51 protein-coding genes (2 of these 51 cut by a window edge) are annotated in these 56,825 nt (G+C 70.9%); 20 read left to right on the plus strand and 31 right to left on the minus strand.

Annotated elements, in window-relative coordinates; all coding sequences use genetic code 11:
• The 7 genes from ACFW9O_RS04120 to ACFW9O_RS04150 form a co-directional block, all read left to right on the plus strand.
• Positions 1-490: the 3' portion of a GntR family transcriptional regulator gene (locus ACFW9O_RS04120; RefSeq protein ID WP_384604727.1), read on the plus strand. 281 nt of this gene lie to the left of the window's left edge; only the last 490 of its 771 coding nucleotides appear in the window; its start codon lies beyond the left edge, outside the window; it ends in the stop codon at positions 488-490.
• Between the two features lie 33 nt (positions 491-523).
• Positions 524-751, plus strand: coding sequence for a ferredoxin family protein (locus ACFW9O_RS04125; RefSeq protein ID WP_266533934.1), 228 nt, complete (start codon positions 524-526; stop codon positions 749-751).
• A gap of 15 nt (positions 752-766) precedes the next feature.
• Positions 767-2,137, plus strand: a complete 1,371-nt coding sequence (locus ACFW9O_RS04130) for an ABC transporter substrate-binding protein (RefSeq protein ID WP_384604731.1) — start codon at positions 767-769, stop codon at positions 2,135-2,137.
• Positions 2,134-2,997: an ABC transporter permease gene (locus ACFW9O_RS04135; RefSeq protein ID WP_384604734.1), complete on the plus strand. Its 864-nt coding sequence runs from the start codon at positions 2,134-2,136 to the stop codon at positions 2,995-2,997. Before ACFW9O_RS04130 ends, ACFW9O_RS04135 begins: the two co-directional genes overlap by 4 nt.
• Positions 2,994-3,740: an ABC transporter ATP-binding protein gene (locus ACFW9O_RS04140; RefSeq protein ID WP_384604738.1), complete on the plus strand. Its 747-nt coding sequence runs from the start codon at positions 2,994-2,996 to the stop codon at positions 3,738-3,740. Before ACFW9O_RS04135 ends, ACFW9O_RS04140 begins: the two co-directional genes overlap by 4 nt.
• A gap of 5 nt (positions 3,741-3,745) precedes the next feature.
• Positions 3,746-6,481, plus strand: a complete 2,736-nt coding sequence (locus ACFW9O_RS04145) for a fumarate reductase/succinate dehydrogenase flavoprotein subunit (RefSeq protein WP_384604741.1) — start codon at positions 3,746-3,748, stop codon at positions 6,479-6,481.
• Positions 6,482-6,565: 84 nt separating this feature from the next.
• Positions 6,566-7,171 (plus strand): Uma2 family endonuclease, encoded by a 606-nt coding sequence (locus tag ACFW9O_RS04150; RefSeq protein ID WP_384604744.1) that lies wholly within the window; start codon positions 6,566-6,568, stop codon positions 7,169-7,171.
• A gap of 23 nt (positions 7,172-7,194) precedes the next feature.
• On the opposite strand, the gene recQ is transcribed toward ACFW9O_RS04150, so the two are convergent.
• The 15 genes from recQ to ACFW9O_RS04225 all read right to left on the minus strand — a co-directional run bounded on the left by recQ (position 7,195) and on the right by ACFW9O_RS04225 (position 25,314).
• A complete protein-coding gene (recQ, locus tag ACFW9O_RS04155; protein WP_351165216.1) occupies positions 7,195-9,231 on the minus strand; it encodes a DNA helicase RecQ in 2,037 nt (678 codons plus the stop codon).
• Between the two features lie 136 nt (positions 9,232-9,367).
• Positions 9,368-11,035, minus strand: a complete 1,668-nt coding sequence (nuoN, locus tag ACFW9O_RS04160; protein WP_384604748.1) for an NADH-quinone oxidoreductase subunit NuoN — start codon at positions 11,033-11,035, stop codon at positions 9,368-9,370.
• Positions 11,032-12,603, minus strand: a complete 1,572-nt coding sequence (locus tag ACFW9O_RS04165) for an NADH-quinone oxidoreductase subunit M (RefSeq protein ID WP_384604751.1) — start codon at positions 12,601-12,603, stop codon at positions 11,032-11,034. The genes nuoN and ACFW9O_RS04165 overlap by 4 nt, the downstream gene beginning before the upstream one ends.
• 4 nt (positions 12,604-12,607) lie before the next feature.
• Positions 12,608-14,503, minus strand: a complete 1,896-nt coding sequence (gene nuoL, locus ACFW9O_RS04170) for an NADH-quinone oxidoreductase subunit L (protein WP_384604754.1) — start codon at positions 14,501-14,503, stop codon at positions 12,608-12,610.
• A gap of 12 nt (positions 14,504-14,515) precedes the next feature.
• On the minus strand, positions 14,516-14,815 hold the full coding sequence (nuoK, locus tag ACFW9O_RS04175) for an NADH-quinone oxidoreductase subunit NuoK (RefSeq protein ID WP_307539564.1): 300 nt from the start codon (positions 14,813-14,815) through the stop codon (positions 14,516-14,518).
• A complete protein-coding gene (locus ACFW9O_RS04180; RefSeq protein ID WP_384604757.1) occupies positions 14,812-15,648 on the minus strand; it encodes an NADH-quinone oxidoreductase subunit J in 837 nt (278 codons plus the stop codon). The genes nuoK and ACFW9O_RS04180 overlap by 4 nt, the downstream gene beginning before the upstream one ends.
• Entirely contained in the window at positions 15,645-16,241 is a 597-nt protein-coding gene (gene nuoI, locus ACFW9O_RS04185; protein ID WP_384604760.1) for an NADH-quinone oxidoreductase subunit NuoI, read from the minus strand. The genes ACFW9O_RS04180 and nuoI overlap by 4 nt, the downstream gene beginning before the upstream one ends.
• A complete protein-coding gene (nuoH, locus tag ACFW9O_RS04190) occupies positions 16,234-17,637 on the minus strand; it encodes an NADH-quinone oxidoreductase subunit NuoH (RefSeq protein ID WP_351165229.1) in 1,404 nt (467 codons plus the stop codon). The genes nuoI and nuoH overlap by 8 nt, the downstream gene beginning before the upstream one ends.
• Positions 17,634-20,138, minus strand: a complete 2,505-nt coding sequence (locus ACFW9O_RS04195; RefSeq protein WP_384604764.1) for an NADH-quinone oxidoreductase subunit G — start codon at positions 20,136-20,138, stop codon at positions 17,634-17,636. Before ACFW9O_RS04195 ends, nuoH begins: the two co-directional genes overlap by 4 nt.
• On the minus strand, positions 20,135-21,508 hold the full coding sequence (nuoF, locus tag ACFW9O_RS04200) for an NADH-quinone oxidoreductase subunit NuoF (protein WP_351165233.1): 1,374 nt from the start codon (positions 21,506-21,508) through the stop codon (positions 20,135-20,137). The genes ACFW9O_RS04195 and nuoF overlap by 4 nt, the downstream gene beginning before the upstream one ends.
• Complete coding sequence (gene nuoE, locus ACFW9O_RS04205) at positions 21,508-22,323, minus strand: NADH-quinone oxidoreductase subunit NuoE (protein ID WP_351165565.1); 816 nt, start codon at positions 22,321-22,323, stop codon at positions 21,508-21,510. The genes nuoF and nuoE overlap by 1 nt, the downstream gene beginning before the upstream one ends.
• 29 nt (positions 22,324-22,352) lie before the next feature.
• Complete coding sequence (locus tag ACFW9O_RS04210; RefSeq protein WP_351165235.1) at positions 22,353-23,675, minus strand: NADH-quinone oxidoreductase subunit D; 1,323 nt, start codon at positions 23,673-23,675, stop codon at positions 22,353-22,355.
• On the minus strand, positions 23,675-24,385 hold the full coding sequence (locus tag ACFW9O_RS04215; protein ID WP_384604767.1) for an NADH-quinone oxidoreductase subunit C: 711 nt from the start codon (positions 24,383-24,385) through the stop codon (positions 23,675-23,677). The genes ACFW9O_RS04210 and ACFW9O_RS04215 overlap by 1 nt, the downstream gene beginning before the upstream one ends.
• Entirely contained in the window at positions 24,382-24,936 is a 555-nt protein-coding gene (locus tag ACFW9O_RS04220) for an NADH-quinone oxidoreductase subunit B family protein (RefSeq protein ID WP_014154689.1), read from the minus strand. The genes ACFW9O_RS04215 and ACFW9O_RS04220 overlap by 4 nt, the downstream gene beginning before the upstream one ends.
• Positions 24,937-24,954: 18 nt before the next feature.
• Positions 24,955-25,314 (minus strand): NADH-quinone oxidoreductase subunit A, encoded by a 360-nt coding sequence (locus tag ACFW9O_RS04225; protein WP_003992243.1) that lies wholly within the window; start codon positions 25,312-25,314, stop codon positions 24,955-24,957.
• Positions 25,315-26,290: 976 nt separating this feature from the next.
• Between ACFW9O_RS04225 and ACFW9O_RS04230 the strand changes: the two genes are divergently transcribed.
• Positions 26,291-27,103, plus strand: coding sequence for a C40 family peptidase (locus ACFW9O_RS04230; protein WP_351165240.1), 813 nt, complete (start codon positions 26,291-26,293; stop codon positions 27,101-27,103).
• A 108-nt stretch (positions 27,104-27,211) separates the two neighbouring features.
• Here the strand turns inward: ACFW9O_RS04230 and mptB are convergent, their stop codons facing one another.
• The 3 genes from mptB to ACFW9O_RS04245 form a co-directional block, all read right to left on the minus strand.
• Positions 27,212-28,693: a polyprenol phosphomannose-dependent alpha 1,6 mannosyltransferase MptB gene (mptB, locus tag ACFW9O_RS04235; protein ID WP_384604772.1), complete on the minus strand. Its 1,482-nt coding sequence runs from the start codon at positions 28,691-28,693 to the stop codon at positions 27,212-27,214.
• A gap of 78 nt (positions 28,694-28,771) precedes the next feature.
• On the minus strand, positions 28,772-30,058 hold the full coding sequence (locus tag ACFW9O_RS04240) for a geranylgeranyl reductase family protein (RefSeq protein ID WP_384604775.1): 1,287 nt from the start codon (positions 30,056-30,058) through the stop codon (positions 28,772-28,774).
• Between the two features lie 131 nt (positions 30,059-30,189).
• Positions 30,190-30,882 carry a demethylmenaquinone methyltransferase gene (locus ACFW9O_RS04245; protein ID WP_351165246.1) on the minus strand — a complete coding sequence of 231 codons (693 nt, stop codon included), beginning with the start codon at positions 30,880-30,882 and terminating at the stop codon, positions 30,190-30,192.
• Between the two features lie 120 nt (positions 30,883-31,002).
• Between ACFW9O_RS04245 and ACFW9O_RS04250 the strand changes: the two genes are divergently transcribed.
• The 3 genes from ACFW9O_RS04250 (at position 31,003) to ACFW9O_RS04260 (ending at position 33,353) form a co-directional block, all read left to right on the plus strand.
• Complete coding sequence (locus ACFW9O_RS04250; protein WP_384604779.1) at positions 31,003-31,521, plus strand: SigE family RNA polymerase sigma factor; 519 nt, start codon at positions 31,003-31,005, stop codon at positions 31,519-31,521.
• Between the two features lie 9 nt (positions 31,522-31,530).
• Positions 31,531-32,337, plus strand: coding sequence for a hypothetical protein (locus ACFW9O_RS04255; protein WP_384604781.1), 807 nt, complete (start codon positions 31,531-31,533; stop codon positions 32,335-32,337).
• Between the two features lie 257 nt (positions 32,338-32,594).
• Entirely contained in the window at positions 32,595-33,353 is a 759-nt protein-coding gene (locus ACFW9O_RS04260) for a DUF3152 domain-containing protein (protein ID WP_384604784.1), read from the plus strand.
• Between the two features lie 38 nt (positions 33,354-33,391).
• On the opposite strand, the gene ACFW9O_RS04265 is transcribed toward ACFW9O_RS04260, so the two are convergent.
• The 4 genes from ACFW9O_RS04265 to ACFW9O_RS04280 all read right to left on the minus strand — a co-directional run bounded on the left by ACFW9O_RS04265 (position 33,392) and on the right by ACFW9O_RS04280 (position 38,277).
• A complete protein-coding gene (locus ACFW9O_RS04265; RefSeq protein WP_384604786.1) occupies positions 33,392-34,024 on the minus strand; it encodes a hypothetical protein in 633 nt (210 codons plus the stop codon).
• Positions 34,025-34,031: 7 nt separating this feature from the next.
• On the minus strand, positions 34,032-35,231 hold the full coding sequence (mqnC, locus tag ACFW9O_RS04270; RefSeq protein ID WP_384604789.1) for a cyclic dehypoxanthinyl futalosine synthase: 1,200 nt from the start codon (positions 35,229-35,231) through the stop codon (positions 34,032-34,034).
• Between the two features lie 72 nt (positions 35,232-35,303).
• On the minus strand, positions 35,304-37,040 hold the full coding sequence (locus ACFW9O_RS04275) for a serine/threonine-protein kinase (RefSeq protein WP_384604792.1): 1,737 nt from the start codon (positions 37,038-37,040) through the stop codon (positions 35,304-35,306).
• A 358-nt stretch (positions 37,041-37,398) separates the two neighbouring features.
• A complete protein-coding gene (locus tag ACFW9O_RS04280) occupies positions 37,399-38,277 on the minus strand; it encodes a menaquinone biosynthesis protein (RefSeq protein ID WP_351165258.1) in 879 nt (292 codons plus the stop codon).
• Between the two features lie 308 nt (positions 38,278-38,585).
• On the opposite strand from ACFW9O_RS04280, the gene ACFW9O_RS04285 reads away from it, so the two are divergent.
• The 3 genes from ACFW9O_RS04285 to ACFW9O_RS04295 all read left to right on the plus strand — a co-directional run bounded on the left by ACFW9O_RS04285 (position 38,586) and on the right by ACFW9O_RS04295 (position 42,514).
• A complete protein-coding gene (locus tag ACFW9O_RS04285) occupies positions 38,586-38,789 on the plus strand; it encodes a cold-shock protein (RefSeq protein WP_003967102.1) in 204 nt (67 codons plus the stop codon).
• 348 nt (positions 38,790-39,137) lie between these two features.
• Positions 39,138-42,110, plus strand: a complete 2,973-nt coding sequence (locus ACFW9O_RS04290; RefSeq protein ID WP_384604795.1) for a BTAD domain-containing putative transcriptional regulator — start codon at positions 39,138-39,140, stop codon at positions 42,108-42,110.
• Between the two features lie 194 nt (positions 42,111-42,304).
• Positions 42,305-42,514: a hypothetical protein gene (locus tag ACFW9O_RS04295; RefSeq protein ID WP_384604798.1), complete on the plus strand. Its 210-nt coding sequence runs from the start codon at positions 42,305-42,307 to the stop codon at positions 42,512-42,514.
• Between the two features lie 79 nt (positions 42,515-42,593).
• Here the strand turns inward: ACFW9O_RS04295 and ACFW9O_RS04300 are convergent, their stop codons facing one another.
• Complete coding sequence (locus tag ACFW9O_RS04300; RefSeq protein WP_384604801.1) at positions 42,594-43,133, minus strand: hypothetical protein; 540 nt, start codon at positions 43,131-43,133, stop codon at positions 42,594-42,596.
• Between the two features lie 209 nt (positions 43,134-43,342).
• On the opposite strand from ACFW9O_RS04300, the gene ACFW9O_RS04305 reads away from it, so the two are divergent.
• Entirely contained in the window at positions 43,343-43,999 is a 657-nt protein-coding gene (locus ACFW9O_RS04305) for a hypothetical protein (protein WP_384604804.1), read from the plus strand.
• Positions 44,000-44,012: 13 nt separating this feature from the next.
• Here the strand turns inward: ACFW9O_RS04305 and ACFW9O_RS04310 are convergent, their stop codons facing one another.
• Both ACFW9O_RS04310 and ACFW9O_RS04315 read right to left on the minus strand, forming a co-directional pair.
• Positions 44,013-46,394, minus strand: coding sequence for a PQQ-binding-like beta-propeller repeat protein (locus ACFW9O_RS04310; protein ID WP_384604806.1), 2,382 nt, complete (start codon positions 46,392-46,394; stop codon positions 44,013-44,015).
• A gap of 194 nt (positions 46,395-46,588) precedes the next feature.
• Complete coding sequence (locus tag ACFW9O_RS04315; RefSeq protein ID WP_384604809.1) at positions 46,589-47,398, minus strand: VOC family protein; 810 nt, start codon at positions 47,396-47,398, stop codon at positions 46,589-46,591.
• A gap of 379 nt (positions 47,399-47,777) precedes the next feature.
• Between ACFW9O_RS04315 and ACFW9O_RS04320 the strand changes: the two genes are divergently transcribed.
• From ACFW9O_RS04320 to ACFW9O_RS04330, 3 genes are all read left to right on the plus strand, one after another.
• A complete protein-coding gene (locus tag ACFW9O_RS04320) occupies positions 47,778-48,425 on the plus strand; it encodes a TetR family transcriptional regulator (protein WP_329208466.1) in 648 nt (215 codons plus the stop codon).
• A 158-nt stretch (positions 48,426-48,583) separates the two neighbouring features.
• Complete coding sequence (locus ACFW9O_RS04325) at positions 48,584-49,252, plus strand: pyridoxal 5'-phosphate synthase (protein WP_384604813.1); 669 nt, start codon at positions 48,584-48,586, stop codon at positions 49,250-49,252.
• Positions 49,253-49,401: 149 nt separating this feature from the next.
• A complete protein-coding gene (locus tag ACFW9O_RS04330; protein ID WP_384604816.1) occupies positions 49,402-50,592 on the plus strand; it encodes a flavin-containing monooxygenase in 1,191 nt (396 codons plus the stop codon).
• Between the two features lie 72 nt (positions 50,593-50,664).
• Here ACFW9O_RS04330 and ACFW9O_RS04335 read toward each other — a convergent pair whose 3' ends face one another.
• The 3 genes from ACFW9O_RS04335 to ACFW9O_RS04345 form a co-directional block, all read right to left on the minus strand.
• Positions 50,665-51,537, minus strand: coding sequence for a hypothetical protein (locus ACFW9O_RS04335; RefSeq protein ID WP_384604819.1), 873 nt, complete (start codon positions 51,535-51,537; stop codon positions 50,665-50,667).
• 85 nt (positions 51,538-51,622) lie between these two features.
• Entirely contained in the window at positions 51,623-52,960 is a 1,338-nt protein-coding gene (locus ACFW9O_RS04340; protein ID WP_384604822.1) for an MFS transporter, read from the minus strand.
• 82 nt (positions 52,961-53,042) lie between these two features.
• Positions 53,043-53,459 (minus strand): DUF2809 domain-containing protein, encoded by a 417-nt coding sequence (locus ACFW9O_RS04345; RefSeq protein ID WP_384604824.1) that lies wholly within the window; start codon positions 53,457-53,459, stop codon positions 53,043-53,045.
• Positions 53,460-53,518: 59 nt separating this feature from the next.
• On the opposite strand from ACFW9O_RS04345, the gene ACFW9O_RS04350 reads away from it, so the two are divergent.
• Entirely contained in the window at positions 53,519-54,514 is a 996-nt protein-coding gene (locus ACFW9O_RS04350; protein ID WP_384604827.1) for a GlxA family transcriptional regulator, read from the plus strand.
• A gap of 15 nt (positions 54,515-54,529) precedes the next feature.
• On the opposite strand, the gene ACFW9O_RS04355 is transcribed toward ACFW9O_RS04350, so the two are convergent.
• From ACFW9O_RS04355 to ACFW9O_RS04365, 3 genes are all read right to left on the minus strand, one after another.
• Positions 54,530-54,991, minus strand: coding sequence for an ATP-binding protein (locus ACFW9O_RS04355; protein ID WP_384604830.1), 462 nt, complete (start codon positions 54,989-54,991; stop codon positions 54,530-54,532).
• A gap of 539 nt (positions 54,992-55,530) precedes the next feature.
• Positions 55,531-56,061: an EF-hand domain-containing protein gene (locus ACFW9O_RS04360; protein WP_351165283.1), complete on the minus strand. Its 531-nt coding sequence runs from the start codon at positions 56,059-56,061 to the stop codon at positions 55,531-55,533.
• A gap of 82 nt (positions 56,062-56,143) precedes the next feature.
• Positions 56,144-56,518: an STAS domain-containing protein gene (locus ACFW9O_RS04365; protein ID WP_329208474.1), complete on the minus strand. Its 375-nt coding sequence runs from the start codon at positions 56,516-56,518 to the stop codon at positions 56,144-56,146.
• A 297-nt stretch (positions 56,519-56,815) separates the two neighbouring features.
• On the opposite strand from ACFW9O_RS04365, the gene ACFW9O_RS04370 reads away from it, so the two are divergent.
• Positions 56,816-56,825 carry the beginning of a sigma-70 family RNA polymerase sigma factor gene (locus tag ACFW9O_RS04370; protein WP_351165285.1) on the plus strand. 578 nt of this gene lie beyond the right edge of the window, so 10 of the gene's 588 nt are visible here — the first part of the coding sequence; its start codon is at positions 56,816-56,818; its stop codon lies off the right edge, out of view.

Genomic DNA, 56,825 nt, shown 5'->3' on the forward strand with positions numbered 1-56,825 from the left:
CGGCCTGGACCGGCTCCAGGGTCTGGCCGAGACCCTGCACGAGCACGGCCGGGTCACCAACGAGGTCCGTACCGTCGGACCCGTGGCCGCCCCCGGACCCGTCGCGCGGCGGCTCGGGATCGCCGAGCACACCGACGTCCTCTACATCGAGCGGCGCCGGCTGCTGAACGGGCTGCCGCTGTCCCTCGACCTCACGTACATCCCCATGGACATCGGCGCCGGGCTGCTCGGCTGCGACCTGGAGAACACCGATGTCTTCCGGCTCCTGGAATCCCTGACAGGCCGCGCTCTCGGGACCGCCGAGATCACTCTGGAGGCCGTCAACGCCGACGCGCACTCCGCCGCCGTCCTGGAGACCCCGCACGGCGCCGCCGTCCTGATGCTGGAACGCCTCACCCATCTCCGTGACGGGCGGCCCGTGGACCTGGAGTTCATCCGGTTCCGCGGTGACCGCATCAGCATGAGCGGCCTGTTGCACAGGTCGGACTGAGACCCCTCCCTCCCCTCTTTCCTGGAGACCGCCATGCCTCTGGCGCCCCAGCGGGCCGACGTGCCCGTGACCATCGACGAGTCGAAGTGCATCGACGGCTGCACCCTCTGCGTCGACATGTGTCCTCTCGACTCCCTGGCCATCAACCCGGACAGCGGCAAGGCATTCATGCACGTCGACGAGTGCTGGTACTGCGGCCCGTGCGCGGCCCGGTGTCCCACCGACGCGGTCACGGTCAACATGCCCTACCTCCTCCGGTGAAAGGCCCTTCCTCCCATGCGACGCACGGCAATCCGCGCCGGCGCCCTGCTCACCGCCGCGACTCTCGTCCCGCTCACCGCGGGCTGCGGCGGCGAAGCGAGCGCGGGTGACAGCGACACGGTCACGGTGACCGTCGGCTATCAGTCCAGGACCATCAACACCGTCACCGCGGGCACCCTCCTGCGCTCGCTCGGCTACTTCGAGGAGGAGCTGCGGGCCCGCGGCGAACGGGACGGCGTCACGTACAAGGTGAAGTGGCAGGACTACGCGACCGGCGCGCCGATCACCGCGCAGATGACCGCCGGAAAGATCGACATCGGTTCGATGGGCGACTTCCCGCTGCTGATCAACGCCGCCCGCGGCAAGCAGCTCAACCGCCCGACCAAACTCGTCTCGGTCACCGGGTACAACCTTCGTGGTGGCCTCAACACCGTGGTGACCGGGCCCGGTTCGGACCTCGACTCGCTCGATGACCTGCGCGGCAAGAAGGTCTCCACGAGTGTCGGGTCGGCCGCCGACGGAACGCTCGTCCGCGCCCTCCAACAGGCAGGACTCGATCCCGAGAAGGACATCCGCAAGCTCAACCAGCAGCCTGCCGTGGGCGCTTCGGCGCTCCAGGCCGGCAGCGCGGAGGCCCTCTCGCAGTTCGTCGCCTGGCCCGGGCTGCTGGCCTTCCAGGGCCGGGCGAAGGCCCTCTACGACGGGGCGGAACTGAATCTTCCGACCTTCCACGGGGTCACCGTCCGTGAGGAGTTCGCGAAGAAGCGGCCCGCCGTGCTGGAGGACTTCCTGCGGGCGCAGGGCCGGGCCACCGACTACCTGCACGAGCACCCGGTCGCGTCGTCCGAGTCGGTCGCGAAGGCCACCGGCCTGCCGGCCGAGGTCGTGCACCTCTACAACGGCTCCCAGGGCATCGCGACGTTCGACACCACCGTGAAACCCGCCCTGGTCGCGGCGCTCAAGAAGGACGTCCCCGTGCTGCGCTCGGCGAAGCTGGTCGGCGACGTGGACGTGGACGCCTTCGTCGACGAGCAGTACGTGAAGCGGGTGTACGGCTCCGCCTACGCGAAGGCGCGGGCGGCCGGTCCGCCCGCCGCGCGCGGTGGCGAGGTCTGGCTGAAGGGCAAGGACGCCACGTCGGCGTTCGCCACCCCCGTCGAGGTCCTGCGGTACGCCGCCGCGCACCCGGGGCAGGTCCGCGCCGCGTACGTGCCCGACGCGAGGACCGGCACGCTGTGGTTCGCCGACCGGGCGGTCTGGGTGTCGGACGGCGCCGGACTGCGGCCGTACGTCACCGGATCCGCGGCCCGCGCCGATGTCGCCGCGCACCCCGGCGCCCGGATCGTTCCGTACGCCACCGCGCTCGACTGGGCCCGCGTCTCATGAGCGGCCGGTGGTCGATCGTGCTGCGGGCCCTGTCGCTGGTGGCCGCCCTGGGCATCTGGCAGCTGCTGACCGCCTTCGACATCAATCTGTGGCTGCGCTTCGAGCAGTTCCCGACGGTGACCGACGTGGCGCGCGCCTTCGGCGACCGGCTCGGCAACGACGCGTACTGGCAGGACCTCACCGACAGCCTGACCCGGATCGTCACCGGCTTCGCCCTGGCCGCCGTCCTGGGCATCACGGTCGGCACGGCCGTCGCCCGCTCCCGGCTGGCCTCCGACCTGCTGGGCCCGGTCCTCGAAGTGATCCGTCCGGTCCCGGCCATCGCGCTGGTGCCGGTGGCGATCCTGCTCTTCCCCAGCAACGAGCAGGGGATCGTCTTCATCACGTGCACCGCGGCGTTCTTCCCGGTCATGGTCTCCACCCGGCACGCGGTGCGCGCGCTCACCCCGGTGTGGGAGGAGGCCGTCCTGACGATGGGCGGCGGCCGGTGGCGGATCCTCGGCTCCGTCGTCCTGCCCGGCGCGCTCCCCGGCATCCTGGGCGGGCTCTCCGTCGGCATCGGGGTGTCGTGGATCTGCGTGATCTCCGCCGAGATGATCTCCGGCGAGTACGGGGTGGGGTACCGCACCTGGCAGGACTACACGGTCGTCGACTACCCGGGCGTCTTCGTCGGCATGGCCACGATCGGCCTGCTCGGCTGGATCACCTCGACGGCCGTGGAACTGCTCGGCCGCCGGCTCACACGGTGGCTGCCGCGTACGGAGAACCACCGGCCGCCGTCCCCCGTACGGCACCGGCCCCGTCCCGTGTCCCCGGCGGCCGCGCCCGCCCCCCTCGCGAAGGAGCGGGTGCACCCATGACCACCACCACGTCCCCGGGCGTCCGGCTCACCCTGCGCGGCGCCGTGCTCGGCCGGGCCGGGGCACCCGTCCTCGACGGCATCGATCTCGATGTCGTACCCGGTGAGATCCTCGCCGTCGTCGGCCCGTCCGGCTGCGGCAAGTCCACGCTCCTGCGCACCCTCGCCGGCCTGCTGCCCGTGCTCGGCGGCGAGGTGACCCAGGACGGCGAGCCGGTCACCGCGCCGCACGCCGAGCGGGCCCTCGTCTTCCAGGACGACGCGCTGCTGCCGTGGCGCACGGTGCGCGCCAATGTCGAACTGCCCCTCGCCATCCGGGGCGTGGCCCGCTCCGAGCGCAGGCACCGGGCCGAGTCCTGGCTGGCCCGGGTCGGCCTGGAGGACCACGGGGCGAAGCTTCCGCACCGCGTCTCGGGCGGCCAGCGCCAGCGTGTGCAGCTGGCCCGCGCGCTGGCGGCCGACCCGCGCGCGGTCCTGATGGACGAGCCCTTCGGCGCGCTGGACGCCCAGACCAGGGCCGGGATGCAGCAGCTGCTCGTCGACGTCCTGCACGGCACGGGCGCCACGGTCGTCTTCGTCACGCACGACGTGGACGAGGCGCTGTTCCTCGGCGACCGGGTGGCGCTGCTGCCCACCGGGCGCGTCCTGGACGTACCGCGTCCGCGTGAACGCGCCGCGCATTCCGACCCGGCGACCGTCGCGCTGCGCCGCGAGGTCCTCGAATCGCTCACTCCCGCTCACTGAAAGGCATGACCGTGCAGATCCCCGCCCTCGCCGACGCCGAGGAACTCTCCTGCGACGTACTGGTCGTCGGGGGCGGCACGGCCGGCACCATGGCGGCCCTCACCGCCGCCGAGCACGGCGCGTCCGTCGTGCTGCTGGAGAAGGCGCACGTGCGGCACTCGGGCGCCCTCGCCATGGGGATGGACGGCGTCAACAACGCCGTGATCCCGGGCCGGGCCGAACCCGACGACTACGTCGCCGAGATCACCCGCGCCAACGACGGCATCGTCGACCAGTCCACCGTCCGCCGGACCGCGGAGCTCGGCTTCCCGATGGTGCAGCGGCTGGAGTCGTACGGGGTGAAGTTCGAGAAGGACGAGCACGGGGAGTACGCCGTCCGCCAGGTGCACCGCTCCGGTGCGTACGTGCTGCCGATGCCCGAGGGCAAGGACGTCAAGAAGGTCCTCTACCGGCAATTGCGGCGCCGCGAGATGCGGGAGCGGATCCGGATCGAGAACCGGGTGATGCCGGTCCGGATCCTCACCGGTGACGACGGCAGGGCGATCGGGGCGGCGGGCTTCAACACCCGTACGGGAGCGTTCGTCACGGTCCGCGCCGGGGCCGTCGTCCTGGCCACCGGGCCGTGCGGACGGCTCGGACTGCCGGCGTCCGGCTACCTCTACGGGACGTACGAGAACCCGACCAACGCCGGCGACGGCTATGCCATGGCGTACCACGCGGGCGCCGAGCTGACCGGCATCGAGTGCTTCCAGATCAACCCGCTGATCAAGGACTACAACGGTCCGGCCTGCGCCTACGTCGCCAATCCGTTCGGCGGCTACCAGGTGAACCGGCACGGCGAACGGTTCGTCGACTCCGACTACTGGTCGGGGCAGATGATGGCCGAGTTCGCGGCGGAGGTCGCCTCCGACCGGGGGCCGGTGTACCTGAAGCTGAGCCACCTCCCCGAGGAGTCCGTCAGCGCGCTGGAGGACATCCTGCACACCACGGAACGGCCCACGCGCGGCACGTTCCACGCGAACCGGGGCCATGACTACCGCACCCACGACATCGAGATGCACATCTCCGAGATCGGTCTGTGCGGCGGCCATTCGGCCTCCGGCGTCCGGGTCGACGACCACGCGCGTACGACGGTGCCGCGCCTCTACGCCGCCGGGGACCTGGCCTGCGTCCCGCACAACTACATGATCGGCGCGTTCGTCTTCGGTGACCTCGCGGGCGCCGACGCCTCGCAGTTCACGGCGTACGAGGGCGAACTGCCCGCCGAGCAGCTGCGCGAGGCCCATGAGCTGATCTACCGGCCGCTGCTCAACCCGGAGGGTCCGCCGCAGCCCCAGGTCGAGTACAAGCTGCGCCGCTTCGTGAACGACTACGTGGCCCCGCCCAAGTCGGGGGCGCGCCTCTCGCTCGCGCTGGAGGCGTTCGAGCGGATGCGGACCGACATCGCGGAGATGGGCGCGACGACCCCGCACGAGCTGATGCGGTGCGCCGAGGTGAGCTTCATCCGGGACTGCGCGGAGATGGCGGCGCGCTCCTCGCTGGCCCGGACGGAGTCCCGCTGGGGCCTGTACCACGAGCGTACGGACCATCCCGAGCGTGACGACGCGGACTGGTTCCACCACCTGGACCTGCGCAAGTCCGCTTCGGGGGCGATGGAGTTCACGGCCAGGCCGGTGGCTCCCTACCTCGTGCCGGTGGAAGGTTTCGCCCCGGTGGGCGGGCCCTCGCGCGAGATCGGCGAGGTGGCGGCGGAGCAGGTCGCCACGGCGGGACGGCGGGACGTGGCCCCGTCGTCCGGCTCCCGGACGGCGGCGGAGCCGTCGCCCGCTGCCGCTGCCCCCGTACCGTCCGGCCCGTCCCCCCGCATCCTGGAACTCCTCGCGCTCGCCGACGACCAGCCGGACCTGCCGGTCCTCGCCCCGTACCTGGCCGACGCGGACCCGGCGGTCCGGCGGGCGGCCGTGGCCGCGCTCACCGAGTCGACGCCGCAGGGCGCGGGTCCCGCGCTGGCCGGGACGCTCGCCGACCCGGCGCCGTCGGTGCGGGCGGCGGCCGCCGCCTCCCTGCGGGAGCTGGTCGAGGTGCTGCCGGCCGAACCGGCCCTGCGCGCACCGCTGGTGACGGCCCTGGGCTCGGACGACCCGGTCGTACGGTCCACCGCGCTCGACACCCTGCGGGCGCTGCGGCTGGGGGACGCGGACCTGTACGCGCGCACGCTCGGCGACCCGGTCATCGACGTGCGGCTGCACACCGTCCGCGCGCTCGTCTCGGTGGACGCGGTCCAGGCCCTGGCGGCAGCCGCGGCCGATCCGTCCCGCGAGGTCCGGGTGGCCGTGGCGAAGGGGCTGGCCGCCACGCACTCCCCCGCCCCGGAGCCGCTCACCCCGCTGCTGGCGGACGGGGACGCGCTGGTCCGCGCCGCCGCCCTGGCCGCGCTCGCGGCGACGGGGTGCCCCGCGCCGTACGCCGCGAGGGCGGTCACGGCCCTGGGGGACCCTGCGTGGCAGGTCCGGGCGGGGGCGGCGACGGCGCTCTCCTCGGCGGCCCCGGATGCCGCGGTCGCCCCGCTGGCCGGGGCCCTGGGCGACCCGAACGCCGACGTGCGGAAGGCGGCGGTGCTGGCGCTGCTCCACCACACGGCCCACGACGCGGCCCGGGAGGCCCTGGCCGGAGTCCTCACCGACCCGGACGCGGACGTGCGCGCGTACGCGGCGAGGGGGGCGGTGGTCAACGACGCGTGAGTCGCTCACATGTTTGGTCGGCCTTGATCGGTTCCCGCCGGATACGCTGGACCGACCGCGAGACTGCTTCGTATAGGAGCACTGATGAGCATCGAACCCGAGGCACCCGAGCCGCGGTGGGCGGTTCCGCCCGTGGGCGGATGGACCGCCGATGACCTGGACACGCTTCCGAATCTGCCTCCGCATACGGAGCTGATCGACGGGAGCCTCGTTTTCGTGGGTCCGCAGACCGTTTTCCATGAGCGTGCGATCGACTACCTGAAGTGGCAGCTGCAGTCGCTCGCACCGCTCGACCTGGAAGTCTTTCGCGAATTCACCATCGACGTCGACTTCCAGAACCGGCCTGAGCCCGATGTTGTCGTCGTGCATGCGGAGGCGGTCGAGAGTCTGCGGCAGACGCGTTTCCCCTCGCACAGTGTGGTGCTGGCCGTCGAGGTCGTGTCCGACGAGTCCGTCACCCGTGACCGGGAGACCAAGCCCGTGAAGTACGCGCGGGCGAAGATTCCGCACTACTGGCGGGTGGAGAACCAGGACGGCCGAGCAGTCGTGTACGTCTTCGAGCTGGAACCCGCCACCGGCGCGTACACCTCCACCGGGATCTTCCACGACAGGATGAAGGTCTCCGCGCCCTTCCCCGTCGATCTCGACCTGACCGCGATCGTCACACGCCGCCGGGCGACGCCGGAGTAGACCCGTCGCCGCCCGTCACCCGCTCACTCGAACTCGGGCGGTTCCTCGTCCCAGCCGAAGTGCGTGTCCGTGTCCTGCTCCGCCCGTGCGGCCCGCACCGGTCGCGTCGGCTCGGCGGTCCGCGCGGCTTCCGGCCGCGGCGCGACCACGGCGGGCCGGCTCGCCGGTTCCGGCGCGGCGGGGGCAGGGTCCGCGTCGGCGGCGGCCGGCCCCGTGTCTCCCAGCCCGGCCAGCACCTCCAGGACGCCCTCGCCGTACGTCGCCAGCTTCTTCTCGCCCAGGCCGCTGATCCCGCCCAGCTCCGCGAGCGAACCGGGACGGAGCGCGGCGATCTCCCGCAGCGTCGCGTCGTGGAAGATCACGTACGCCGGGAGGCCCAGCTCCTTGGCCTGGGCGCCGCGCCAGGCGCGCAGCGCCTCGAAGACCGGGACGGCCTCGGCCGGCAGGTCCACCACGGCGGCGGCCGACTTGCCCTTGCGCTCGCCCCTCGCCGACTTGGCCGTCGGCTTCTTCGGCTCCTTGCGCAGCAGTACCTCACGCTCCCGGCCGAGCACCGAACCGCTCTCCTCGGTCAGCACGAGCGTGCCGTACTCGCCCTCGACGGCGAGCAGGCCCTGGGCCAGCAGCTGGCGCACCACACCACGCCACTCCGCCTCGGCCAGCTCCTCACCGATCCCGAAGACCGAGAGCTGGTCGTGGTCGAACTGGATGATCTTCGCGGTCTTGCGGCCCAGCAGGATGTCGATGATCTGGCCGGCCCCGAACTTCTGCCCGCGCTCCCGCTTCAGCCGGACCACGGTGGACAGCAGCTTCTGCGCGACCACCGTGCCGTCCCAGGTCTCGGGCGGGGTGAGGCAGGTGTCGCAGTTGCCGCAGCTCTCGGAGCCTGGCTCCTGGCCGAAGTACGTCAGGAGCTGGGCGCGGCGGCACTGGACGGTCTCGCACAGCGCCAGCATCGAGTCGAGGTGCGCCGCGGCCCGGCGCCGGAACGCCTCGTCGCCCTCGCCGCCCTGGATCAGCTTGCGCTGCTGGACGACGTCCTGGAGGCCGTACGCCATCCAGGCCGTGGAGGGCGCACCGTCACGGCCCGCGCGTCCTGTCTCCTGGTAGTAGCCCTCGACGGACTTCGGCAGATCGAGGTGGGCGACGAAGCGCACGTCGGGCTTGTCGATGCCCATGCCGAAGGCGATGGTCGCGACGACGACCAGGCCCTCCTCCCGCAGGAAGCGCGACTGGTGCTCGGCGCGCATCGACGCGTCCAGGCCCGCGTGGTACGGCACGGCCTCGATGCCGTTGCGGCAGAGGTACTCGGCGGTCTTCTCCGTCGAATTGCGCGAGAGGCAGTAGACGATGCCCGCGTCCCCGGGGTGCTCCTCCTTGAGGAAGGTGAGCAGCTGCTTCTTCGGGTCGGACTTCCCCACGACGCGGTACTGGATGTTGGGCCGGTCGAAGCTGGCCACGAAGTGCCTGGCCTCGGGCATGCCCAGGCGCTGGGTGATCTCCTGGTGCGTGGCGTCGGTCGCCGTGGCCGTCAGCGCGATGCGCGGGACGTCGGGCCAGCGCTCGCCCAGGACGGACAGGGCCAGGTAGTCCGGGCGGAAGTCGTGGCCCCACTGGGCGACGCAGTGCGCCTCGTCGATCGCGAAGACGGAGATCTCACCGCGGGCGAGCAGCGAGAGGGTGGAGTCCAGGCGCAGCCGCTCCGGGGCCAGGTACAGCAGGTCGAGCTCGCCCGCCAGGAACTGGGCCTCCATCGAACGGCGCTCGTCGAAGTCCTGCGTGGAGTTCATGAAACCGGCGCGGACACCGAGCGCACGCAGGGCGTCCACCTGGTCCTGCATGAGCGCGATCAGCGGAGAGACCACGACGCCGGTACCCGGCCTGACCAGGGCGGGAATCTGGTAGCAGAGGGACTTGCCGCCGCCGGTGGGCATGAGCACGACCGCGTCGCCACCGGCGACCACATGGTCGATCACCGCACCCTGCTCGCCGCGGAACGCCTCGTACCCGAACACCCGGTGCAGCGTCTGCTGCGCGGCGCTCTCGGTCGTCACACTCATCGTTCCCGTCCGCCCGTCCGTGCCGTCCGTATCTCTGTCCAACCGTCCACAGCAACCATAGGCGCCGCATACGACAACGCCGGACGGGCTTGACTTCCAGGGCCCGTCCGGCGTTGTCGCAGCGCTTCCCACGCGGTTACCGCACGAAGACTCCCGCCTGGCTCGCCAGGTCCAGGAAGTACTGCGGGGCCAGGCCGAGCACCAGGGTGACCGCGACGCCGACCGCGATCGTCGTCATCGTCAGCGGCGACGGGACGGCGACCGTGGGGCCGTCGGCCTTCGGCTCGCTGAAGAACATCAGGACGATGACGCGGATGTAGAAGAACGCGGCGATGGCCGACGAGATCACACCGACCACGACCAGGCCGCCCGCGCCGTTGTCCGCCGCCGCCTTGAAGACGGCGAACTTGCCGGAGAAGCCCGACGTGAGCGGGATACCGGCGAAGGACAGCAGGAACACGGCGAAGACCGCCGCGGTCAGCGGCGAGCGCCGGCCGAGTCCGGCCCACTGCGACAGGTGCGTCGCCTCGCCCCCCGCGTCGCGCACCAGGGTGACGACGGCGAAGGCGCCGACGGTCACGAAGGAGTAGACGCCGAGGTAGAAGAGGACCGAGGAGATGCCCTCCGGACTGGCCGCGATGACACCCGCGAGGATGAAGCCCGCGTGCGCGATCGAGGAGTAGGCCAGCAGCCGCTTGATGTCGGTCTGGGTGATCGCGACGATCGCCCCGCCCAGCATCGTGACGATCGCGACGCCCCACATGACGGGGCGCAGGTCCCAGGTGAGACCTGGCAGCACCACGTACAGCAGGCGCAGCAGGGCACCGAAGGCGGCGACCTTCGTCGCGGCGGCCATGAAGCCCGTGACCGGGGTCGGCGCACCCTGGTAGACGTCCGGGGTCCACATGTGGAACGGGACGGCGCCGACCTTGAACAGCAGGCCCATGAGGATCATCGCGCCGCCGATCAGCAGCAGCACGTCGTTGCCCATCGTGTCGGCGAGCGCCGGGTCGATCTCCTGGACGGTGCCGTCCACGACGTTCGCGATACCGGCGTACGAGACGGTTCCCGCGTATCCGTAGAGCAGGGCGATCCCGAAGAGCAGGAACGCCGAGGAGAAGGCCCCGAGCAGGAAGTACTTCACCGCGGCCTCCTGCGACATCAGCCGCTTGCGGCGGGCGACGGCGCACAGGAGGTAGAGCGGGAGGGAGAAGACCTCGAGCGCGATGAAGAGGGTCAGCAGGTCGTTGGCCGCCGGGAAGACCAGCATGCCTGCGACGGAGAACAGGACCAGCGGGAAGACCTCGGTCGTGGTGAACCCGGCCTTGACCGCGGCCTTCTCGCCGTCACTGCCGGGGACCGAACCGGCCTGCGCGGCGAAGGAGTCCACGCGGTTGCCGTGGGAGGCGGGGTCCAGGCGCCGCTCGGCGAAGGTGAAGACGGAGACCATCGAGACGAGCAGGATGGTGCCCTGCAGGAACAGCGCGGGACCGTCGACGGCGACGGCGCCCATCGCGGCGATCTGCGCGTTCTTCCCCGCGTACCCGTCGGCCGCGAGCCCCAGCACCGCGGCGAACGCGGCACCGAGGGCGACGACCGTCAGGAAGACCTGTGTGGTGTAACGGGCCCTGCGCGGGACGAACGCCTCCACCAGGACGCCCAGGACGGCCACGCCGATCACGATCAGGACGGGCGCCAGTTGGGCGTACTCGATGGTCGGCGCGGTGAACTTGTCGCCGGCGGCAGCCGTTGTCACCCCGCCGCCCGCCGTCGTCCACAGGCCGTGGACAGCTGTTGCGCTCACTTGGCGGCCTCCACCTCGGGCTGGGGGTCCTTCTTCTGTACGTCGTGCATGGTGTGCTGCACCGCCGGGTTGACCACGTCCGTGAGCGGCTTCGGGAAGACACCCAGGAAGATCAGCAGGGCGATCAGCGGCAGGGCGACCGCCAGTTCACGGACCCTGAGGTCCGGCATGTTCCGGACCGCCTCCGTGACCGGTCCCGTCATCGTCCGCTGGTAGAGGACGAGGACGTAGAGCGCGGCGAGGACGATGCCGACGGTCGCGATGATGCCGACCACCGGGTACGCGCTGAACGCGCCGACCAGGACGAGGAACTCACTGACGAACGGGGCGAGGCCGGGCAGCGAGAGCGTGGCGAGACCGCCGATGAGGAACGTTCCCGCCAGCACCGGTGCCACCTTCTGCACCCCGCCGTAGTCGGCGATGAGCCGCGAACCGCGCCGCGTGATCAGGAATCCGGCGACCAGCATCAGCGCGGCCGTCGAGAGCCCGTGGTTGACCATGTAGAGCGTGGCACCCGACTGGCCCTGGCTCGTCATCGCGAAGATGCCGAGCACGATGAAGCCGAAGTGCGAGATCGACGCGTAGGCGATGAGCCGCTTGATGTCGCGCTGGCCGACGGCGAGCAGCGCGCCGTAGATGATGGAGATCAGCGCCAGGACGAGAATCACCGGCGTCGCCCACTTGCTGGCCTCCGGGAACAGCTGGAGGCAGAAGCGGAGCATCGCGAAGGTGCCGACCTTGTCGACGACCGCGGTGATCAGGACGGCCACCGGGGTGGTCGCCTCGCCCATGGCGTTGGGCAGCCAGGTGTGCAGCGGCCACAGCGGGGCCTTCACCGCGAAGGCGAAGAAGAAGCCGAGGAACAGCCACCGCTCGGTGCTGCTCGCCATCTCCAGCGAGCCGTTGGCCCGGGCCTCGGCGATCTCGGAGAGCGAGAAGCTCCCCGCGACCACGTAGAGCCCGATGACGGCGGCCAGCATGATGAGCCCGCCGGCCAGGTTGTAGAGGAGGAACTTCACGGCCGCGTAGCTGCGTTGCGTCGCCGCGTTCTCGTCGCTGCCCGTGTGCGCCCGGTCCCCGAAGCCGCCGATGAGGAAGTACATCGGGATGAGCATGGCTTCGAAGAGGATGTAGAAGAGGAAGACGTCGGTGGCCTCGAAGGAGAGGATCACCATCGCTTCGACCATCAGGATGAGGGCGAAGAAGCCCTGGGTGGGCCTCCAGCGGGAGGACTTCGTCTCCAGGGGGTCGGCGTCGTGCCAGCCGGCCAGGATGACGAAGGGGATCAGCAGCGCGGTGAGCGCGAGGAGCGCCACCCCGATGCCGTCGACGCCCAGCTCGTACCGGACGCCGAAGTCCTTGATCCAGGCGTGCGATTCGGTCAGCTGGTAGCGGTCACCGCCCGGTTCGAAGCGGGCGAACACGATGCCCGCGAGGACGAGCGTGCCGAGCGAGACGATCAGCGCGAGCCATTTGGCCGCGGTGCGCTGTGCGGCGGGGACGGCGGCGGTGGCGATCGCACCGATCGCCGGGAGTGCCGCCGTCGCTGTCAGGAGGGGAAAGGACATGTGATCAGACCGCCCTCATCAGCAGGGTTGCGGCGATGAGGACCGCCGCACCGCCGAACATCGAGACCGCGTAGGAGCGGGCATAGCCGTTCTGCAGCTTGCGCAGCCGGCCGGAGAGCCCGCCCATCGAGGCGGCCGTGCCGTTGACGACGCCGTCGACCAGGGTGTGGTCGACGTAGACCAGGGAGCGGGTGAGGTGCTCGCCGCCGCGGACCAGGACCACGTGGTTGAAGTCGTCCTGGTAGAGGTCGCGACGGGCGGCCCTGGTGAGCAGCGAGCCGCGCGGGGCGACGACGGGGACGGGCCTGCGCCCGTACATGAACCAGGCGATGGCGACCCCGATGACGAGCACCACCATGGTGGCGGCGGTGACGGTGGTCGCGCTCACCGGCGCGTGCCCGTGGTCGTGTCCGGTGACGGGCTCCAGCCAGTGCATGAACCGGTCGCCGATGGCGAAGAAGCCGCCCGCGAACACCGACCCGAAGGCCAGCACGATCATCGGGATCGTCATCGACTTCGGTGACTCGTGCGGGTGCGGGTCGTGGCCCTCCGCATCCGGCTGCCAGCGCTTCTCTCCGAAGAACGTCAGCAGCATCACGCGCGTCATGTAGAACGCGGTGATCGCGGCACCCAGCAGGGTGACGGAGCCGAGGATCCAGCCCTCGGTGCCGCCCTTCGCGAAGGCCGCCTCGATGATCAAGTCCTTGGAGAAGAAGCCGGACAGACCGGGGAAACCGATGATCGCGAGGTAGCCGAGGCCGAAGGTGACGAAGGTGACCGGCATGAACTTCCGCAGGCCGCCGTACTTCCGCATGTCGACCTCGTCGTTCATGCCGTGCATGACCGAACCGGCGCCGAGGAAGAGACCGGCCTTGAAGAAGCCGTGCGTCACCAGGTGCATGATCGCGAAGACGTAGCCGATGGGGCCGAGACCCGCGGCCAGGATCATGTAGCCGATCTGCGACATCGTCGACCCGGCGAGGGCCTTCTTGATGTCGTCCTTTGCGCAACCGACGATCGCACCGAAGAGGAGCGTGACCGCACCGACGACCACGACGACCAGCTGGGCGTCGGGCGCCGCGTTGAAGATCGCACCGGAGCGGACGATGAGGTAGACACCCGCGGTCACCATGGTGGCGGCGTGGATGAGGGCCGAGACCGGGGTCGGGCCCTCCATCGCGTCACCGAGCCAGGACTGCAGCGGCACCTGGGCGGACTTGCCGCAGGCCGCGAGGAGCAGCATGAGGCCGATCGCGGTGAGCTTGCCCTCGCTCGTCCCGTCGACCGCGGCGAACACCGGTCCGAAGGCGAAGGTGCCGAAGGTGGTGAACATCAGCATGATCGCGATCGACAGGCCCATGTCGCCGACCCTGTTGACCAGGAAGGCCTTCTTGGCGGCGGTGGCCGCGCTGGGCTTGTGCTGCCAGAAGCCGATGAGCAGGTACGACGCCAGGCCGACGCCCTCCCACCCGACGTACAGCAGCAGGTAGTTGTCGGCGATGACCAGAAGGAGCATCGCCGCGAGGAACAGGTTCAGGTAGCCGAAGAAGCGGCGGCGGCGCTCGTCGTGCTCCATGTAGCCGATCGAGTAGATGTGGATCAGCGTGCCCACACCCGTGATCAGCAGGACGAACGTCATCGACAGCTGGTCGAGCTGGAAGGCCACGTCGGCCTGGAATCCCTCGACGGGAATCCAGCTGTACAGCATCTGGTGCAGGGCGCGGTCGTCGGCGCCCTTGCCCAGCATGTCGATGAACAGCACCACGCCGACGACGAAGGCCGCGGCGGAGAACAGCGTGCCGAGCCAGTGGCCGGCCCGGTCGAGCCGGCGGCCCCCGCACAGCAGGACCACCGCTCCGAGCAGGGGCGCCGCGACCAGCAGCGCAATCAGGTTTTCCACGATTCCGACCCCTTACAGCTTCATCAGGCTGGCGTCGTCGACCGAGGCCGAGTGGCGGGAGCGGAACAGCGACACGATGATCGCGAGCCCGACGACGACCTCGGCGGCGGCGACGACCATCGTGAAGAAGGCGATGATCTGGCCGTCGAGGTTTCCGTGCATCCGGGAGAACGCGACGAACGCGAGGTTGCAGGCGTTGAGCATCAGCTCCACGCACATGAACACCACGATGGCGTTCCGCCTGATCAGGACACCGGAGGCACCGATCGTGAACAAAAGGGCCGCGAGGTAGAGGTAGTTGACGGGATTCACTTGGCGACCTCCTCCCCTTCTTCTTCGTGGTCACGGCCCAGCCGCTCCCCGGAGCGCTGTTCCAGCGCCTTGAGGTCGGCGAGCGACTCGGTCGACACGTCCCGGATCTGACCGCGCCGGCGCAGCGTCTGCATGACGGTGAGCTCGGATGCGGTGCCGTCCGGGAGCAGTCCGGCGATGTCCACCGCGTTGTGCCGGGCGTAGACACCCGGGGCGGGGAGCGGCGGAAGGTGGTTGCTGCGCACCCGGTCCTCGGACATCTCCCGCTGCGTCTTCGCCCGTTCGGTGCGCTCGCGGTGCGTCAGGAGCATCGCGCCGACCGTCGCCGTGATCAGCAGGGCGCCCGTGATCTCGAACGCGAAGACGTACTTGGTGAAGATGAGGTTGGCGAGGCCCTCGACGTTTCCGCCGTGCCGGGTGTTCGCCGCGCCGAGGCCGTTGAAGCTGGCCAGGGACGCCTGGCCGATACCGGCGATCAGCAGGGCGCCGAAGCCGAGTCCGCAGCCGGCGGCCAGCCAGCGCTGGCCCTTGATGGTCTCCTTCAGCGAGTCTGCCGCCGTGACACCGACGAGCATGACCACGAAGAGGAACAGCATCATGATCGCGCCCGTGTAGACGACGACCTGCACGATGCCCAGGAAGTACGCGCCGTTGGCGAGGTAGAAGACCGCCAGCACGATCATGGTGCCGGCGAGCGACAGTGCGCTGTGCACCGCCTTCTTCATCAGGACGGTGGAGAGCGCGCCGACGACGGCGACGGTGCCGAGCAGCCAGAACTGGACGGCCTCGGGGGTGGAGGTCATGGAGGCCGCGACGGCCTGACCGGAGGTCATGCGTCCACCTCCTTGTCGACTTCGCCCTTGGAGACGGCGGTCTGACGCTCCGTGCCCGGCGCGGCCTCGCTCACCAGACCGCGGTAGTAGTCCTGCTCGTCCATGCCGGGGTAGATCGCGTGCGGGCTGTCGACCATGCCTTCCTCCAGGCCCGCGAGCAGCTCGTCCTTGGTGTAGATGAGGCTCTCGCGGGTGGTGTTGGCGAGCTCGAACTCGTTCGTCATCGTGAGTGCCCGGGTGGGGCACGCCTCGATGCAGAGCCCGCAGAGAATGCAGCGCGCGTAGTTGATCTGGTAGACGCGGCCGTAGCGCTCCCCCGGGGAGTAGCGCTCCTCCTCGGTGTTGTCCGCGCCCTCCACGTAGATGGCGTCCGCCGGACACGCCCAGGCGCACAGCTCGCAGCCGACGCACTTCTCCAGGCCGTCGGGGTGACGGTTGAGCTGGTGCCGGCCGTGGAAGCGCGGCGCCGTCACCTTCGGCGTCTCCGGGTACTGCTCGGTCAGCCGCTTCTTGAACATGGCCTTGAAGGTCACGCCGAAGCCGGCCACAGGATTCTGGAACTTCTCCCCTGAGGGTTCTGATGACTCAGACACCGTCAGCCTCCTTTCCGTCACTCGCGTGCTCGTCACTCTGAGTATCGGGTCCGCCACTGACAACGAGCTCCCGCTCACGGCGCGGCCTGCGGCGCGGTACCGGCGGCAGGCTCTGGCCGGGCAGCGGCGGTACCGGGAATCCGCCGGCCATCGGGTCGAACGCCGGCTCCGGCTCGGCGGCCGCTTCGGCTTCCTTCGCCTTGCGGTCGCGGAAGATGTCGACGACGAAGGAGATCAGCAGGATCGCGATCACGGCCCCGGCGACGTACAGCACGATCTTCGAGAAGTCGTAGCCCTCGTTGCGCAGCGCCCTGACCGTGGCCACCAGCATCAGCCAGACCACGGAGACCGGGATCAGGACCTTCCAGCCGAGCTTCATCAGCTGGTCGTAGCGGACCCTGGGCAGGGTGCCACGCAGCCAGATGAAGAAGAACAGCAGCAGCTGGACCTTGATGACGAACCAGAGCATCGGCCACCAGCCGTGGTTCGCGCCCTCCCAGAAGGTGCTGATCGGGTACGGAGCCCGCCAGCCGCCCAGGAACAGGGTCACGGAGACCGCGGAGACGGTGACCATGTTGACGTACTCGGCGAGCATGAACATCGCGAACTTGATCGAGGAGTACTCGGTGTTGAAGCCGCCGACGAGGTCGCCCTCGGACTCCGGCATGTCGAACGGGGCGCGGTTGGTCTCCCCGACCATCGTGACGACGTAGATGATGAAGGAGACCGGCAGCAGGATGATGAACCAGCGGTCCTCCTGCGCCTCCACGATCTTCGAGGTCGACATCGACCCGGAGTAGAGGAACACCGAGGCGAAGGCGGCGCCCATCGCGATCTCGTAGCTGATCATCTGCGCGCAGGAGCGCAGACCGCCGAGCAGCGGGTACGTCGATCCGGACGACCAGCCGGCCAGCACGATGCCGTAGATGCCGACGGAGGCGACCGCGAGGATGTACAGCATCGCGATCGGCAGGTCGGTCAGCTGCATCGTCGTGCGCTGGCCGAAGATCGAGACCTCGTTGCCCGACGGGCCGAACGGGATCACCGCGATCGCCATGAACGCCGGTGCGGCGGCGATGATCGGGGCCAGGACGTAGACGACCTTGTCGGCCCGCTTGACGATGACGTCTTCCTTCAGCATCAGCTTGATGCCGTCGGCGAGCGACTGGAGCATGCCCCAGGGGCCGTGCCGGTTCGGGCCGATGCGCAGCTGCATCCAGGCGACGACCTTGCGCTCCCACACGATGGAGAAGAGCACGGTCACCATCAGGAACGCGAAGCAGAAGACCGCCTTGACGACGACGAGCCACCACGGGTCCGTGCCGAACATCGAGAGGTCCTCGGCGGCGAGTACGGCGCCGTTCGGTGCCGCGGCGAGTTGAGCGAGGCCAGTCACGCTCGCACCTCCGGTGTCTCTGCGGGGCTTCCGGCGGCCGGACCGATCCGGACCAGTCCGCCCGGCTGTACTCCGGTGTCGGCGGGAACGCCCCGGCCGACGGAGTTGAGCGGCACCCACACCACCCGGTCCGGCATGTCGGTGACCGCCAGCGGGAGTTCGGTGGTGCCGGCGGGTCCGGTGACGGCCAGCAGGTCGCCGTCCTTCACCCCGGTCTCGGCCGCGGTGGCGGCGGAGAGCCGTGCGACGGCCGCGTGCCGGGTTCCGGCCAGTGCCTCGTCGCCCTCCTGCAGCCGGCCCCGGTCGAGGAGCATCCGGTGGCCCGCGAGTACGGCTTCGCCGTCACCGGCGCCGGGCACCGGCCGGGACGTCGCCCTCGGGTCATCGGCGTGGGTGCCCTGCCAGCCGCCGAGGCGGTCGAGCTCGCGCCGCGCCGCCCTCAGGTCCGGCAGCGCGAGGTGCACGTCGAGCGCGTCGGCCAGCATGTGCAGGACCCGTGCGTCGGTCGGGCAGAGGGTGCGCGGCAGCTGCTCGGGCTTCAGCGCGGCTTCGAACATCCGCGCCCTGCCTTCCCAGTTGAGGAACGTGCCGGGCTTCTCCGCCACCGCGGCGACGGGAAGGACCACGTCGGCCCGCTCGGTGACCGCGCCGGGGCGCAGCTCCAGCGAGACCAGGAAGCCGACCTCGTCCAGCGCCCGGAGGGCACCGGCCGGGTCGGGCAGGTCCTCGGGGTCCACGCCGGCGACCAGCAGCGCGGCCAGCTCGCCGGTGGCCGCGGCTTCGACGATCTGGCTGGTGTCGCGGCCGAAACGGGTCGGCAGTTCGGCGACGCCCCAGACGGACGCCACCTCCTCCCTGGCCCGCGGGTCGGTCGCCGGGCGGCCGCCGGGCAGCAGCGACGGGAGCGCGCCCGCCTCCACCGCGCCGCGTTCGCCGGCCCGCCGCGGAATCCACACGAGCGTGGCACCGGTGGCGGCGGCGGTCCGTACGACGGCGGTCAGGGCTCCGGGAACACCGGAGAGCCGTTCGCCCACGACGATCAGGGAGCCTTCACCGCGCAGCGCCTCGGCGGCGAGGGCACCGTCACCCTCCAGTCCGACTCCGCCGGCGAGCGCGTCCAGCCACTCGGTCTCGGTGCCGGGGGCGGCGGGGAGCAGGGTGCCGCCCGCCTTCTCCAGTCCGCGCGTGGCGTGCGAGGCGAGCGCGAACGTCCGCTGTCCGTGCTTGCGGTGGGCCTTGCGCAGCCGCAGGAAGACGCCGGGCGCCTCCTCCTCGGACTCGAAGCCGGCCAGCAGGACCGCCGGGGCCTTCTCCAGCGAGGTGTACGTGACTCCGCTGCCGTCCAGGTCGCGCCCGCGCCCGGCCACCCGCGCGGCCAGGAAGTCGGCTTCCTCGCTGCTGTGGATCCGGGCGCGGAAGTCGATGTCGTTCGTGCCGAGGGCGATCCGCGCGAACTTGCTGTAGGCGTAGGCGTCCTCGACGGTGAGCCGGCCCCCGGTGAGGACACCGGCCCGGCCGCGGGCGGCCGAGAGTCCGGTTGCCGCGGCCGCCAGTGCCTCGGGCCAGCTCGCCGCTTCGAGCACACCGTCCGCGTTGCGTACGAGCGGAGTGGTGAGCCGGTCACGCTGCTGGGCGTAGCGGAATCCGAAGCGGCCCTTGTCGCAGAGCCATTCCTCGTTGACCTCGGGGTCGTTGGAGGCGAGCCGCCGCATGACCTTGCCGCGGCGGTGGTCGGTGCGGGTCGCGCAGCCGCCCGCGCAGTGCTCGCACACCGACGGCGTCGACACCAGGTCGAAGGGCCGGGAGCGGAAGCGGTACGCCGCCGAGGTGAGCGCTCCGACGGGGCAGATCTGGATGGTGTTCCCGGAGAAGTACGACTCGAAGGGGTCGCCCTCCCCGGTACCGACCTGCTGGAGCGCGCCACGCTCGATGAGTTCGATCATCGGGTCGCCCGCCACCTGGTTGGAGAACCGGGTGCAGCGCGCGCAGAGCACGCACCGCTCACGGTCCAGCAGCACCTGGGTGGAGATCGGGACGGGCTTCTCGAAGGTGCGCTTCTTCCCGTCGAAGCGGGAGTCGGCGCCGCCGTGCGACATCGCCTGGTTCTGCAGGGGACATTCGCCGCCCTTGTCGCAGACCGGGCAGTCCAGCGGGTGGTTGATGAGCAGGAGCTCCATCACACCCTTCTGGGCCTTCTCCGCTACCGGCGAGGTGATCTGCGACTTCACGACCATGCCGTCGGTGCACGTGATGGTGCAGGACGCCATCGGCTTGCGCTGGCCCTCGACCTCGACGATGCACTGCCGGCAGGCGCCGGCCGGGTCGAGGAGCGGGTGGTCGCAGAAGCGCGGGATCTCGATGCCGAGGAGTTCGGCGGCCCGGATGACCAGGGTGCCCTTGGGGACGCTGATCTCGATGCCGTCGATGGTCAGCGTGACCAGGTCCTCGGGCGGGATGGCCGCCTCGCCGCCCCCGGAGGGCGCACTCGTGGTGACTGTCATGCGTTCACCCCCCGGTGAGCGTTCTTGTCGTCTTTGTCGTCGGCCCAGAGGGTCGACCTGGCGGGATCGAAGGGGCAGCCCTTGCCCGTGATGTGCTGCTCGTACTCCTCGCGGAAGTACTTCAGCGAGGAGAAGATCGGCGAGGCGGCGCCGTCACCGAGGGCGCAGAAGGACTTGCCGTTGATGTTGTCGGCGATGTCGTTCAGCTTGTCGAGGTCGGACATCTCGCCCTTGCCGGCCTCGATGTCGCGGAGCAGCTGGACGAGCCAGTAGGTGCCCTCACGGCATGGCGTGCACTTGCCGCAGGACTCGTGGGCGTAGAACTCGGTCCAGCGGGTGACGGCCCGCACCACGCAGGTGGTCTCGTCGAAGCACTGCAGCGCCTTGGTGCCGAGCATGGAGCCGGCGGCGCCGACGCCCTCGTAGTCCAGCGGGACGTCGAGGTGTTCCTCGGTGAACATCGGCGTGGAGGAGCCGCCGGGGGTCCAGAACTTCAGGCGGTGTCCGGCCCTGATGCCGCCGCTCATGTCGAGCAGCTGGCGCAGGGTGATGCCGAGCGGGGCCTCGTACTGGCCGGGGCTGGTGACGTGCCCGCTGAGCGAGTACAGCGTGAAGCCCGGGGACTTCTCGCTGCCCATCGACTTGAACCAGTCCTTGCCCTTGTTCAGGATCGCGGGAACCGAGGCGATGGACTCGACGTTGTTCACCACGGTGGGACAGGCGTACAGACCGGCGACCGCGGGGAAGGGCGGACGCAGCCGGGGCTGGCCGCGGCGTCCTTCGAGCGAGTCGAGCAGCGCGGTCTCCTCACCGCAGATGTACGCGCCGGCACCGGCGTGCACGGTGAGTTCCAGGTCGAGCCCGGGGCCGAGGGCGTCCTTCCCCAGGTACCCCGCCTCGTACGCCTCGCGCACGGCCTCGTGCAGCCGCCGCAGTACGGGGACGACTTCGCCGCGCAGATAGATGAAGGCGTGGGACGAGCGGATCGCGTAGCAGGCGATCACGATGCCCTCGATGAGGCTGTGCGGGTTCGCGAAGAGGAGCGGGATGTCCTTGCAGGTCCCCGGCTCCGACTCGTCGGCGTTGACGACCAGGTAGTGCGGCTTGCCGTCGCCCTGCGGGATGAACTGCCACTTCATCCCGGTGGGGAAGCCGGCACCGCCGCGCCCGCGCAGACCGGAGTCCTTGACGTACGCGATGAGGTCGTCCGGCGACATGGCCAGTGCCTTGCGCAGACCCTCGTAGCCCTCATGACGCCGATAGGTTTCCAGCGTCCAGGACTCCGGCTCGTCCCAGAAGGCGGAGAGGACCGGTGCCAGGAGCTTCTCCGGGCTGGTCCCGTTCTTGTCGATCTCGGCTGCCAAGGTCATCACTCCCCCTCCTCGGCTGCGGGCCCGGCCGGGTGCTCCGGGTCGGAGGCCGAGGTCTGCTGCGGCGCATCATGCGAGCTGAGGTGCTCGGCACCCTTCTGCGGCTGGTCGCTCGGGGCCTCGCCCCGCGGGGCGACGACGCGCGGCTGCGGGGCGGCCTCGCCCTTGGCCAGCTTCAGTCCGACCAGTGAGGCTGCACCCGCTCCGCCGGTCGCCGCGACGGCACCGGGGCGCTCGTCGGGGAAGCCGGCCAGGATGCGGGCGGTCTCCTTGTACGTGCACAGGGGGGCGCCGCGGGTGGGTTCGACGGTCCGGCCGGCGATCAGGTCGTCGACGAGCTGCGTCGCGCTCTCCGGCGTCTGGTTGTCGAAGAACTCCCAGTTGACCATCACGACGGGCGCGAAGTCGCAGGCCGCGTTGCACTCGATGTGCTCGAGGGTGACCTTGCCGTCCTCGGTCGTCTCGTTGTTGCCGACACCGAGGTGGTCCTTGAGCCGGTCGAAGATGGCGTCGCCGCCCATGACCGCGCACAGGGTGTTGGTGCAGACCCCGACCTGGTAGTCGCCGCTCGGCCGACGCCGGTACATCGAGTAGAAGGTGGCGACCGCGGTGACCTCGGCGGTGGTGAGGCCGAGCAGTTCGGCGCAGAACGCCATGCCCGTACGGGAGACGTGCCCCTCCTCGGACTGGACGAGGTGCAGCAGCGGCAGCAGCGCGGAGCGGCTGCCGGGGTAGCGGGCGATCACCTCCTTCGCGTCCGCTTCGAGCCGGGTGCGCACCTCGGCCGGGTAGGCGGGGGCGGGGAGCTGCGGCATCCCCAGGCTGACTTCTTGGTTGGATGCGGTCACCGGTCGACGCCTCCCATCACGGGGTCGATGGACGCGACAGCGACGATGACGTCGGCGACCTGGCCGCCCTCGCACATCGCCGCCATGGCCTGCAGGTTGGTGAAGGACGGGTCGCGGAAGTGGACCCGGAAGGGGCGGGTGCCCCCGTCCGAGACGGCGTGCACGCCGAGCTCGCCCTTGGGCGACTCTATGGCGGTGTACGTCTGCCCGGCCGGGACCCGGAACCCCTCGGTCACCAGCTTGAAGTGGTGGATCAGGGCCTCCATGGAGGTGCCCATGATCTTCTTGATGTGGTCGAGCGAGTTGCCGAGTCCGTCGGGTCCGAGCGCGAGCTGCGCGGGCCAGGCGATCTTCTTGTCGGCGACCATGACCGGGCCCGGCTCCAGCCGGTCCAGGCACTGCTCGACGATCCTGAGCGACTGGCGCATCTCCTCCAGGCGGATGAGGAAGCGGCCGTAGGCGTCGCAGGTGTCCGCGGTGGGCACGTCGAACTCGTAGTTCTCGTAGCCGCAGTACGGGTCGCTCTTGCGCAGGTCGTGCGGGAGTCCGGCGGACCTCAGGACCGGGCCGGTGGCGCCGAGCGCCATGCAGCCGGTCAGGTCGAGGTAGCCGACGTCCTGCATGCGGGCCTTGAAGATGGGGTTGCCGGTCGCGAGCTTGTCGTACTCCGGCAGGTTCTTCTTCATGGTCTTCACGAACTCGCGGATCTGGTCGACCGCTCCCGGGGGCAGGTCCTGTGCCAGGCCGCCGGGCCGAATGAACGCGTGGTTCATCCGGAGGCCGGTGATCAGCTCGAAGAGATCGAGAACGAGTTCACGATCACGGAAGCCGTAGATCATGATCGTCGTGGCGCCGAGTTCCATGCCGCCGGTGGCGATGCACACCAGGTGCGAGGAGATCCGGTTGAGCTCCATCAGGAGCACGCGCAGGACGGTGGCCCGGTCGGGGATCTGGTCCTCGATGCCGAGGAGCTTCTCCGTCCCGAGGCAGTACGCCGCCTCGTTGAAGAACGGGGTCAGGTAGTCCATGCGCGTGACGAAGGTGGTGCCCTGTGTCCAGTTCCGGAACTCGAGGTTCTTCTCGATGCCGGTGTGGAGATAGCCGATGCCGCAGCGGGCCTCTTTGACGGTCTCGCCGTCGATCTCCAGGATCAGCCGCAGCACGCCGTGCGTGGACGGGTGCTGGGGGCCCATGTTGACGATGATGCGTTCGTCGTCCGCCTTGGCCGCGGACTCGACGACCTCGTCCCAGTCGCCGCCGGTGACTGTATATACAGTCCCCTCGGTCGTGGCACGGGGTGTTGCGTGGGGAGTGGTCATCAGCTGTACGACCTCCGCTGGTCCGGAGCCGGGATCTGGGCGCCCTTGTACTCGACGGCGATGCCGCCGAGCGGATAGTCCTTGCGTTGCGGGAAGCCCTGCCAGTCGTCCGGCATCATGATCCGGGTGAGGGCGGGGTGCCCGTCGAAGACCAGCCCGAAGAAGTCGTAGGTCTCGCGCTCGTGCCAGTCGTTGGTCGGGTAGACCGCGACGAGGGACGGGATGTGCGGATCACTGTCCGGGGCGGACACCTCGAGGCGGATCAGCCGCCCGTGGGTGAGCGACCTCAGGTGGTAGACCGCGTGCAGCTCGCGGCCCTTGTCCCCGAGGTAGTGCACGCCGCTGACGCCCGTACAGAGCTCGAACCTCAGGGCGGGGTCGTCGCGCAGGGTGCGTGCCACGGTGAGCAGGTGCTCGCGGGCGATGTGGAAGGTGAGTTCACCCCGGTCGACGACCGTCTTCTCGATGGCGTTGGCGGGAAGCAGGTCCTGTTCCTCCAGGGCCCCTTCCAGCTCGTCGGCCACTTCGTCGAACCAGCCGCCGTAGGGGCGGGACGAGGCACCCGGCAGGGTCACGGTGCGGACGAGTCCGCCGTAGCCCGAGGTGTCGCCGCCGTTGTTGGCGCCGAACATGCCCTTGCGTACGCCGATGACGTCACCGGTGTCCTCGCGCGGTGCGGGCACTCCGTTGCTCTTCTGCTCGTCGCTCACCGCAGCAGCCCCTTCATCTCGATCAGGGGCAGTGCCTTGAGGGCCGCCTCCTCCGCCTCGCGGGCGGCCTCCTCCGCGTTGACCCCGAGCTTGGAGCCCTGGATCTTCTGGTGGAGTTTGAGGATGGCGTCGATCAGCATCTCGGGACGCGGCGGGCATCCCGGCAAATAGATATCAACCGGCACAATGTGATCAACACCCTGCACAATGGCGTAGTTGTTGAACATACCGCCCGATGATGCGCAAACCCCCATGGAGATGACCCACTTGGGGCTCGGCATCTGGTCGTAGACCTGCCTCAGGACGGGCGCCATCTTCTGGCTGACCCGTCCCGCGACGATCATCAGATCCGCCTGCCGCGGCGATCCGCGGAAGACCTCCATCCCGAAACGGGCCAGGTCGTACCGCCCGGCTCCGGTCGTCATCATCTCGATGGCGCAGCAGGCGAGGCCGAAGGTGGCAGGGAAGACGGAGGACTTCCGTACCCAGCCGGCGGCCTGCTCGACAGTGGTCAGCACAAAGCCGCTTGGCAGCTTCTCTTCGAGTCCCATGGTGTGCCCCTCAGCCCCTCAGTCCCATTCCAGGCCGCCCCGGCGCCACACATACGCGTAGGCGACGAAGACGGTGAGCACGAAGAGCAGCATCTCGACGAGCCCGAAGATCCCCAGGGCGTCGAAGGTGACCGCCCAGGGATAGAGGAAGACGATCTCGATGTCGAAGACGATGAACAGCATCGCCGTCAGGTAGTACTTGATCGGGAACCGGCCGCCTCCGGCTGGAGTGGGGGTGGGTTCGATACCGCACTCGTACGCTTCCAGCTTTGCTCGGTTGTACCGCTTTGGCCCGATAAGCGTGGCCATGACCACGGAGAAGATCGCAAAGCCTGCCCCGAGGGCGCCGAGCACGAGGATGGGCGCGTAGGCATTCACGCTCCTCGCTCCTTCCAGTCGTCCTTGACCGTTGGACCGCATCGGGCGACCGGCTCGCCACCTCACCAAGATCGTGCACATGTGAGGCAGTTCACAAGCCCGACTGCCCCGCATCCTATGCCTGCCGTCCTGTGATCTGCGACACGGGGTACACCACCGTCTTTGTGATCTCCACCACCTGACGAACGATCATGAAGTCGGATGAGCGGTGATCTTCGTACGCGAAGCGGCCGAGTAGCTACCAGACGTGACATCCGGTGGCGTTACCGCTGGTCAAAGGCGCGCGGCTCTATCAATCGACAGCCACTACAAGCAAATTGGCAATGGACGCTCCGCCGGTGATATAGGAATCGCGCGCATCCGGCAGCCACCCGGACGTGGGGTCCGGGGTACCGATGTGGACAATGCGCACGCATTCACGAACTTCCGGACGCACGGCCCCCGAACAGAGTGCTGACCGCCGAGGGGCCGCGGACGGAACGCCGGCGACCGAGGGGCGGGCGCCGCAATCGCGAGCGCGCCATCCGGGATCGCGGGCGCGACATCAGGCGTCACGAGCGGACCGCTGACGAGCCGCCCCCCGGTCGCGCCCACCGGACGCCGACCGGACCCGGACCAAACGGACATGACTCCCCAATAGGTCATGGAGCCGGGAAGGGCCGGTCGATTCCGCCCCCCACTCGGGACGCGGTCGCGCGGTTGCCTCTCACACAAGAGTCATGCTGTGACCTGCGTCACTCCACCAACGCTTCAACAAAAGCGGGCTTGGCCATCGGTGTGAACGGATGGTAAGCGACGGGCAATTCGGGCGTATTGCTGAAACTCCGTGATCACGGGCGTGATGAAGGGTGCCCGTTTTGCCCGTTACGGCGTCAATAAGGGCCTCAAATAAGCGGATTCACAGATTCCGAACGTAACTGTGTCGCAACACACGTTTCTTGATGGGACCCCTACAGCCCTGATAGCGCTAGTACCCATGTCCCACACCGCTCACATACCCAGCCACCGGAAGCCCCGCCAAAGCGCCTCCAAGACGGCGCTGCGCGCCGGAGTTGCCGGTGGCGTCCTCAGCACCATCGCGGTCGCAGGTGCCGCCGGCCCGGCGCAGGCCGAGCCGGTGACCCAGACCATCGAGATGCCCACCATCACCGCCGGGCTCTCCACCACCGTCGCCGCGTCCGCGCAGGCCACGCAGCAGGTCGCCCTCGACCTCGAGACGCAGGCCAACGAGGACGCGGCAGCGGCCACCGCGGCCAAGACCGCCAAGAAGGCCAAGGCCGAGGCGATCCGTAAGGCAGAGGCCGAGAAGAAGGCTGAGGCGGCCGCCAAGGCCAAGGCGGAGGCCGCTGAGCGCGCCTCCCGTACCTCCGAGCGCACGACGCTCAGCGCCTCCTCGGGCTCGTCGGAGACCCCCTCCTACTCGTCGAACGCCACGGGCTCCGCGGCGTCCGTCGTCGCGTTCGCGCAGTCGCAGATCGGTGACGCGTACGTCTCGGGCGGCACCGGCCCGAACTCGTGGGACTGCTCGGGCCTCGTCCAGGCCGCGTTCCGCACGGTGGGCGTCGACCTGCCGCGTGTCTCGCAGAGCCAGTCGACGGCCGGTACCCAGGTCTCGCTCAGCAACCTGCAGCCCGGCGACATCCTGTACTGGGGCGGCGCGGGCAGCGCGTACCACGTCGGGATCTACGTGGGCGGCGGCCAGTTCGTCGGTGCGCAGAACTCCAGCACCGGTGTGGTGCAGAAGTCCCTGGACTACGACCCGCCGTCGGGCGCGGTCCGCGTTCTCTGATTCACAAGCTCCGGTAGACCGGACATCTGAGTACGGCCACGGGCCGTCACTCCCCCGCTCGGGAGTGGCGGCCCGTCGGTGTGCGGCGGTGGCGGCCCGCGGTGCCCGTCAGTGCGAGGCGGCCGGGATGTCCGCCGCCTCGTCCTTCACCGCGTCCTCGGGCCCGCGCTGCGACGGCACCCGGGGCAACTTCCGCACGGCGGCCTCACGGCGCAGGAGCCACACCCCGGCCACGCACGTGAGGGCCGCCAGCACGAAGCCGTACACGGGCGTCGAGCCGGAAGGCTGCGTCTCGTACACGAGCGCCGCCGACAGCACCGTCACCACGTTCCGGATCCGGCCCTCGCACGCGGTGGCGGCGAGCACGGCCGTACCCCACAGCAGATACCACGGCTGCACCATCGGGGAGAGGGCCACGAGGGTCACCAGGGCGACCCCCAGGGCGTGGACCGGTTCCGTACGGCCGGCGGCCGAGCGCCACGCGAGGCGGGCGATCAGTACGAGGGCCACCAGCAGACCCAGGTTCTGCACGGCGGACTTCACCGGGTCCGGGTCGGTACCGACGGTCAGCCGCAGCAGTTCGCCGAGCCCGAGGCCGAGGTCGCTGCTGGCCGACAGCGCGGTGTGTATGCGCCCGGCGACGCCCTGGGTGCCCAGCCAGCCGAAGCCGGTGCCGCTCAGGAGCGTCACCAGGGCCACGACCGCCCCGGCGACGAGCCCGGGCGCCAGCAGCCCCTTCGCGGCCCGGCGTACGAAGGACCCGGTCGCCGCCCGGCCCACGACGACGCCGACGAACAACAGCGCCACGGCCGCCGGGGACTTCACCATCATGGCGAGGCCGATGAGCGCGGCGCCGGTGATCCACCTCCCGCGCAGGGCGAGCACCGCGCCGGCCAGCATGAGGCCGATCATCAGTCCGTCGTTGTGCATGCCGCCGACGACGTGCACGAGCAGCAGCGGGTTGAGCGCCCCGAGCCGGAGGGCCGCGCTCTCGCTGCGGCCGTGCTCCCGGGCGAGGTGCCGCAGGCTCCATACGATCAGCGCGAGCGCGCCCAGGGCGATGATCCGCATGCCCAGCACGGCCGGGACGATCGTTCCGCCCGTCGCCCATGCGACGCCGCGCGCGAGGACGAGGAAGAACGGACCGTACGGGGCCGGGGTGTCGGTCCAGTGGCCGCCGACGCTCGCCGCGGCGTCGCCGCCCGGCCCGGCGGGGTCGAGTACCGACGGCCCGGCGCTGTAGACGTCGTGGCCTTCGAGGACCATCGCACCCTGGGCTATGTAGCTGTACACATCGGCGCTGTGGAGCGGTGGTGCCAGGACGAGCGGGGCGGCCCAGCAGACGAGGGTGCGGAGCGTGTCGCGTACGGAGGCGCCTGCCCTGCCGTACTGCCACCAGGCGACGACGAGCAGGGTGAGCCCCCCGTACGCCAGGAAGTGGCCCACGGCGCCGGCCACGGCCCCGTGAGGCACCCACAGCCCCCACGGGTCGCGGGCAGGCAGTGTGCCGACGGCCCAGCCGCCGAGGGCGACCGCCGCCGATCCGGCCGTACCCAGCCGACGGCACGCGCCGGCGCTCCACTCCCCCATGGCCCGCATGATGCGCAACCTACACCGGGCCCGCGGACGGTCACAGGGTCCGGGTCACACCCTCCGGCGCACCCCGGTTCAGGCCTTCGGCGCGACCTTCGAGAGCCCGTTGATGATGCGGTCCATCGCGTCGCCGCCCGTCGGGTCGGTGAGGTTGGCGAGCATCTTCAGCGTGAACTTCATCAGGAGGGGGTGGGTCAGTCCCCGCTGGGTCGCGATCTTCATGATCTTCGGGTTGCCGATCAGCTTCACGAAGGCGCGGCCCATCGTGTAGTAGCCGCCGTAGGTCTCCTTGAGCACCTTCGGGTAGTTGTTCAGGGCCAGTTCGCGCTGGGCCGGGGTCGCACGGGCGTGGGCCTGGACGATGACGTCCGCAGCGATCTGGCCCGACTCCATGGCGTACGCGATGCCCTCGCCGTTGAACGGGTTGATCATGCCGCCCGCGTCGCCGACGAGCAGCAGGCCCTTGGTGTAGTGCGGCTGGCGGTTGAAGGCCATCGGGAGCGCGGCGCCGCGGATCGGCATCGTCATGTTCTCCGGGGTGTAGCCCCAGTCCTCCGGCATGGAGGCGCACCAGGCCTTGAGCACCTCGCGCCAGTCGAGCTCCTTGAACGCGGAGGAGGAGTTGAGGATGCCGAGGCCGACGTTGGACGTGCCGTCGCCCATCCCGAAGATCCAGCCGTAGCCGGGCAGCAGGCGGTCCTCGGCGCCGCGCCGGTCCCACAACTCCAGCCAGGACTCCAGGTAGTCGTCGTCGTGGCGGGGCGAGGTGAAGTACGTACGGACGGCGACGCCCATCGGGCGGTCCTCGCGGCGGTGCAGGCCCATGGCGAGGGAGAGCCGGGTGGAGTTGCCGTCGGCGGCGACGACGAGAGGGGCGTGGAAGGAGACGGGGGTCTTCTCCTCGCCGACCTTGGCGGTCACGCCGGTGATGCGTCCGGTGCGCTCGTCGATGATCGGCGCGCCGACGTTGCAGCGCTCGTGCAGCCGCGCGCCCGCCTTCTGCGCCTGCCGGGCCAGCTGCTCGTCGAAGTCGTCGCGCTTGCGGACCAGTCCGTAGTCCGGGAAGGAGGCGAGTTCCGGCCAGTCCAGCTGGAGGCGGACGCCGCCCCCGATGATGCGCAGGCCCTTGTTGCGCAGCCAGCCGGCTTCTTCGGAGATGTCGATGCCCATGGACACGAGCTGCTTGGTGGCGCGCGGGGTGAGGCCGTCGCCGCAGACCTTCTCCCTCGGGAACGCCGTCTTCTCCAGGAGGAGTACGTCGAGTCCGGCCTTGGCGAGGTAGTACGCGGTCGTGGAGCCGGCTGGGCCCGCCCCGACGACGATCACGTCCGCGCTGTGTTCGGAGAGGGGCTGCTCGGTCACGGTCGGATCTCCCGAAGACTCGAAATCGCGTGCCGCGCGGCACCGGTCGCGTGCAGTCTATGGGTGCCCGGCCGGGGCGGTCCCGGCGGCCGGGCCGGGCCGTCCGGAGCCCGATCCGTACGTACCGGGGTTCAGTCGCGCACGCCCCGGTGCAGTGCCACCACACCACCGGTGAGGTTGCGCCAGGCGACCTTCGACCAGCCGGCCTTCTGCAGCAGGGCGGCGAGGCCGGCCTGGTCGGGCCAGGCGCGGATCGACTCGGCGAGGTACACGTACGCGTCCGGGTTGGTGCACACGGTGCGGGCGACCGGCGGCAGCGCCTTCATGAGGTACTCGCTGTAGACCCTGCGGAACGGTGCCCAGGTCGGCTGCGAGAACTCGCAGATCACGACGCGGCCGCCGGGCTTGGTCACCCGGTACAGCTCGCGCAGCGCCTGGTCGGTGTCCTGGATGTTGCGCAGCCCGAAGGAGATCGTGACGGCGTCGAACGTCTCGTCCTTGAAGGGGAGTTTCGTACCGTCGCCCGCGGTGAACGGCATCCACGGGTGACGCTCCTTGCCGACCCGCAGCATCCCGAGCGAGAAGTCGCAGGGCACCACGTAGGCGCCCGCCCGGGCGAAGGGCTGCGAGGAGGTGGCGGTTCCGGCGGCCAGGTCGAGGATCTTCTGCGCCGGGCGCGCGTCCACCGCCTTCGCGACCTCCTTGCGCCAGAGCCTGGCCTGCCCGAGGGAGATCACGTCGTTGGTGAGGTCGTAGTTCGCCGCCACGTCGTCGAACATCGAGGCGACTTCGTGCGGCTGCTTGTCCAGGGATGCTCGGGTCACCCTCCCATTCAAGCAGCCCCGGTGCCGGCGCCTCACGGCGGCGTGAGCCGCTTCAACCTTTTGGGCCCGGCGGCACTCGATAACAGGGTGAGACCACCGAGAACCGGAGAGAGGAGGCAGATGTCCACCGTCCACAGCCGGGATTCCGCCGGCTCCACGAGCTTCGAGGAATTCGCCCGGGCGAGCCAGCGCCGTCTGTACCGGACGGCGTATCTGCTCTGCGGTGACGCGGAGAGTGCCCGCGACCTGACCCAGACGACGCTGGCGAAGCTGTTCCAGCACTGGCGTCGGGCGGGCACCGCCCAGTACCCGGAGGCCTATGCGCGCACCGTGCTGACGCGCACCTACCTCGCGGAGCGCCGACGCCGGCTCCGCGATCTTCTCGCCCACACCCGCGTCGACACCCCGCGCGCCGCCGTCCGTCCCGAACTGACGGTGACGCTGCTGACCGCACTGGCCGGACTTCCGCCCCGGGCACGGGCGATGGTCGTGCTGCGCTACTGGGAGGACCTGAGCGTCGAGTCCGTCGCCGAACTCCTGAAATGCAGCGAGTCCACGGTCAAGAGCCAGTGTTCGCGATCGCTGGCGCGGCTGCGGGAGCAGCTGGGGCCGGCCCACGTCTACACCACCGAGAGCTGAGGATCCGCGATGAGCAACGATGTCTCCCTGCTCAGGGAAGCGATGGAGCGTGCGGTCGACGATCTGCCGCCGCTGCCCGACCTGGTTCCGGCCGCCGCCCTGTCGGGGCGACGGCGCCGGGCCCGGGCGCGGCTGACGGTCGCGGTGAGCGCCCTGGGGGTGGCCGGGCTGGCGGCGCTCGGCGCGGTCGTGCTGCCGGGCGGCGGTACGGAGGCCGGTGTCGCGGCCACCGGTACGGTCCCGCCGGCCCCGTACCGCACGCCCGTCCATGTCGAGGCGACCCCCGGCGAGACGGAGGAGGGAAGTCTGAACGGTCTGTCCGGCGCCGAGCGGAAGCGGTTCGAGGAGTTCCAGCAGTGGACGGCGACCGCGCTGGACGGGGCGCTGCCGGACGCGGTCGGGACGATCCGTCCGCTCGACTCCTCCGTCGTCGCCTACCAGGGGGAGAAGGACGGGAACGTGTTCCGTGTGACGTTCACGGTGCGGCCGGACGACGGTGTGGCCGCCGGGCCCTGCACGAGCATTCCGGAGAAGGGGACGACGTGCGAGACGGTGGAACTGGAAGCCGGTACCGGGACGAGGATCCGGGTCGGCGCCTCGGGCTCGATGGAAACGAATGCCACCTCGATGACGTTCACGTACGGGGGCAGTGACGTCCGGCTGGAGATCTCCCCGGACGAGCGGACGGGGAGGTCCGCACCGGTGACCGCGCAGCAACTCCTCGACGGGGTACGGGAGAGCGGGCTGCTGGACGTCGTGCGGTACGCGGACGAGCACCCGCTGCTCAAGAAGCAGGTGAGCGTCCGGGGCGGCTGATCGCTCTGCGGGGCGCGGCCGCCCCGCAGGCATTCCCCGACGACCACCCGGCACGGACAGACGAACAGACGGACGGACGCACCGTGAACACGCAGCCAGGTCACCGAATACGGAGCGCTGCCGCCACCCGCCGCCCGCCGGGAGCGGCAGCTCCCGGCCGGCCCCGACGGTCCCGGCAGCAGGCCCGCGCCCGACGAAGACGCAGACAGAGACGCTCGCTGGTCCTTCTGGCCGCCTTCGCCGGCACCGTCGCCTCGGTGTTCCTCTACCTGAACCACCCGTGGCGGCAACCCGCGCCGCCGACCGCCGCTCCGGCCCCGCCGCCTGCCGTCGCTCCGGCACCGTCCCTCCTCGCGAGGACTCCCGAGGCCTCGGACAGTCCTCCGGCCGCGGCTTCCCCTTCCCCCCGTTCCCCCGGGCCCTCCCCGAGCGCGAAGAAGTCCGGTGCGCCGAAGGTGCCCGAGTCCGGCCCCGGCACCTTCACGGTCGCCCAGGAGGGTGTCACGGGCGCGGGCGGCGGCCATCCCTACCGTGTCGAGGTGGAGAACGGCAGCGGCGTCGATCCCGACCGGGCCGCCGAGGACATCGCCGCGATCCTCGCCGACCCGCGCGGCTGGAGCAGAGGAGGAACCCGCTCCTTCCGCCAGGTGACCGACAGTTCGGCAGGGCTGGTGATCCGCATCGGGACCCCGGACACGACCGACCGGTTGTGCGGCGCCTTCGACCTGAACACGCGCGGCGAGCTCAACTGCCGCGGCGACAAGGACGTCATGGTCAACCTGCGGCGCTGGCAGCTCGGTTCACCGACGTTCGACGGCTCGCCGGCCGAGTACCGGGCGCTGATCATCAACCATGAGGTCGGCCACTGGCTGGGCCACGGCCATGAGACCTGCCCGGGCCCCGGACGCCCTGCTCCGGCGATGATGCAGCAGATCAAGGGCCTGAAGGGATGCGTGTCGAACGCCTGGCCCCACACCCCCGACGGAAAGTACCTGGGCGGCCCGTCCGCGCGCTGACCTCCACGTACGGCGGAGAGCCGGCCGCCGGGTTGCCGTCAGGAGCGGCGGAAGACCAGGCGCCCGCCGAGAACGGTCGCGACACAGCTGCCCGCGCCCACCGCGGCCAGTTCCACGGTGTCCCGCACGGCGAACACCGCCAGGTCGGCGGCGCCGCCGATGACCGGCGGCCCGCCGAGCGCGTCCACCGGCTCCCGTTCCCCCGCGAGCGGATCGAGTGACACGGGCCGGTCCGCGTCCCCCTCGGCCGGTGCGTGGACGCGGAGTCCTGAGCGCATCACCGCGGTGCGCACCGAGGGCCGGGTGAAGTGTCCGGCGACGGCGGTCGTTCCGTGCCGGAGCATCCGCTGCAGCCCGCGCCGGGCACTCGCGCCCCACCGGGCGTCGTCCATCCCGAGTGCGGTGACCGCGTCTCCGGTCAGTGGGACGGTGCCCAGTTCGTCCGCCTCGCGCGGGTCGGGGTGGTAGGCCGCCTCCAGCAGGGCGGGCGCCGTGACGTTCACCAGGCCCGGCGTGATGAGCCCGGACCAGCGCCGCACCCTGGCCTGCGGGAAGGCGCCGGTGACGTCCCCGTACGAGCCCACGGAGACGACGAAGCCGCCGTCCACGGCCACGGAATCTGCCCCTTCCGGGGCGCCGAGGACCGCGTCGGCGGCGTGGATCGTCAGCACGGCAGGATCAGTTGGCGTCGAGGAGCTTCAGCTCCGGGTGGGCGGTGCCGCCCGCGATCGCCGTGGACGAGATGTGCGAGACGACCCGCTCGTCGACCGGGTCGTTCGCCGGGTCGTCGTGGACGACGAGGTGCTCGTACGTCGTGGCGCGCTGCGCCGGGACCCGGCCCGCCTTGCGGATCAGGTCGATGATCTCCAGGCGGTTCGAGCGGTGCCTGGCGCCGGCCGAGGAGACGACGTTCTCCTCCAGCATGATCGAGCCGAGGTCGTCCGCGCCGTAGTGCAGCGACAGCTGGCCGACCTCCTTGCCGGTGGTCAGCCAGGAGCCCTGGATGTGGGCGACGTTGTCGAGGAAGAGCCGGGCGATGGCGATCATCCGCAGGTACTCGAAGAGCGTGGCCTGCGTCTGGCCCTTCAGCTTGTTGTTCTCCGGCTGGTACGTGTACGGGATGAAGGCGCGGAAGCCGCCCGTACGGTCCTGCACGTCACGGATCATCCGCAGGTGCTCGATGCGCTCGGCGTTGGTCTCGCCGGTGCCCATCAGCATGGTGGAGGTGGACTCGACGCCCAGGCCGTGGGCGATCTCCATGATCTCCAGCCAGCGCTCGCCCGACTCCTTGAGCGGGGCGATCGCGGTGCGCGGCCGTGCGGGCAGCAGCTCGGCGCCGGCACCGGCGAAGGAGTCGAGGCCGGCGGCGTGGATGCGCTGGATGGCTTCCTTCGCCGAGACTCCGGAGATGCGCGCCATGTGCTCGATCTCGGAGGCGCCGAGCGAGTGGATGACCAGCTGCGGGAACGCCTTCTTGATCGCGGAGAAGTGCTCCTCGTAGTACTCGACGCCGTAGTCCGGGTGGTGACCGCCCTGGAACATGATCTGCGTACCGCCCAGCTCGACGGTCTCCGCGCAGCGGCGCAGGATGTCGTCGAGATCGCGGGACCAGCCCTTGGCGGTGTCCTTGGGCGCCGCGTAGAAGGCGCAGAACTTGCAGGCCGTGACACACACGTTGGTGTAGTTGATGTTGCGCTCGATGATGTACGTCGCGATGTGCTCCGTACCCGCGTAGCGACGGCGGCGCACGGTGTCGGCCGCCACCCCCAGCGCGTGCAGCGGTGCCGACCGGTACAGGTCGAGCGCCTCCTCCGGGGAGATCCGCCCGCCTTCGGCGGCGCGGTCGAGGACGGGCTGAAGGTCGGCCTTCTCGGTCACCGGGCTGTCACCTTTCGGCGGTTTCTCTACGGATCCACGGACCGATCCAGCCTACGCCAGCCCCTGCCGGAGTCAGGCGTCGGACCGGGTCAGCGTGCCCTTCGGGGTGCCGGCGGCCTCCTCCTGGGAGCGATAGCCGAGCGTGTCGCCGGTCAGGGTGAAGACCAGATCGGCATCGCCGCCGGTGCACAGGGCGCTGTCGGCGTTGTCCGGGTCGGTTCGCTCCCGGATCCTCACCTCCGTGGCCGTACCGGAGACGAGCCGGCCGATGCCCTTGCACTCGACGGTCGTTCCGAGCACGTCGAGCCGGTGCGAGAGGCGGACCACGTCCTGGCCCTTCTTCCCTTCGGTGAAGACGGCGGTGACCGTGCCGTGCGGCAGACCGTTGCGTTCGGTGGTGGGCCCCTGCCAGGTGCCGGCGAACGCCTTGGGCAGCGTGCTCGCCGAACCGCCGCCCGGGGCGGTCGGTTCCGGTTCCGGGGCGGTCGATCCCGGGCTCTTCGACCCGGTGGCGGCAGGGGGCTTGGCGGCCCCGTCGTTGCGGGTGTCGGCGTCGCCGCCCGGCAGCAGGTCCTGGAGCAGCCCCGTGCCGAGCGTCACCGCGGCGAGTGCTCCGGCCACGGCCAGCGCGACGGTGCAGCTCACCCGTCGCCCCCGTCCCGCCCCGGGCCGCGAGTCGGCGCTCATGGTGACGGCGACGCGGCCGCCGGATCCGCGCTGCCCCGGCACGCCGGTCCTGTCACCGCTGTCCGTACCGGCCGGACTCCCCCTGCCGGCCGGGCCGTCGTATCCGCCGGTGCGCGGCGGCTGGGACGGCGGGGGCGGCGCGAGGGGCGGGCCGAACGTGCCGAGCGCCGCGTTCCCCAGTGACGCGTTACTGAACGGCACCGGGCCGGACTGGACCGGGGCCTCCTGCGGCTCCAGGTCGAGCAGTGCCACCGCGGCCCTGCTGACCTCGCGCACCAGGGAGTTCGGCAGCCAGCCCGCCGTCACCAGCGCGGCGGCCCCGCCCGGCGCGAGCCTGCGGGCCAGCTCCGCCGGGGCCGGCCGGTCACCGGGGTTCTTCGCGAGACACCCGGCCACCAGTTCGCGCAGTTCGCCCTCCAGGTCGCCCAGTTCGGGTTCCTCGTGCACCACCTTGTAGAGGAGTACGGCGGAGGAGTCGCCCGCGAAGGGGGCGTTGCCGGTCGCCGCGTACGCGAGGACCGCCCCGAGCGAGAAGACGTCGGCCGCGCCGGAGATGTCCAGGCCCCGGATCTGTTCCGGCGCCATGTAGCCGGGCGAGCCCACCGAGACCCCGGTGGAGGTGAGGGAGACCGTCGCGCCGAGGGCCCGGGCGATGCCGAAGTCGATCAGCCGTGGGCCGTCGAGCGCCAGGAGGACGTTGGACGGTTTCACGTCCCGGTGGATGAGGCCGTGGGCGTGCACGGCGTCGAGCGCCTCACCGAGGCCGGCTCCCAGGGTGCGTACCGCGTACTCGGGCAGCGGGCCGTGCCGGGTGACCGCGTCCGAGAGCGGCGGCCCGGCGACATAACCGGTGGCCACCCAGGGCACCGGCGCGTCCGGGTCGGCGTCCAGGACCGGGGCGGTCCACCGGGCTCCGAGCCGTCGGGCCGCTTCGACCTCACGCCGGAACCGGGCACGGAACTGCTCGTCGAGGGCGAAGTGGGGGTGGACGACCTTGACCGCCACGGTGCGTCCGCCCGCGCTGCGGCCCAGATACACGCGGCCCATGCCGCCGGCCCCGAGCCGGCCGAGCAGCCGGTAGGCGCCGATGCTGTGCGGTTCGCCGGCTTCCAGCGGCTGCATACGGTCTCCCCCTGTGGACCTTTGGGACCTCCGGACGCAGCCTAGGGCGCACAGGTCACGCGGTCACTGAGAACCCTTCTGCCGATTTCGCCCCTAAGGGCACGAAGGGCGGTTTTCGCCACAGCGAAAGGCGTGAATACGCCGTTCATCCGCGCGATACCGGGAGGCGGCCCGGATGCGTTCCGGGGTATGTCCGCTATTCGGCTTCGGACACACGGGGCGGGCTCCGCCCATTCGTCCCTTTACCGGAACGGAATGCCGGTGGCGGCCGCCGCGCGGAGAGACCGATAAACGGCCCTCCGGGCCCGGGGAAGGTACGGGATTCACCTATTCCCGCACCATTCCCGTCGTGTCCGGGTCAGCCGCCGAACAGCTCGACCGTCACGTCCGCGGGGAAGCCGGTCGTCGGTCCCGTCCTGCGGGCGAACTCGCGCACCCCGGCCAGCTGGTCCGGGCCGAAGCGGAAGTCCAGGGTCGTGAAGTAGCGCTCCAGCACCTCGGCGTCGAACGCCTCCCAGCGCGCCGCCTGCTCGGCCACCTTCGTGACCTCCTCCAGCGAGACGTCACGCGAGGCCAGGAACGCCTCGTGCACCTTCTCCACGTACAGGGGATGCGAGGCCAGGTAGTCCTTGCGGACCGCCCAGACCGCGAAGACGAACGGCAGCCCCGTCCACTCCTTCCACATCTTGCCCAGGTCGTGGACCTGCAGCCCGAGCCGCGGGGCGTCGTGCAGGTTGGCGCGCAGCGCGGCGTCGCCGATCAGCACGGCCGCGTCGGCCTCCTGCATCATCAGGCCGAGATCGGGCGGGCAGGTGTAGTAGTCGGGCGTGACCCCGAAGCGCTCCGAGAGCAGCAGCTGGGCAAGCCTCACGGAGGTGCGGGAGGTCGAGCCGAGCGCCACCCGGGCACCGTCGAGCCGGTCGAGCGGAAGCTGCGAGACGATCACGCACGACATCACGGGCCCGTCGCAGCCGACCGCGATGTCGGGGAGGGCGACCAGGTCATCGGCGTTGCGCAGGAACTCGACCAGGGTGACGGGACCGATGTCGAGGTCGCCCCTGATCAGCTGCTCGCTGAGTCTCTCCGGGGTGTCCTTCGAGAGCTCCAGATCGAGCAGGGTTCCCGTCCGTGCCAGACCCCAGTAGAGGGGAAGGCAGTTGAGGAACTGGATGTGGCCGACGCGCGGCCTGCTGCGACGGTCGTCGCCTTCTACGGGAGAGACGGTTGAATTGTCCACATCGCGAGGCTAGACCTGCGCCCCCGGGCGGGCGCCATCGGGGCGCCCGGACGGCTCCCCGAGCCTCCTCCGACACCCCCTTCGAGCCCCTCTCCGCCACCTCGCGCACACGTCCGCCAAACATCCGGGTGAAGTGATCTTTCCCTCTACCGCTCCCCGCAGACTGCGTGCTAGGCTCGCCCGCAAGTTGCAGTTTGGTTTCCCTTGCAGTACAGAGCCTGCGGAGCATGTAACCCGCAGGCTTTTGTAGTTTTCAGACTTGTTTGCAGGTTCTGGAGCAGGGCAACCCTTTGGCCCAAGGAGGGCTTATGGCTACCGGAACCGTCAAGTGGTTCAACGCTGAAAAGGGCTTCGGCTTCATCGCCCAGGACGGCGGCGGCCCGGATGTCTTCGTTCACTATTCCGCGATCAACGCGTCCGGGTTCCGCTCTCTCGAGGAGAACCAGGTCGTGAACTTCGACGTCACTCAGGGACCCAAGGGTCCGCAGGCTGAGAACGTCACCCCGGCCTAGTTGCCCGGGTCGGCCGATCGCGGCCGGCTAGCAGTACCCAAGGAGCCCCGCTCCCCCGCCCCGGCGGAGGAGCGGGGCTCCTGCCTTTCGGCCGGCGGACCGATCCGGCGCCCCCTCGACGCCATCGGTTCCACGCCCCGGCCGGCCTCCGCGGGAGCTCCACCCGACACGGTGTCACTTGTCCGAAAAGGCCGTCGTCCCCGAATCGTTGTCGAGGCCTTGTGCAGAGCGTCACCCATTGCTGACGAGTCCGCCCGTAACAAGGCAGACTGTTGAGCGCGATACCAGCGCCACGGAACAGAGCACGATCGGCAGGACCGGCGGGGCAAGCAGGACAGGGGGGCATCAATGGACCGCGACGACGGACCTCGTGTGCGCGTTCCGGAGCAGCGTGCTCCGCAAGGACGGACGACCGGCACTGATCTGCGCTTCGCCGTGCTGGGTCCGGTGCGTGCCTGGCGCGACGGAGAGGCTCTGGCCTCCGGGTCGCCCCAGCAACGGGCCCTGCTGGTCGCACTGCTCCTGCGCGACGGCCGCACGGCCACCGCCGCCGAGCTCATCGACGCCCTCTGGGGCGACGACCCTCCCTCGCAGGCCCTCGCCGCGGTACGTACGTACGCGTCCCGGCTCCGCAAGATCCTGGGCCAGGACACCCTGGTCAGTGAGTCGGGCGGCTATGCGATCCGGATCGGCCGCGAGGCGCTCGACCTCACGCTCGCGCAGGACCTGGCCGCCGAGGCGGAGAAGGCGCGCGGCGGCGGGGACCGCTGCCAGGCACGCACCCTGATCAACAAGCTGCTCGGCCTGTGGGACGGCGAGGCGCTCGCCTCGGTACCCGGCCCGTACGCGGAGAACCAACGCACGAGTCTGGAGGAATGGCGTCTCCAGCTCACCGAGACCCGGCTCGACCTGGACCTGGAGGTCGGCTGCCACGCCGAGGCGGTCTCGGAGCTGACCGCGCTCACCGCCGCGCACCCGCTGCGCGAGCGGCTGCGCGAGCTGCTGATGGTCGCCCTGTACCGCAGCGGCCGCCAGGCCGAGGCGCTCGCGGTGTACGCCGACACCCGGCGGCTGCTCGCCGAGGAACTGGGCGTCGACCCGCGCCCCGAGCTGGCCCAGCTCCAGCAGCGCATCCTCCAGGCCGACGAGGAACTGGCCCGCCCGGCCGACGAGCCCGCACCGGCCGCCGTCCCGGTCCGCCCGGCCCAGCTCCCGGCCACCGTCCCGGACTTCACGGGCCGCGCCCCCTTCGTTGCCGAGCTGGGAAGCCGGCTCGCCACCGCCGAGGGCTCCGTCATGGCCGTCTCCGCACTGGCCGGTATCGGCGGCGTCGGCAAGACGACGCTGGCCGTGCACGTCGCCCACCAGGCCCGCCCGCACTTTCCCGACGGCCAGTTGTACGTGGACCTCCAGGGCGCGGGCGCGAGAGCCGCCGAACCTGAGACGGTCCTGGGGGCGTTCCTGCGCGCCCTGGGCACCCCCGATTCCGCGATCCCGGACTCACTGGACGAGCGTGCCGCCCTGTACCGCTCCACCCTGGACGGCCGGCGCATCCTGGTCCTCCTGGACAACGCCCATGACGCGGCCCAGATCCGTCCCCTGCTCCCCGGCACGGCGGGCTGCGCGGCGCTGGTCACCAGCCGGGTCCGCATGGTCGATCTGGCGGGCGCGCACCTGGTGGACCTGGACGTGATGTCCCCCGAGGAGGCCCTGCAGCTCTTCACCCGCATCGTCGGCAACGAACGCGTCACCTCCGAGCGCGAGGCCGCCCTCGACGTGGTCGCCGCGTGCGGGTTCCTGCCCCTGGCCATCCGTATCGCCGCGTCCCGGCTGGCGGCCCGCCGCACCTGGACGGTCTCGGTGCTGGCCTCGAAGCTCGCCGACGAACGCCGCAGGCTGGACGAGCTCCAGGCGGGCGACCTCGCGGTGAAGGCCACCTTCGAGCTCGGCTACGGCCAGCTGGAGCCCCAGCAGGCCCACGCCTTCCGCCTCCTGGGCCTGGCGGACGGCCCGGACATCTCGCTCGCGGCCGCCGCGGCCCTGCTGAACCTGGAGATCCACGCGGCTGAGGACCTCCTGGAGGCCCTGGTCGACACGAGCCTCCTGGAGTCGGCGGCCCCGGGCCGCTACCGCTACCACGACCTGGTGCGCCTCTACGCGCGTGCGTGCGCGGAACGCGACGAACAGCCGCCGGTGAAGAGGGAGCTGGCGCTGTCGCGGCTGCTGGACTTCTATCTGGCGACGGCGGCGGGGGTGTACGCGCTGGAGCGGCCGGGGGAGCGGGTGCTCGACCACTTCTCACGCACCGAGTACCCCGGTCTCACCTTCCGGGTCCGCGAGACCGCACTGGACTGGCTCTTCTCGGAATCCAGCGGACTGCTGGCCTGCGCACGCCAGTCGGCAGGATCCGGCATGCCCCGGCGGGCTTCCGACCTGCTCATGGCCGTGGTCGACCTGGGTGAATCCGGGGCGAACTCACACCAGTTCGCCACGACGGCCAAGGCGGTGAGCGAGGCCGCCCAGGCGGCGGGAGACGCGCGGGCCGAAGGCCGTGCCCGCACGATGCTCACCCATGTCCTCAGCGTCTCGGGGCGGTTCGCCGAGGCGGAGACCGAGGCCAGGCGCGCCCTCGATCTCGGCCGGCTGGCCGACGACCCGGTGTCACTGGCGCAGGTCCCGAACCAGCGGGGCATCATCGCCCTCTACGAGAACCGGCACACCGATGCCGAGACCCATCTGACGCAGGCGCTGGCCGCCTTCCGTGCCGACGGCAACAAGCCGGGCGAGGCGTCGGCCCTGTGCAACCTTTCCCGGGTCCACCTGGCCACGGGGCGAACGGCAAGTGCGGTGGACCTCGCCCAGCAGGGCGTCGGCATCTACGAGGCGGACACCTCGGGTCTGGCCCTGCGCCTGGCCAACGGGAAGTACGCGCTGGGACTGGCGCTCACCGGCACGGGCAGGACGGGCCTCGCGCAGCAGGCGCTCACCGAGGCCATGGCCGTGTTCCGTGACAGCCGTCAGCAGCTGTGGCACGGAATGACCCTGTTCCGGCTGGCCGAGCTGCACCTCGCCATCCGTCAGCCGGCCCACGCGGCGTCACATGCGGAGCAGGCGCTGGCGATCCTGCGGGGCATCGGCGGCGAATGGCGGCGCGCGAACGTCCTCACCGCGCTGGGCCGCGGGCTGGCGGGCATAGGGCAGACCGACCGTGCGCAGGTCTGCTGGAGCGAGGCCCTCTCGATCTTCGACGACCTGGGGTCCCCGGAAGCCGATGCGGTACGTGCCCTGCTGGACCCGGCCCCGGTCGCCAGGGCTTCCTGACCGGCGTTCATCAATCGTTTATCGCCTCACGGCACTCTCTTACTCATCGATCCGTCGCGTCGGGGGGCAGACGGATTGCCGAGTGGCCACACCACTATGGTGAACGGCCCTGGAAGGCCCGCCCGGCGATCCACGGGGGAACCGCCGGGCGGGTCCGTCCATCCGCTGTCAGACCGTTTCAGGAGTTGAACCTCATGGCCGACAAGAGCGACATCCTCAAGCCGACGGACGCGCACGCCACCGGCGGGGAGATCACCACTCAGGACGCCCACGCGACCGGCTCGCCGCTCAAGCCGGCGGACGCGCACGCCACCGGCGAGGAGATCACCACTCTGGACGCCCACGCGACCGGCTCGCCGCTCAAGCCGGCGGACGCCCACGCCACCGGCGAGCCGGCCAACTAGACCTCACGACGCACGGGGAGCGGCCGCGGCGGCGCGGAGGGGGTGCCGTCGCGGCCGCGGCATGTCCGAGCGCGGGGGGTCAGTAGCGCAGTTCCGCCGTGACCAGGCAGCGCTTCACCCGGGAGACCGTCCGCGGGCTGTCCATGCGGACCGTCAGGGTCTCGGCCTGGTCGTAGTCGAGGTCGACCGTGGTCTCGCCCGTGTCGACGGTGTTGCCGTTCGCGTCGAGGAAGGTCACATCGACGTCGTACGTGTGTGAGCCCGTCGCCGTCGACCGGATCTCGACCGTCGACGTGGTGACCGCCTTGCGCTTGCCCTTGCGGGGCTGGGCGCAGCGGACGATCCGGACGTCGGGGGCGTCCGTCGCGGTCGCGGTGGGGGTCGGCGTGGAGTAGGTGGAGCCGCCGGACGAACCGCTCGACGAGTCGTAGTCATCGTCGTCGTAGTCGTGGTAACCGCCGTTGCTCTTCTTCGAGTTGGAGCAGCCACCGCCCGAGCTGCCGCTCTTGCCGCTGCGGCTCTCCCCGCCCTTGCCGCCGCTGCTGGAGGTCGAGAATCCGGTGAGTGCGAGCACCACCACGACCAGTACCGCCGCGAACCTCATACGTCGCCGCATCATCGATGCCGCCCCCCTTTGCCTGTTGTCGGCCGCACGTGTCCGTCGCACCGCCGCGCTGCACCGTAACGCACAGCATTCCCGCCGCAGACCCTCAGTCGGTCATGACCCTGTCACGGTCTGGCAATGGTCTCCGATGGCACGGGTGAGGGGCCGGGCGTAGCGTCGAGCCCGAGAGCGGTGTGCCTGCGCACAGGCCCGGGAGGCTGACGATGATCCGCAATGTTCTCGGCTCCGTCCTTGCTCTCCTAGGAGCGGCGGCCGCCGTCCAGAGCCCCTTCCAGAGCTGGTACGACGGCCGCCTCGGGCGGGACTACCGCGTCCAGGACCTGTTCGACGGCATCACCACGACGTCGTCGGCCGTGCTCGGTTCGATCCTGCTGCCGTTCCTCTTCGCCGCCCTGGTGACCCTGGTGGGCGTGGTTCTCCGCTCGCGCTGGGTGGTCGCCGTGGCGGGCCTGGTCGTTCTCGGCTTCACCGTGCTGTGGATGGTCCGCCTGGGGCAGGCGACGGGCAGCCTGACCGTGGGCGGCGACGGGTCCGTGCTGCGGATGGGTGTGGCGCAGGCGGGCGCGGGCGGTGTGCTGCTCCTGCTGGGCGCCCTGGTGATGTCGGGGCGGCCGCGGGCGGTGCGGGCACGGCCTGAGGACCTCAGCCCCTATCCCGTACCGCCGGACGACCGTCCGGACACCTGGCCCCCGACCCAGGAACCGGGGATGTCGGCGCAGACGACGCCCTGGCCGGAGCCGGAGGCGCACCCGTACACGGGGCCGGGGCCCGGCCAGCACCGGGGCAGGTCCGACGAGGACACCGCCCCGTATCCGGTCCAGGACGAGGACGACGGCCGCTACCCCCCGCCGCGCCCGTGAGACGTCCTCTGGGCTACGTCCGGGTCGCCCTGCTCCCTGTCCCCGTTCCCTTCAGAGCGTCCAGCGCGTACACACACCGGTCCTTGCTGCACGCGTAGACGACTCCCGCCTGTGCCACGGGTGAGCCCGTGATCTCCCCGCCCGTGGCGAGCTTCCAGCGCAGCTGGCCGCCCGCCGCGTCCAGTGTGTAGAGCACGTGGTCCGCCGAGCCGAAGTGGACCCGGCCGTCCGCGACCACCGGTGCGCCGACCACCTCGCCGCCCGCCGCGAACCGCCACTTCGGCGTACCGGTCACCGCGTCCAGCGTGTACAGCGCGCTGCCGCTGCCGACGTGCACGTTCCCCGCCGTGACCAGCACGGGTTCGATGGACTGCCGGGCCTCCGTCGCGATCCGCCACCGGTCCTTGCCGTTCGACGCGTCGAGCGCGTACACGGTGCCGAGATAGTCGGCGAGGTACACCCCGCCCCCGGTGACCGCGGGGCCTGGCGCGAAGGCGGGCGGCGACAGGAAGGCGGCCGGGGACTCGAAGTGCCAGCGCACTCGGCCCGAGACCGTGTCCACGGCCAGCACCCGGGTTCCCGCGGCCACGTACACGAAGCCGTCCGGCGCCGGGGTCACCCGCACGGGAACACCGCCGCAGGAGGCCGCGTCGCCGATGGGGTAGGACCACCGCTCCGCGCCGGTCCGGGCGTCGACGGCCCGCAGCCGCGCGTCCTGCCAGAGGTAGACCGTGCCGTCGTGGATCACCGGACCGGCCTCGGGCGTCTCGAAGTCGCTCTGGACGCCCCGGACCTCCCACAGCTTCTCGCCGCTGGACGCCTCCCACGCCTGGACGCCACCGCCGCGCGTCCCGGTCAGGACGGTGCCTCGGTCGGCCTTCAGCGAGTACACCCACGCGTCCGTCTGCAGCCGCCACCGCTCGGCGCCGGTCGCCGCGTCCAGCGCGTACAGGGACGGGCCGTCCGAGGCATGGATCCTGCCCCCGTCGACGGCCATGGCCCAGGCAACGTCCCGGGTCTTGAACTGACGGCGCCCGTTGCCCACATCCAGCGCGTGGACCTCGAAGGACGTCACGTACAGCAGATCGCCGACCACGACGGGCGTGCCCCACACATCGTTCGACATGCGGAAGCGCCACGGCCGCCAGCGGTCCGGCGCCGCGTCCGGGGCGGGCGACGGGGCGGGCACCGGAGCCGTGGGGGCGGCCCCGCCGGCCGCTCCGTTCAGCCCGGCGGGCGGGCGCACCCAGCCGGTGGCCGGGTCCGCGTGCGCGGCGGCCGCGCCCCGTACGTCCACCGGGCGCGGGCCGGGACCGATCGGCACCTTCGCGCCGGGCAGGTGCACCGGGCCGCCGTCGGGCGCGGGAGTCACCGGGGACGGCGCGGGCGCGGTGCGTACGTCGCCGCCGCGCCAGGCACCGTCCCAGTCGGCGCCCGGCGGCGGCGGGCCGGGCTGCTGGGGCGGCGCGACCACCGGAGCGGGCACGGCGGCGGTACGGCCGCCGCCCCTGCGCTGCTCGATCATCGCGGTCGCCCGGGTCGGCAGCCACGCCGACGCCGTACCGCTGTCGTCACTGCCGGAGGCGAACAGGTGCGGGGCGAGCTGGGCCTGCAGATCGGCCGGGCTGGGCCGCCGTGTCGCGTCCATCTGCATGCAGGACTCGATCAGCGGACGCAGGTCGTCGGGAAGCCCCTCCGTGTCGGGCCCCTCCCGCAGCAGCATGAACACGGTCTCGACGGGATTCGCGCCGTGGAAGGGCGCATGCCCCGTCGCCGCGAAGACCAGCGTCGAACCGAGCGAGAACACGTCGCTCGCCCCCGTCACGCTGCGCGAGTCGCGGGCCTGTTCCGGAGACATGTACGCGGGTGTGCCCACCGCGACGTTGGTCATGGTCAGCCGGGTGTTGGAGACACCGGACGCGATACCGAAGTCGATCACCCGCGGCCCGTCCTCGACCACGAGCACGTTGGACGGCTTCAGGTCGCGGTGGACCAGGCCGGCCCCGTGGATCGACTGCAGGGCCTCCGCGATCCCCGCGGCCAGCCACCGCACGGCCTGCGTCGGCATCGGCCCGCACTCACTCACTATCTCCTCGAGCGAGGGGGCGGGGACGTAGGCGGTGGCCAGCCAGGGCACTGCCGCACGCGGATCGGCGTCGACGACGGCGGCGGTGTAGAAGCCGCTCACCGCGCGGGCGGCCTCCACCTCACGCGTGAAACGGACCCGGAACAGCTGGTCCTCGGCCAGTTCCGTGCGTACCGTCTTGATCGCCACCCGCCGGCCCGACGCCGAGCGCGCGAGATAGACCAGCCCCATGCCGCCGGCCCCGAGTCGTCCCAGCACCTCGAACGGGCCGATCCGCCTCGGGTCATGCTGCGTCAGCTGCTCCACCACTTGCCTGCCACCTCCCCGTACGGACCTCAGGAACAGAAGCCCGCGAAATCCCGCCCTGTGCAGCGTCTCACCACTGGGCACCACCTGGCGGTGCGCACCCTGATTCTTCCTGGCTCCGGCCCCGGTTGCGAACCCGGGGGCGGATCGGGGTGTCTTGTGGCACTCCACCCCTTTCAGGACAGCCGGGGCAACAGCTAGGGCAGCAGCTCGGTCGGCTGCAGCACGGCGAAAGCGGCGCCCTGGTCGTCCTGGAGAACCGCCATGCGCCCGTACGGGATGTCGAAGGGCGGAGCCGAGATCCGGCCACCCAGACGGGTGGCGGTCTCGACGGTACGGACACAGTCCGCTACGGCGAAGTAGGTGAGGAAGTAACTGGGCATCATCTCGGGAAACGCGTCCGTGATGACGCTCCGTCCGCCGATCGCGGTGTCCGGCCCCGGATCACTGCCGGCCGGGGACCACATGCGGAAGTCCGTGCCGAGCACGTCGCTGTCGCCGCTCCCGCCCTCGGGCTCGTCGAGGTCCGTGCCCCGGAAGCCGAAGACCTCCTCGTAGAAGGCGTCCACACGCTCCGGCTGCCGGGTGTAGACCTCGGTCCAGCAGAAGGATCCCGGCTCGTTCTGCTTCTCGAAGCCGGCCCGGTCCCCCGCCTGCCACAGCCCGAAGACCCCGCCGCCCGGATCGGCCGCCTGGGCGAGCACACCGGCCCGCCCCGCCCGCACGGGTTCGGTGATCACCTGGCCGCCCGCCTCACGGATCCCTGCGACCGTAGCGAGGATGTCGTCGGTGGCGAAGTAGACGCCCCAGGCGGTCGGCATGCGGCCGTCCTGCTTGGCGGCGAGCGCGGCGACGAGCTTGCCGTCGCTGAAGGCGTCGGCGAAGGGCATGCCGTCGCCCGCCCGGAAGGTCCAGCCGAAGAGCCCGCCGTAGAAGCGCTTGCCGGCTTCGAGGTCGGAGAGCTGCACATCCACCCAGCACGGCGCGGATTGCGCGAATGCGGCCATGGGCCCGGGTCCTTCCGTAGCGGTGACGCCCGTCACAGTCAACGTAACGTCGGGCGCCGCGCGGCGCGCCCCGAGTGTCCCGACACGTCTAAATAGAACATTCGCCCGAATCGTGAAGGTTCCGCGCCCCTCGTGGACGAAAGTTGTCCACCGAAGTTATCCACAGGCTGTTGATAACACCGTCACACCGGAACCGTCCCACCGCGCCGGCGTCTGCGGATCCACCCGTGTCCGACACCCCGCACCCACCCCGGATCACCCTCCTCCGAAACGGTCCGTCCCCCACGAAAAATGCGCCGTGCACCCCGTCCGCACTGGGGCGTTCCCCATTTGCAGTCGGTCAAATCGCGCTCCGATCACCCCTCGGTAAGCTGACGGCATGACAGGACAAGTACGCACCGTCGACGGCCGCGTGGCTGGTCGGCGCGGTCAGGCGACGCGGCAGAAGCTGCTCGACTGCCTCAGCGAGATGCTCAGCTCCTCGCCGTACCGGGACGTCAAAGTCATCGACGTGGCCCGCAAGGCTGGGACTTCACCCGCGACCTTCTACCAGTATTTCCCCGACGTCGAGGGCGCCGTCCTCGAAGTCGCCGAGGAAATGGCCAAGGAGGGTGCCGGCCTGACCGAACTGGTCGCCGGCCGCTCCTGGATCGGCAAGGCCGGCTGGCAGACATCCGAAGAACTCGTCGAGGGATTCCTCGACTTCTGGCGGCGCAACGACGCGATCCTCCGCGTCGTCGACCTCGGTGCGGCCGAGGGCGACAAGCGGTTCAACAAGATCCGTATGAAGATCCTGAACTCGGTCACCAACTCCCTGACGGATTCGGTCAAGGAGCTCCAGTCCAAGGGCAAGGTCGACAAGGACGTCAGCCCCGCCGCGGTGGCGGGCTCCATGGTCGTGATGCTGGCCGCGGTCGCCTCGCACCAGAAGGGCTTCACCACCTGGGGCGTGAAGCAGGCCGAACTCCGGCCGAACCTCGCCCTGTTGGTACATCTCGGTATCACCGGCAAGAAGCCGGTCAGGTAGGCGCCTGCCAGGACCCCCCACATACGCCGGGCACCCGCGGTCACCCCGTGGCGCCCCACGTCCTGTCTCACCGACGGCGGACCACTCCCCACGTGGTCCGCCGTCGGCGTTCCCGAACCCACCGGGCGGACGGCCCCGCGAGGCGATGGAATGGACCCATGAGCGATGCACAGAAAGCCTTCCGCGACCTGCTCCACGCCCAGCGCGTCTGGGACGTCACCCTCCCCCGCTTCGATCCGTCCACCGCACCCGCCGATCCCCTCGCCCTCTTCCACGCCTGGTTCGCCGAGGCCGTGGCCGCCGGGCAGGCGGAGCCGCACACCCTGACGCTGGCGACCGTGGACGCCGAGGGCCGGCCCGATGTGCGGACGCTGATGCTGCACGACGCGGACGAGCGCGGCTGGCACTTCGCCACCCACTCCACCAGTGAGAAGGGCCGCCAGCTCGCGGCCCGCCCGCACGCCGCCCTCAACTTCTACTGGCCCGCACAGGGGCGCCAGATCCGGGTACGGGGCACGGTCACCCCCGTGGGGCGCGCGGAGAGCCTGGCCGATCTGCACGCCCGGTCGACCGGCGCGCTGGCTGCCGCGCTGACCGGTTCGCAGAGTGAGGTGCTCACCTCGTACGAGGACCTCGTCAAGGCCTCCGAGGCCGCCTGGGAACGCGCCCGCGCCGAACCGGACGCGGTCGCGGAGACCTGGACGCGCTATGTGGTCGAGCCCCATGAGGCGGAGTTCTTCCAGGGCGACGCGCAGCGGCGGCACGTACGGCTGCGCTACCGCCGGGAGGCCGGCGGCACATGGACCCGCGAACTGCTCTGGCCGTAGTCACCGCACCCGCGCTGTGAACGCTTGTGTGCGGCCACGGCCGGAATCAGCCCCTGAGCACACAGCAACCACGCATCCGTGATCAATTCGCAACCGATTCCGGTCTTGACCGAGACCCATCAAGTGAACTCCGGATTACGCTCCGAAGCATGTCAGACAGCACATCCACCGCCGGTGGCCCCGTTCTCCCCTCCTCCATCGACCGCACCGACGGCCGGCCGGTCTACGTGATCGGCGGTGGGCCGGGCGGCCTCGCCGTCGCGGCGACCCTGCGGGAACAGGGCGTACGGGCCGTGGTGCTGGAGAAGTCCGGCGGCGTCGGGGCGTCCTGGCGCCGCCACTACGACCGGCTGCACCTCCACACCACCCGGCGCTGGTCGGCCCTGCCGGGGCTGGCGATGCCGCGCCGGTTCGGACGCTGGGTCTCGCGCGAGGACATGGTGCGCTACCTGGAGAAGTACGCCGAGCACCACGAGCTGGAGGTGGTGACCGGCGTCGAGGTGAACCGGATCGACCCGGCCGCCGACGGAACCGGCTGGCAGCTGACCGCGACCGGCGGACGGGTACTGACCGGACGGGCCGTGGTCGTGGCCACCGGCTTCAACCACACTCCGCGGACACCGGACTGGCCCGGCACGGACACCTTCACCGGCGAACTGACGCACGCCGCGGAGTACCGCAACCCGGCCCCGTACGCGGGCCGGGACGTCCTCGTCGCCGGCATCGGCAACACGGGGGCGGAGATCGCCGTGGACCTCGTGGAGGGCGGCGCCTCCCGGGTACGGATCGCGGTGCGCACCACGCCGCACATCGTGCGCCGCTCGACGGCGGGCTGGCCCGCGCAGGCGACCGCCGTCCTGGTCCGCAGGCTGCCGGTCCGGCTGGTCGACCGCGCCGGGCGCCTGATGTACCGCATCTCCGTCCCCGACCTGTCCGGGCAGGGCCTGCCCCGCCCGGACACGGGCCTGTACTCCCGGGTCAAGGAGGGCGCGATCCCGGTCCAGGACGTCGGCCTGATCGACGCGGTGAAGCGCGGCCGGGTGGTCCCCGTGGCGGCCGTCGAGTCCTTCGACGAGGACACGGTGGTGCTGGCCGACGGAACCCGGATCACCCCGGAGGCGGTGATCGCCGCGACCGGTTACCGGCGGGCCCTGGAGGACCTGGTGGGCCACCTCGGCGTACTGGACGCCCGCGGTCGCCCCGTGGTGCACGGCGCCCGCACCCCGCGGCAGGCACCCGGCCTCTACTTCACCGGGTTCACCAATCCGATCAGCGGTAACCTCCGCGAAATGGCCCTGGACGCACGGAAGATCGCCGGGCGCCTGGCCCGCACAGGCTGACGGCTGGAGCAACGCGCCTCCGGGCCTGTCGGGCGACCTCCGATCGGGCGGACGCGGACACCCGACGGGCCCTCAGGGGGAGGCCTGTTTGACCAGGATCCGGACGTCCCCCGCGTCCGGATCGCCGAACAGGGCGTACAGCTCCGGCCTTTCGGCGGTTCCGCCCACCGTCCACGCACCGAGCCGACAGTCCTCTCCGGCGACGTCGAAATCGACCGTCCCCCTGACGGCGCCGTCCCTGGGGACGTACCGCCATGTACCCGTGCCGTCGCATCGGCCCTCCCGGTCCCAGCCCTCGTACGGCACTCCGGAGAACTCCGCGCCCCCGCCCCCGCGCAGACGGACCTCGGCCCGTCCGTCCTCGCTCGTCCAGACGCCGCGCATGGCCCCCTCCGCGGGGCGCGGGGCCTCGTACGCGCCGACGAGCCCGGTGGCGAGCGCGACGCAACAGGCCACCACCACGGTCCCGGTGAGCAGGAACCCGGCGGACAGCACCCGGAACCACACAGCGCCCCGGCTGTACGGCCGGCCCCGCCGCTGCTGGGCCCTGCGGAACCACGCGACGCCCAGCAGCGGCAGGGCACCGCTCGCCGAGATCCAGGCCCAGGTGGACAGGTACGGAGCACCGGCCGCGGCGATCGCCGCCGCGTACAGGGCGCCCGACGCGGCGACGCACACGCACTGCCACAGCCACAGGGGGCCGGCCCCGCGGCGGGCGGCCGCGTCGGCCGCGAGCGCGACCGGCGTCGTCATGACGAAGGTGTGCAGCGCCCCGAGGACCAGAAGCAGCGGCGGACCGAACACGAGCACACACAGGAGCCCGAGCGGCGCGTAGGCCGGCCTCCCGTACTCGTCGGTCCGGCCGAGCTGCACGGCAAGCCAGCCGGTGAGCAGCGCCCCCAACTGCGCGGCACAGACCAGCATCGCCGCCGTGCCATCGGGCACGATCGGCCCGGAAGAACCCGCTTTCCGCATACGCCCCACCCCTCGGCCGAGAAACCGAACGGTAGCGGCCCCCTCCGGGCGGGGATCAGGCGGGAACGGTAAGAGTCCCGGGCCGGTCGGCCGGCTTCCGCCGGATCACCAGCGCCATCAGCGCGGCCGACGCGCACAGCGCCCCCGACGCGATCCAGACCACGTCGTACGAACCGAACACGTCCCGTGCGACGCCCCCCAGGAACGCGACCAGAGCGGCGCCCACCTGGTGCGAGGCCAGGACCCAGCCGAAGACGATCGCGCTGTCCTCGCCGTAGTGCTCCCGGCACAGGGCAAGGGTCGGCGGAACCGTGGCGACCCAGTCCAGACCGTAGAAGACGATGAAGAAGATCATCGGAGGGTGCACGACCGGTGCCATCAGCATCGGCAGGAACAGCAGCGAGATGCCCCGCAGCGCGTAGTAGACGGCGAGCAGTCTGCGGGCGTCGAAGCGGTCCGTGAGCCAGCCGCTGAAGATCGTGCCGATGATGTCGAAGATCCCGATGACCGCCAGCAGCGAGGCCGCCGCGGTGATCTCCATGCCGTGGTCGTGGGCCGAGGGCACGAAGTGGGTGCGGATCAGGCCGTTGGTGGAGGCACCGCAGATCGCGAACGAGCCGGCCAGCAGCCAGAACGGCCCCGTGCGGGCCGCGTCGAGCAGGACCCGCACGGTACGGGTCGCCGCACCCACCGCGGGAGCCGGCTTCTCCACGTACGAACCGCCGTACGGGGCGAGGCCCACGTCGGCCGGGTGGTCCCGCATCAGCAGCCAGACGAACGGGACGACGACGAGCGCGGCCAGCGCGACCGTCACCGAGGCCGGCCGCCAGCCGTGCTCGTCCACGATCCAGGCGCACAGCGGGAGGAAGACCAGCTGGCCGGAGGCGCCGGCCGCCGTGAGGATGCCGGTGACCAGACCCCGGCGGGCGACGAACCAGCGGTTGGTGACGGTGGCCGAGAAGGCCATGGCCATCGAGCCGGTGCCCAGGCCGACGAGCAGGCCCCAGTAGATCATCAGCTGCCAGGACGCCGTCATCCAGACGCTCGCCAGCGCGCCGGCGGCCACCGCGCTCAGCGCGACCACCACGACCCGGCGGATGCCGAACCGGTCCATGAGGGCGGCGGCGAACGGCGCGGTCAGCCCGTACAGCGCCATGTCGATCGAGACGGCGAGTCCGATCTCCCCGCGCGACCAGCCGAACTCCGTGTGGAGGGGGTCGATGAGGAGGCCGGGCAGGGAGTTGAAGGCAGCCCCGCCGATGATCGTCACGAAGGTGACGGCGGCCACGATCCACGCCCGGTGGACGCGTGGGCGGGAGGAACGGCGGGGGGCATCGGCGGGAGCGGTCCGACGGTCGTCGTCCCTGGCGGCGCTTTCGGTTGTCTGTGTCACGCAGTCAGCATCCGGGGGCCGCGACCCCCGTACGAGTGGCTGGGCAGACACCCTTCGCAGGGATCGGGCCACCGGCCGGTGGTCAGGCGCCGGACCTGTTCCAGTACGCGGTGTGCAGGGCCCACGCCAGGGCCGCTCCCACCACGTACCAGAGCAGGTCTGGGGCGTTGAACGTCGAGCCCAGCACCAGCCGGGCCACCGTGCTCCGTTCGGACAGCTCCGCCGGCACCCCCGTCAGCTGCGCCGCTTCGACCGCCCAGCTGAACGCGAGGGCCGACCCCGCGGCCGTCAGCGGCCGCACCCGGGGCATCAGGAACAGGACGAGGGCGTGGACCAGCACGGTGTACAGCGCGTCCCCCGCGTACTTCGCGAACTCGCCGCCCGCCACGGACCGCACGCCGAGCCCCGCCGCCACCGTCACGAGGGCCGCCGCAGCCGCCACCGCCCGGGGACCGGCCACCGAGGGAATGAACGCGGGGCCCGCCGACTTTTCCTTCACGTCGAGGAGACCTATCAGCTTAAGGTCGCAGCAAGCCAGCCCGTGGGAGAGGAATCCGCATGCCGCACCGCGTCGTCGTGCTCGCCCTGGACGGGCTGCTCCCCTTCGAACTGGGCATTCCCCAGCGGATCTTCGGCCGTTCACTGAGCTCCGAGCCCCTCAACCGGGGCAAGAAGCTGTACGACGTGGTGACCTGCTCCGTCCGCGCGCCCGGCCCGGTCGCCACCGACGCGGACTTCAGCATCGTCGTCGAGCACGGCCCCGAGGCCCTGGCCACCGCGGACACGGTCGTCGTCCCCGCCTCCTACGAGCTCGGCCCGGTGTACTCGGAGGGCAGGCTCACCGACGAGCTCGCCGCCGCGTTCGCGTACATCAGGCCGGGTACACGGATGGTCTCCATCTGCACGGGGGGCTACGTCCTGGCCGCCGCCGGGTACCTCGACGGCCGCCCCGCCACCACGCACTGGTCGGCCGCCGACCATTTCCAGCGGCTCTTCCCGAACGTCCGCGTCGATCCGGACGTCCTGTTCATCGACGACGGCGACGTCCTGACCTCCGCCGGGGTCGCCGCCGGCATCGACCTCTGCCTGCACATCGTGCGCCGCGACCACGGCAGCGCCGTCGCCAACGACGTCGCCCGCCGCACCGTCGTCCCCCCGCACCGCGACGGAGGCCAGGCCCAGTACATCCAGCGGCCCGTCCCCGAGACACAGTTCGCGACGACGACCGGTGCGCGCGCCTGGGCGCTCGGCCGGCTCGACCAGCCGATCCTGCTCCGCGATCTGGCGCACCAGGAGTCGATGAGCGTACGGACGTTCACCCGCCGCTTCCGTGAGGAGGTCGGTATCAGTCCGGGGCAGTGGCTCACCCAGCAGCGGGTCGAGCGGGCACGGCAGTTGCTGGAGTCCACGGACCTGTCGGTCGACCAGGTGGCAAGGGACGCGGGGTTCGGTACGGCCACGTCCCTGCGGCAGCATGTGCAGGCGGCGCTGGGGGTGTCACCGACGGTGTACCGGCGGACGTTCCGCTCGACGGTCCCCGGGCAGAGGCGCTAGAGCCCGTCGCCGTCCTCAGAGACGCGCCCCTTGCGCGAGGTCGCCCGACTGTTCCTGGATCACCGGGATCATCACGGGGCCACCCCGGTCGATCTCGCACCAGATCCGCTTCCCGGCGCCCTCCGGCAGCCAGCCCCATCGATCCGCCAGGCCGTCGACGAGCTCCAGGCCGCGGCCGTTGGTGTCCTCGCCCTCGGCGTGACGCGGCTGAGGAGGACGGCAGCTGGTGTCGGCCACCTCGACCCGGACGGTCCCGCTCGATCCCGAGGAGCCGAACAGCATCCGCAGCACGGCCGGGCAGCCCGTGTGGACCACCGCGTTCGTGACGAGCTCCGAGATCAGCAGGATGAGCGTCTCGGCGAGCGGCTCATCGTCCTCTATTCCGGACCCGACCAGCCGCGACCGCGCCCATCTGCGGGCCCTCCCCACCTCTGCGGGATCCGGCCCGACCTCCAGCTGAACCTGAAGCACCTGCACCGCTCACACCATCCGAACCGGCGGACACATCGCCTCGCGCCTCCTCAGGGTCACGGAACGTGACTCCCCTGCGAGACAGCATGGTTGACGTACAGTCACCGCAACAAGCGCTTCGGGCATATTCCAGCGCGAAGGAGTACGCGTGGTGCATACTGTGCGACGCACGCTGCGGAGAGTCGAACAGGAGCGCGTCGGCGCCGAGGGAGCTGGCTCCCCGGCAGGCCCGGCACATCTCCGTGGGTCAGGAGCAGGGCACCGTTCCCGGCCCGGAACAGCCGCACAGGCCGCATCCGGATCCCTTGGTTCCAGAACCACTCGCATCCAACGGAGCGTACCCGAGCCGGGTGGCCGACTCCGCCCGGTGACGAGTCGCACCAGGACACAACCCGGTATCGGCTGCGCTGCGTCACACCGCACTCCGCCGCCCGCACGCTCCCGCTCCGCCCCCCACCAGCCCGGGCCCCCCGGCCGGCCCGCCGCGGTCGTTGCGGCGGGCCCGCCGCGAACTGCTTGTGCGGTTGGGCGTGTTGAGCGAGGTCCTACGCGTCCGGCTCGATCACGGTGAAGTACGCGGAGAACGCGGCGACCGCGTCCGATTCGGCGATCCGGCCGTCCCCGTCGGCGTCCAGACTCCGGGCGGCGACGCCCGCGACCGCGTCCTCCGCGCCGAGGACCCGCAGGGCCCGCTCCACGGCCGCCACAGGGGCGGACGTCGAGCCGGTGGACTGCACGCCGTCGGCGACGGCGATCGCCGCGCGCAGGAACGGGCGGGCGATCTCCGCGAAGCGCTCGGGGTTGTCACGCAGCCGCTTCACGGCCCCGCCCACGAACTCCTCACGGGTGACACGCTGGTCCCCGTCCACATCGGCGATGCCCGCCATGCCCTGCCAGAAGGCCTCGGCGCCCGTATAGAGGGCCTGCCCCTTGTCGCAGCGTGCCGTCGTACCGAATTCGGTGAGCAGACGGGATGCCGCGGCGTTGAAATCGGCGCGATCGATGTAGCCGTTGCCGTCCTGGTCGAAGGCGGCGAAGCGGTGCGCGATCTTGCGCTCGTACTCTGCGCTGTCCATGCGGGGAGCGTACGACGCCGAACGGCGTCACGTGTCACTAAAGCCCCCAGCCGGTGTTACAACCTGGTCTTAACTCGAAAGGTCACGCCGTGAGGGGCCGGGATTCCTCGTCCGTGGCGGCCTCGGCGTCGGGGTAGACCTCGAAGAGGCGGCGCACCCCCAGGGCGCCGAGCACCTTGTTGACGTGCGAGCCGTCCTCGGCGCCCCTGGCAGGGAGGATGAGCCGCAGCCGGCCGCCGCAGGACTTCATCAGGCGGCGGGAGGCGATCAGCACGCCGACACCGCTGGAGTCGCAGAAGAGGACGCCCGAGAGGTCGAGGACCACGTCGTGCTGCCCCTCGGCCACCGCCCCGTGGACGGACTGACGTACGACGGGTGAGGTCACCAGATCGAGTTCGCCCCGGATCCGCAGCACGGTCCACTCGCCCTGCTCGGTCTCGTCCACCTTCAGCGTCACGCGACTGGGCCTCTCGTTCCTGGTTCCTGGGGATCCCGAGGATGCGGAAGTTTCCGTTCCTCCTCGCGGCTGCCCCCGTACCCCGCCCGTGAAACACCGGCCTGCTCACGGGGCCGGTGCGGGTTTCATCCAGAAATGATCACTTGAAGTCCGTTTACCCTGCCCGGAAACGGCAACGCGTGACGTATTCCCTATCATCCGGCGCCACTCGAGGGACGTACTTGGCGGAAAGGTGCGTGCCCGGCCGACGGCGCCCACTACATTCGACGTGACGAGGGGCACAGGGCTGGGGGCTCGATGGCGAAGG

Origin of the sequence: Streptomyces sp. NPDC059499, from assembly GCF_042749285.1 — a bacterium.
Lineage (GTDB): Bacteria > Actinomycetota > Actinomycetes > Streptomycetales > Streptomycetaceae > Streptomyces.

Excerpts from the sequence above, each read along its gene's own strand:
- ACFW9O_RS04125 (WP_266533934.1), top strand. The coding sequence starts at position 524 with ATGCCTCTGGCGCCCCAGCGGGCCGACGTGCCCGTGACCATCGACGAG.
- ACFW9O_RS04130 (WP_384604731.1), top strand. The coding sequence starts at position 767 with ATGCGACGCACGGCAATCCGCGCCGGCGCCCTGCTCACCGCCGCGACT.
- ACFW9O_RS04135 (WP_384604734.1), top strand. The coding sequence starts at position 2,134 with ATGAGCGGCCGGTGGTCGATCGTGCTGCGGGCCCTGTCGCTGGTGGCC.
- ACFW9O_RS04140 (WP_384604738.1), top strand. The coding sequence starts at position 2,994 with ATGACCACCACCACGTCCCCGGGCGTCCGGCTCACCCTGCGCGGCGCC.
- ACFW9O_RS04145 (WP_384604741.1), top strand. The coding sequence starts at position 3,746 with ATGACCGTGCAGATCCCCGCCCTCGCCGACGCCGAGGAACTCTCCTGC.
- ACFW9O_RS04150 (WP_384604744.1), top strand. The coding sequence starts at position 6,566 with ATGAGCATCGAACCCGAGGCACCCGAGCCGCGGTGGGCGGTTCCGCCC.
- recQ (WP_351165216.1), bottom strand. The coding sequence starts at position 9,231 with ATGAGTGTGACGACCGAGAGCGCCGCGCAGCAGACGCTGCACCGGGTG.
- ACFW9O_RS04165 (WP_384604751.1), bottom strand. The coding sequence starts at position 12,603 with ATGTCCTTTCCCCTCCTGACAGCGACGGCGGCACTCCCGGCGATCGGT.
- ACFW9O_RS04180 (WP_384604757.1), bottom strand. The coding sequence starts at position 15,648 with ATGACCTCCGGTCAGGCCGTCGCGGCCTCCATGACCTCCACCCCCGAG.
- ACFW9O_RS04195 (WP_384604764.1), bottom strand. The coding sequence starts at position 20,138 with ATGACAGTCACCACGAGTGCGCCCTCCGGGGGCGGCGAGGCGGCCATC.
- nuoF (WP_351165233.1), bottom strand. The coding sequence starts at position 21,508 with ATGACCTTGGCAGCCGAGATCGACAAGAACGGGACCAGCCCGGAGAAG.
- nuoE (WP_351165565.1), bottom strand. The coding sequence starts at position 22,323 with ATGCCGCAGCTCCCCGCCCCCGCCTACCCGGCCGAGGTGCGCACCCGG.
- ACFW9O_RS04210 (WP_351165235.1), bottom strand. The coding sequence starts at position 23,675 with ATGACCACTCCCCACGCAACACCCCGTGCCACGACCGAGGGGACTGTA.
- ACFW9O_RS04220 (WP_014154689.1), bottom strand. The coding sequence starts at position 24,936 with ATGGGACTCGAAGAGAAGCTGCCAAGCGGCTTTGTGCTGACCACTGTC.
- ACFW9O_RS04230 (WP_351165240.1), top strand. The coding sequence starts at position 26,291 with ATGTCCCACACCGCTCACATACCCAGCCACCGGAAGCCCCGCCAAAGC.
- mptB (WP_384604772.1), bottom strand. The coding sequence starts at position 28,693 with ATGGGGGAGTGGAGCGCCGGCGCGTGCCGTCGGCTGGGTACGGCCGGA.
- ACFW9O_RS04250 (WP_384604779.1), top strand. The coding sequence starts at position 31,003 with ATGTCCACCGTCCACAGCCGGGATTCCGCCGGCTCCACGAGCTTCGAG.
- ACFW9O_RS04255 (WP_384604781.1), top strand. The coding sequence starts at position 31,531 with ATGAGCAACGATGTCTCCCTGCTCAGGGAAGCGATGGAGCGTGCGGTC.
- ACFW9O_RS04275 (WP_384604792.1), bottom strand. The coding sequence starts at position 37,040 with ATGCAGCCGCTGGAAGCCGGCGAACCGCACAGCATCGGCGCCTACCGG.
- ACFW9O_RS04285 (WP_003967102.1), top strand. The coding sequence starts at position 38,586 with ATGGCTACCGGAACCGTCAAGTGGTTCAACGCTGAAAAGGGCTTCGGC.
- ACFW9O_RS04290 (WP_384604795.1), top strand. The coding sequence starts at position 39,138 with ATGGACCGCGACGACGGACCTCGTGTGCGCGTTCCGGAGCAGCGTGCT.
- ACFW9O_RS04295 (WP_384604798.1), top strand. The coding sequence starts at position 42,305 with ATGGCCGACAAGAGCGACATCCTCAAGCCGACGGACGCGCACGCCACC.
- ACFW9O_RS04300 (WP_384604801.1), bottom strand. The coding sequence starts at position 43,133 with ATGATGCGGCGACGTATGAGGTTCGCGGCGGTACTGGTCGTGGTGGTG.
- ACFW9O_RS04305 (WP_384604804.1), top strand. The coding sequence starts at position 43,343 with ATGATCCGCAATGTTCTCGGCTCCGTCCTTGCTCTCCTAGGAGCGGCG.
- ACFW9O_RS04315 (WP_384604809.1), bottom strand. The coding sequence starts at position 47,398 with ATGGCCGCATTCGCGCAATCCGCGCCGTGCTGGGTGGATGTGCAGCTC.
- ACFW9O_RS04320 (WP_329208466.1), top strand. The coding sequence starts at position 47,778 with ATGACAGGACAAGTACGCACCGTCGACGGCCGCGTGGCTGGTCGGCGC.
- ACFW9O_RS04325 (WP_384604813.1), top strand. The coding sequence starts at position 48,584 with ATGAGCGATGCACAGAAAGCCTTCCGCGACCTGCTCCACGCCCAGCGC.
- ACFW9O_RS04330 (WP_384604816.1), top strand. The coding sequence starts at position 49,402 with ATGTCAGACAGCACATCCACCGCCGGTGGCCCCGTTCTCCCCTCCTCC.
- ACFW9O_RS04350 (WP_384604827.1), top strand. The coding sequence starts at position 53,519 with ATGCCGCACCGCGTCGTCGTGCTCGCCCTGGACGGGCTGCTCCCCTTC.
- ACFW9O_RS04360 (WP_351165283.1), bottom strand. The coding sequence starts at position 56,061 with ATGGACAGCGCAGAGTACGAGCGCAAGATCGCGCACCGCTTCGCCGCC.